A 54,823-nucleotide genomic window follows, 5' to 3' on the forward strand; every position below is an offset into this window, starting at 1 on the left:
CTTCGACCACCGCACCGTCGAAGCCGTCGCCCAAGCCCTCGAAAACACACTCCTCCAAGAACTCGACCAGCTCACCGACGCCGAAGCCGACCAACTGCTCGGCCAGAGCGGGAGCGCCCACGGAATGGACGGAACAGCATGACCACCCCGGTGATCAAGGAACGTCTGGCCCAGCTCGTCGCGGAGTCCTCGGACGGCGCGATCACCGCGGGCCAGGCGCTCGCGAGTGCGGCGCCGCTGTCCGACCTGGGCCTGTCCTCGCTGTCCCGGATGCGCCTGGTCGACGCGGTGGAGGACGAGTTCGACGTCGAGATCGACCTCGACGGCGACGGGTGGGACCTGGTCGACAACCTCGACGCCCTCGCCGCGCACCTGGAGTCCCGGTGACCGAGGCGCCGCCCGCCCCCGCCGCGGGCAGGACCGCGGCGCCGCAAGTGACATGGGAGCCCGTGCCGTTCACGGCGGAGGGCGGCGAAGGGCCGCTCGCCTGGGGGCAGTTCCACATGTGGCACCCGATGCTGCGGTACGGGGCGTCCTTCGCGACGCTCAGCCTGCGCCAGGTGCTCGCCCTCCCCGCGCCCGGCCCCGACGTGCCGCGGGCGCTCGCGGCGATCCGGCGGCTCGTCGAGACGCACCAGGTGCTGCGCACCCGCTTCTCCGACCGCGCGGGCGAGCCTTGGCAGACCGCCGCCGCCGAGGGCACGCACCTGGTCGAAGTCTGCGAGCTGGGCGCGGACGCGGGGGCCGGGGCGCTCGCCGCGTACGCGGAGCGGCGGACCCGCAAGCTCGCCGCCGAGCCCTTCCGGCACAGCCACGAGTGGCCGGTGCGCTTCAGCCTGGTGTGCCGGGGCGGGCGGGTGCGGGCCGTCGCCGTCGTGTGCTCGCACCTGACCTTCGACGGCTGGTCCGCCGACCTCGTCGGCACCGCCCTGCGCCGCCTGCTCGCCGGGGCGCGCGCCACCGCACCGGAGTGGCAGCCGCTCGACCAGGCCGCGTACGAGCGGTCCGAGCGAGGCCTGCGGGACGACGCCCGCGCGATGCGGCACTTCCGCGCGCGGCTCGCCGAGGTGCCCGACACCGCGCCGCGCCCGCCGCACGAGCCCGCCTCCCCGCCGATCCAGCAGTGGTGGCTGACCTCCACCGCGCTCGCCGCGGCCTCCGTCGCGGTGGCCGAGCGGACCCGTACGTCCAGCTCCGCGGTGATGCTCACGCTCGCGGCGACCGCGCTGGCGGCGCTGCGCGGGCAGTCCACGGTGCCGCTGCTGCTCATCACCGGCAACCGCGTCACCGAGCGCCAGCAGCGCTACACGGCGGCGACCGCGCAGGACGGGCTGTACGTCCACGACGGCGGCGCGGGCGGCACCCTGGACGACGCCGTCCGCGCGGTCTACCGCCGCTCCGCGACCTCCTACCTGCGGGCCGCCTTCCACCCGGCGTCGCTCGCCGCCCTCACCGCCGAGCTGGACGCCGCCCGCGCCCACCCGCTCGACCTCACCGGCTACTTCAACGACGCCCGTCTCAGCCGCGACTGGCAGCTGCCCGCGGGCCCGGGCCCGTACGCCCGCTCCGCGCGCGGTCCCGCCTTCGTGCGCGGCTACGACACCAACGACATGGCCTTCTGTCTCGTCCTGGCCCAGCAGGGCCCGGACTGCCAGGTCTCCCTGCTGGCCGACACCCGGCTGCTCCCGGCCCCGGCGATCCCGACGCTGTTGTCCGGGCTCGAATCCGTGCTCTGCGACGCGGCCGCCTCGGACATGCCGCTGTCCGCGATCCCCCCCGCCCTGGGCATCGGGTAGCCGCGGGGGCGCCCGCCCGCACGGCGGGAGAGCCGCACTCCCTCCCCGCCTACCGGCGGGTGAGCAGCCAGGGCTCGACCACGCCGAGCCCCCGCACCGGCCGCCGCCACATCGGCTGGAGCGCGAACCGGTACTTCGCCGAATCCGCGGCGTCAGCCCCCTCGGCGTCCACATCCGCCTCGGACAGCGGCGCGTCGCCCGCCTCGCCGAGCGCCTCCGCGAAGTCGCCGTCGACCAGGACGGAGTCGCGCGGCGCTATCGAGGTGAGCCGGGAGGCGAGGTTGACCGTCGTGCCGAACACGTCGCCCATCCGGGTGGTGACCGTGCCGAAGGCCATGCCGACGCGCAGCGCGGGCATCATCTCGTCGCCCGTCATCGTCTCGATGAGCCGGATGCCGATCTCGGCCGCGGTGCCGGGGTCGTCGGCGACGAAGAGCACCTCGTCACCGAGGGTCTTGATGAGCCGCCCGCCGTACGCGGCGACCTGGTCGGCGGCCGTGGTCTCGAAGGCCTCGACGAGTTCGCCGAGCTCCTCCTCCTCCAGCCGCCGGGTGAGCCGCGTGAAGCCGACGAGGTCGGCGAAACCGACGGCGAGCCGCCGGTCCACGGCCTCCTCGTCGTCGGACTGCACGACCCGGCTGGTGGCGGCCGCGACCTGGCGGCGCCACACGTAGATGAGGAATTCCTCCAGCTCCGGCAGCAGCAGCTCGACCAGCGGATACGCGACCTCCGCGCGGGTCATGCCGGGCTCTGGCGGCTCGGTGAGGCCTTCGAGGAAGGAGTCCGTCTGCCAGTCGGCGAGCCGCGCGGTGGTCTGACCGGTGGAGCGGGCCACCTGGACGGCCATCGACTCGCTGAGCAGGCCCGCCTCGACCAGGCCCGCGAGCCGCCGCAGCGCCAGCACGTCGGCCTCGGTGAGGGCCTTGGCCTGGCCGATGTCGGCGAAGCCCATGGCACGCCAGAAGCGGGCGGCCAGGTCCATCGAGACGCCCGCGGTGCGCGCCGCCTGGAAGGGCGTGTAGCGGCGGGGCGCGCCGAGGATGAGCTGTTCGAGCCGCAGCGCGAGCGGGTGCTCCCCCGCCTCCGCGGCGGCCTCGCCCGCCCTGCCGTACGCGGCGGGCATGCCGTGCTCCCCGGGGGCGCGTACGGGCTCGGGCTCGGCGGACTCGACGGCGAGCGTGCCGGAGCCGCCGGAATCGCCGGAGTCCGCGGACCCGCCGGGCTCCGCGGGCCGCTCGTCCTCGTCCGGCCCGGGCTCGCGCCCCTGGGCGGCGCGCTCCCCGGCGTCGCGGTCGCCACGGGAACCCGCGGCGCGGCCCGGCTCCGGGGCGGGGGGGCCTGGGTCGTCGGCGCTCACCGTACGACCCCTGTGGAATCCCTGCGCACAGCCCTTCCGATCATCGAGACGACGCAGCGAGTCCACGATACGGCAGGTGTGCCGCAGCTCACTCTCACCGGGAGCCGCATCTCGCCGGTACGGCGCCGGTCACCGGTGCACGGTCACCGGGACGGCGGTCACCACCCCGTACGCACCCGGCCGCCGCGCGGCAGCGGACCGGCACCCGCCTGCGCGCAGCCACCCGGCCGCGCGGCAGCGGACTGGCACCCGCCTGCGCGCAGCCACCCGGCCGCGCGGCGGCGGACCCGCTCAGGCCGTGGGCCGCAGATGCACCACGTCCCCCGCCCCCACCGCCTGCTCGCCGTCCGGTCCGGCGATGACGAGGCGGCCGTCGTCGTCGATGCCGACCGCCGTGCCGGACAGCTCGCGGTCGCCGGGGAGTTCCGCGCGGACCTGGCGGCCGAGGGTCGCGCAGCCTGCCGCGTAGGTCTGCCGCAGCCGGGAGGCGTCGGGGTCGCCGCCCGCCGAGCGCCAGGCCTCGTACCAGTCGGCGAGGGAGCGCAGGACGGCCCGCAGCAGCGGGTCGCGGTCGGTGGCGGCGGCGCCCGCGAGGGCGAGGGAGGCGGCCGTGGGGACGGGCAGCTCGTCCTCGCGCAGCGACACGTTGAGACCGATGCCGACGACGACACCGCTCTCGCCGGTGCGCTCGGCGAGGATGCCGCCCGCCTTGCGCTCCTCGTCGTCGACGGTGAGCAGCAGGTCGTTGGGCCACTTGAGTGACGTGTGGACGCCCGCCGTCCGCGACAGCGCGGTGGCGGTGGCGACCCCGGCGAGCAGCGGCAGCCAGCCCCAGCGGTGCACGGGCACGGGCGCGCCGAAGGCCCCGGCCTCACCGGGCCGGAGCACGACGGAGAAGAACAGCCCCGAGCGCGGCGGGGCGCTCCACCTGCGGTCGAGGCGGCCGCGCCCGGCGGTCTGCTCCTCGGCGACGAGCACCGCGCCCTCGGCGGCCCCGGCGGCGGCGCGCGCGGCGAGGTCGCTGTTGGTGGAGCCGGTGGCCTCGACCACGTCGAGCGAGGTCCACAGCGGTGAGCCGACGACGGCCCGGCGCAGGGCGGCTTCGTTGAGCGGCGGGCGTTCGAGGTCGGACCAGCGGCTTGTCGTCATGCGCCCCACCCTACGAGCCCGCGGTGCGGCAGGCCGTGACACGCCGGTGCGGGCCCGTGCCGCAGGGTGGTCGGTGCGGGCAATGGTGGTGCAGTGTGGTGAACGCCGCAGTGCCCGTACCGGAGAGTCGCCGTTACGCTACCGAGCACAGCGTTACTGACCAGTTAAGAAGACCCCCGCACCGCAGTGAGCCGCCGAGAGCAGCCCAGAGCAGGAGAGCCGCCGAGCCATGGCCGAGCCGGACTACGACATCCACACCACCGCGGGCAAGCTCGCCGACCTGCGCCACCGTATCGAGGCTGCGGCGCACGCGGGCTCGCAGCGCGCGGTCGAGAAGCAGCACGCGAAAGGCAAGCTGACCGCCCGCGAGCGGATCGAACTCCTGCTGGACGACGACTCGTTCACGGAGCTGGACGAGCTGGCGCGGCACCGCTCCACGAATTTCGGCCTGGAGGCCAACCGCCCGTACGGCGACGGCGTGGTGGCGGGCTACGGCACCGTCGAGGGCCGCCCGGTCGCGGTCTTCTCGCAGGACTTCACGGTCTTCGGCGGCGCGCTCGGCGAGGTGTTCGGCGAGAAGATCCTGAAGGTCATGGACTTCGCGCTGAAGACCGGCTGCCCGGTCATCGGCATCAACGACTCCGGCGGCGCCCGCATCCAGGAGGGCGTCGTCTCGCTGGGCCTGTACGGCGAGATCTTCCGCCGCAACACCCTTGCCTCCGGGGTGATCCCGCAGATCAGCCTGATCACCGGCCCGTGCGCGGGCGGTGCGGTGTACTCCCCCGCCATCACCGACTTCGTGGTGATGGTCGACCAGACGTCGCACATGTTCATCACCGGCCCGGACGTCATCAAGACGGTCACCGGCGAGGACGTCGGCATGGAGGAGCTGGGCGGCGCGCGCACCCACAACTCCACGTCCGGCAACGCCCATCACCTGGCCGCGGACGAGAAGGACGCCTTCGAGTACGTCAAGGCGCTGCTGTCCTACCTGCCGGGCAACAACCTGGAGGAGCCGCCCGCCTTCGCCGCCCAGGCCGAACTCGCCGTCACCGACGAGGACCTGGAGCTGGACACGCTGATCCCGGACTCCGCGAACCAGCCGTACGACATGCACAAGGTCATCGAACACATCGTGGACGACGGGGAGTTCCTGGAGACGCAGGCGCTCTACGCCCAGAACGTCGTGACCGGCTTCGGCCGGGTCGAGGGCCGCCCGGTCGGCGTGGTCGCCAACCAGCCGCTGCACTTCGCCGGCTGCCTGGACATCAAGGCGTCGGAGAAGGCCGCGCGCTTCGTGCGCACCTGCGACGCGTTCAACATCCCGGTGCTGACCTTCGTGGACGTCCCCGGCTTCCTGCCCGGCACGAGCCAGGAGTGGGACGGCATCATCCGCCGCGGCGCGAAGCTCATCTACGCCTACGCCGAGGCCACCGTCCCGCTGATCACCATCGTGACGCGCAAGGCGTACGGCGGCGCGTACGACGTCATGGGCTCCAAGCACCTGGGCGCGGACCTCAACCTGGCCTGGCCGACCGCCCAGATCGCGGTGATGGGCGCGCAGGGCGCGGTCAACATCCTGCACCGGCGCACCCTCGCGGAGGCCGGAAGCCCGGAGGAGGCCGACGAGTTGCGGGCCCGGCTGATCGCGGACTACGAGGACACGCTGCTCAACCCGTACATCGCCGCCGAGCGCGGCTACCTGGACGCGGTGATCGCGCCCTCGCAGACCCGGGTGCAGCTGGTCAAGGCGCTGCGGACGCTGCGCAACAAGCGGGAGAGCCTGCCGCCGAAGAAGCACGGCAACATCCCGCTGTAGGAAGGCCGGAGCCGGAGAAGGGAGTCCGTCGGTGGTGGAGATCAAGGTGGAGCGCGGCCGGCCGACGCCGGAGGAGCTGGCGGCCGTGGTGGCGCTGGTCCAGGCGCGGGCCGCGGCGGCAGGGGCGGGCGAGCCGGAACCGCCCGCGGCGCGCCCGTCGGGCTGGTCGGCGCCGGACCGCAACCTGCCGCGGGCCCTGCCGCGCCCGGCGGCGGGCGCGTGGCGGATGTCGGCCCGGCCCTCCTGAGTCGGGGGAACGCGGCACTCCTGGTACGGCAGAGGCCGAAAGGGCCGGGAGGGAGCGGGAGGGCCGGGAGGGACCGTGCCGACCGGGCCATTCCGCTTGAGTACGCGTACTCAGGCGCCGCCCCCGCACCGCGAGCACCCTGGTGGGCATGCTCTGGCCCGATGATCAGGGACGTGACGAACCGTCCGAGGACGCCCGCGAGGCGCTGCGCAAGCTGCGCCGCGCGATGGTGGTGGCCGCGCTCGTCGCGGCGCTGCTGATGGTCATCGCGACCCTGCGGGTGTGAGCGGGCCCCTCGCCTGCGAGGACGCCGCCGCCCGCCCGTACGGTTGCGGCGCCCGCCCGTACGGTTGCGGCGCCGCGCCTACGATGGTGCGATGACCTCGCCGAACTCCCTGAACTCGCCGAACACCCCTGCCTCGCCGTCCTCGCCCCGCCGCGTGCTCGTCCTCGCGTCCGCCTCCCCCGCGCGCCTCGGCCTGCTCAAGCAGGCGGGCTTCGACCCGCGGGTGGTGGTCAGCGGGGTGGACGAGACGGCGATCCGGGCCGACACTCCCGCCGAGCTGGCGCGCGTGCTGGCCGAGGCGAAGGCAACGGCGGTCGCGGGCGGCGGCATGCTCGACGGCGGCGACGAGCTGGTGGTCGGCTGCGACTCCGTCCTGGAGCTGGACGGCCAGGCGCTCGGCAAGCCCGCGGACGCCGCGGAGGCCACCGCACGCTGGCAGGCGATGCGCGGCCGCGCCGGGGTGCTGCAGACGGGGCACTGCGTGATCGACCGGGCCACCGGCCGCCAGGTCTCGGCGACGGCCTCGACGACCGTGCGCTTCGGCCGCCCGGACGACGCGGAGGTCGCCGCCTACGTGGCCAGCGGCGAACCGCTGCACGTCGCGGGCGCCTTCACCCTCGACGGGCGCTCCGCGCCCTTCGTCGACGGCATCGACGGCGACCCGGGCAACGTCATCGGCCTGTCCCTGCCGCTGCTGCGCACCCTGCTGGGCGAGCTGGGCGTACGCGTCACCGACCTGTGGGTGTAGGCCGTACGGGTGGAGGCGGGGCTCAGGGCCCGGCGGACGGCAGCGGCGCGCCCGGCGGAGCGGCGGGCGGCGGCGTCGGGTTCTGCGGCGCGGGGCCGCCCCCCGTACCGCTGCCCGCGCCGCCCTGCGCTCCCCGGGTGTCCTCGGGCGCGTAGAGCAGGAGGGTGCCGACGAGCAGCCCGAGGACGGCCATGAGGGCGACGAAGGCGAGCCAGCCCACCAGGCCGACGACGACCGCGCCGAGCACCCCGTGGACGACCGCGCAGACGATGAGCACGATCCGCCCGGCCAGGGACGCGGGCTCCTGGCGCGCCGCGACACGGGCCGTCAGGAACGCGCACAGCAGCAGGAAGAGGGCGAAGACCCCGCCCGCGATCCACGAGCCGACCGCCATCGCGTCCGGGTCGAGACCGCCGAGCGACATGTCCTGGTGGCGTACGGCGAGGCCGAGTACCCAGTTCACGAAGGCGACCCCGAGTGCTTCGAGCACCAGGACCACCGCGGTGGCAACGGCTATCCCTCTGCGCACGCTGTCCCCCCTTCGACGCCCGTCCATGGGGTCGCAGGCTACTCACGGGTAAGAGGCCGGGCAAGGGTCGTGACAGGCGCACCGGCCCACCGGTGCGCAACCGTGACCGCGCGCCGCACCGCGCCCCCCGCCGAGTCGGCGGATCAGCGGCGCGCCCTCACCCGCACGGACGGACCCGGCGGCAAACTTTACGCGGACTCTTCGTGGGATTCCCACAAAAGAACGTCAACTCCATGCACCGACTCCGAGCGAGATTCGACCCGCGCCCGGTAGTGCGGGACATGGGCGGGAGCAGGGTCGTACCGTGGACTGAGCTGGAGTTCACGGGGTGCGGTGGTTCTTCGGATCACCCTCCGTGTGGGCAAGCTCACGTGCAGGGGTGCCTCGGCATCGAGTGTGGCCAGTACCTAAACTCGGCTTGTTACATGGAGGGAGCCATCGTGCGCAAGGTGCTCATCGCCAACCGCGGTGAAATCGCAGTACGCGTCGCCCGTGCCTGCCGGGATGCCGGGATCGCCAGCGTAGCCGTCTACGCGGACCCCGACCGGGACGCGCTGCATGTCCGCGCGGCCGACGAGGCGTACGCACTGGGCGGCGACACACCCGCCACCAGCTATCTGGACATCGCGAAGGTGCTCAAGGCGGCGGCCGAGTCGGGGGCGGACGCCGTACACCCCGGCTACGGCTTCCTGTCGGAGAACGCCGAGTTCGCGCAGGCCGTGCTGGACGCCGGGCTGAACTGGATCGGCCCGCCGCCGCAGGCCATCCGCGACCTGGGCGACAAGGTCGCGGCGCGCCACATCGCCCAGCGGGCGGGTGCGCCACTGGTGGCGGGCACGCCCGACCCGGTGTCGGGCGCGGAGGAGGTCGTGTCCTTCGCGAAGGAGCACGGCCTGCCGATCGCCATCAAGGCCGCCTTCGGCGGCGGCGGGCGCGGCCTGAAGGTCGCCCGCACGCTGGAGGAGGTCCCGGAGCTGTACGACTCGGCGGTGCGCGAGGCGGTCGCCGCCTTCGGGCGCGGCGAGTGCTTCGTGGAGCGCTACCTGGACCGGCCGCGGCACGTCGAGACGCAGTGCCTGGCCGACAAGCACGGCAACGTGGTGGTCGTCTCCACCCGTGACTGCTCGCTGCAGCGCCGCCACCAGAAGCTCGTCGAGGAGGCCCCGGCGCCGTACCTGACGCCGGAGCAGAACGCGCAGCTGTACACCGCCTCGAAGGCGATCCTGCGCGAGGCGAAGTACGAAGGTGCGGGAACCTGCGAATTCCTCGTCGGCCAGGACGGCACGATCTCCTTCCTGGAGGTCAACACCCGGCTCCAGGTCGAGCACCCGGTGACCGAGGAGGTCTCGGGCATCGACCTGGTGCGCGAGATGTTCCGGATCGCGGACGGCGAGGAGCTCGGCTACGACGACCCGCCGCTGCGCGGGCACTCCTTCGAGTTCCGGATCAACGGCGAGGACCCGGGCCGCGGCTTCCTGCCCGCTCCGGGGACGGTGACGAAGTTCGTCGCCCCGTCCGGTCCGGGCGTGCGGCTGGACGCGGGCGTGGAGTCCGGCAGCGTCATCGGCCCGGCGTGGGACTCGCTGCTGGCCAAGCTCGTCGTGACCGGCGCGACGCGCGAGCAGGCGCTCCAGCGGGCGGCCCGCGCGCTGGACGAGTTCCAGGTCGAGGGCATGGCGACGGCCCTCACCTTCCACCGCGTGGTGGTCCGGGACCCGGCGTTCGCGCCGCCGAAGGGCCCCTTCACCGTCCACACCCGGTGGATCGAGACCGAGTTCGTCAACACGATCGCGCCCTTCGCGGGCTCGGCCGTGGACGAGGACGAGGCGCAGGGCCCGCGCGAGACGGTCGTCGTCGAGGTGGGCGGCAAGCGCCTGGAGGTGTCGCTCCCGGCGTCGCTCGGCATGACCCTGGCGCGGACGGGGCTGGCCGCGGGCGCCAAGCCCAAGCGGCGCGCCACCCAGCGCGCCGCGGCCGCGGTGTCCGGCGACTCGCTGCCCTCGCCCATGCAGGGCACCATCGTCAAGGTCGCGGTCGAGGAGAACCAGCAGGTCACCGAGGGCGACCTGATCGTGGTCCTGGAGGCCATGAAGATGGAGCAGCCGCTCAACGCGCACCGCTCCGGCACGATCGTCGGCCTCAAGGCCGAGGTGGGTGCCTCGGTGTCGTCGGGCGCGGTCATCTGCGAGATCAAGGACTGACCCGCCCGAGGGTCACGTGTCACGCGCGCGGCGCGGCATCCCGTCCGGGGTGCCGCGCCGCGCGCGTGCGTACGCGGGTGACGGGCCGTCAGCGGGCTCAGCGGCCGGTGAGCGGCTTGCGGGGCGGCAGCCGCAGGGCGAGCACCAGCGCGAGCGCGGCGGCGACGAAGACGACCGCGAGGACGAAGGCGGCGTCGACGCCGTGGATGAACGGGTCCTGCCGGTGGTGCCGGGAGACCGTGCCGTAGACGGTGACCAGCACCGACAGACCGAGGCTCCCGCCGACCTGCTGCATCGTCTGGAGCAGCCCGGAGGCCGAACCGGCGTCCGCGGGGGCGACACCCGACAGGATGACGGTGTTGAGCGGCATCATCGTCCAGCCGATGCCGAAGCCCATGAGCAGCATGGTCGGCAGCACCCCCTGCGCGAAGCCGTCGGACGCGCCGAGCCGGGTGATCAGCACCGCCCCGGCCAGCGTCACCGCCAGACCGGCGGCCGCGACGTACCGGGCGCCCCAGCGGGCGAGCAGCCGGGGCGCGAGGCGCGCGGCCACGAAGAGCGGCAGGGCCAGCGACAGGAAGGCGAAGCCGGTCTTGAGCGGGCTGTAGTGCAGGTAGCTCTGGAGGTACTGGGTGGAGAAGTAGAAGACGCTGGACATCGCCGCGGGCACCAGCACCATCACCCCGTACGCCAGCGAGCGGTTGCGGTCGGCGAACAGCCGGAGCACCACCAGCGGGTGCTGCACCCGGGTCTCGTTGACGAGGAAGGACGCGAGCAGCGCGACCGCGACGGCGAAGGCGGCCAGCGCGCGGGCGTCGCCCCAGGAGCTCTCGCCGACCCGGATGAAGGCGTAGACCAGGCTCGCCATGCCGAGGGTGCCGGTGAGGGCGCCCGCGACGTCGAAGCGGCCGCCGCGGTGGCGCGCGGTCTCGGTGATGAAGCGCGGGCCGAGCAGCACGACGGCCGCGCCGAACGGGATGTTGATGAAGAAGACCCAGCGCCAGGAGCCCCAGTCGGTGAGCACGCCGCCGAGGGTGAGTCCGACCGCGGACCCGGCGCCGGCGATCGCCGAGAAGACACTGAGGGCGCGGTTGCGCTCGGCGCCCTCGCGGAAGTTCGTGGCGATCAGCGCGAGCGTGCTGGGCGCGGCGAGCGCGGCCGCGGCGCCCTGGAGGCCGCGGGCGACGAGCAGCGTGGTGGCGTCGTTGGCGAGGCCGCCGAGCACCGAGGCGAGGGTGAAGGCGGCGACGCCCCACACGAGCGCCGTGCGCCGCCCGATGAGGTCGCCGATGCGGCTGCCGAGCAGCAGCAGGCCGCCGAAGGCCAGGGCGTAGACGTTGAGCACCCAGGACATCCCGGTGGCGGAGAAGCCCAGGTGGGTGCCTATGCCGGGCAGGGCGACATTCACCACCGTGAGGTCCAGCAGCAGCATCAGCTGGGTGCCGACGATGGCGGCGAGGGCGAGGAAGGCGTGCGCGCCGGAGGGGGCCGGCGTGCGGGGTGCGGCGGCGTGGTCGTCCTGATCTTCCTGGACGCGCGCGACGGGCGTGGACATGGCTGTGAGCCTCCAGCGGAGAGGTCGGCAGCGGAAACGGAGGTTGCCTCCGAAAACTATACGGAGGCGACCTCCGGATTTACCATCGTTTCGGGAGAAGACTTCTCCGGGACGGGAGGGCGGGGCGGCATGCGGGCAGACGCGCAACGCAACTACGACCGGCTGCTGGAGGAGGCCCGGCAGGCGTTCGTCGTGCACGGCACGGACGTGGCGCTGGAGGACATCGCACGGCACGCCGGCGTCGGGATCGGCACCCTCTACCGGCACTTCCCCGACCGGTCGGCGCTCATGAACGCGGTCTTCGTGCGCGAACTGGACGCCCTGGCCGGGCGCGCGCGGGAGCTGCTGGAGCAGGAGGAGCCGCTGCCCGCCCTGCTGGCGTGGCTGAAGGCGGTGGCGGTGCACGCCTCCGCCTACCGGGGGCTGTCCGCGCGGATCGTCGCCGACTCCGACGGGCACATGCTCCAGTGCAAGACCCGGCTGCACGACGCGGGGCACACCCTCCTGGCGCGCGCGCAGGCCGCTGGCGAGGTACGGCCCGACATCGCGATGAGCGACCTGCTCAAGCTCACCTCGGGCATCATCACGATCGCCGAGCAGAACCCGGAGGACAAGGGCACCTACGGCCGCCTGATGAACCTCGCGGTGCGCGGCATCGTGACCTCCGGGGACGCCGACGGCTGAACCGGCCGCACCGCCGGGGCGGGTGGGGCCGGTCCCGGGCCGGGGCGGACCGCGGGGCTCAGTGCGGCCGCAGGTCCGCGAGCCTCGGTACGGTCGGCGGGCGCAGCCCGTGCGGGCGGCGCGGCGCCGGCAGCGGCTCGCGCGGAGCCGTCTCCGGGGCCGCCCCGGGGGACGGGGCGACGGCGAGCTGCACCCCGCGGTCGGCGAGCGCCTGCAGCTCGGTGGCCGCGCGCTCCTCGCCGGGCGGCGGGTCGTCCGTGACCAGGTGGGTGATCATGTCGGTCGGCACCGTCTGGAACATGGTGTCGGCCCCGAGCTTGGTGTGGTCGGCCAGGACGACGACCTCGGCCGCCGCCTGCACGAGCGCCCGGTCCACGCTGGCGGCCAGCATGTTGGACGTCGAGAGCCCGCGCTCGGCCGTCAGCCCCGCGCCGGACAGGAACGCCCGGGAGACCCGCAGCCCCTGCAGGGACTGCTCCGCCCCGCTGCCGACCAGCCCGTAGTTGGAGCCGCGCAGCGTGCCGCCGGTCATGACGACCTCGACCCGGTTGGCGTGCGCGAGCGCCTGGGCGACCAGCAGCGAGTTGGTCACCACGGTGAGCCCCGGCACCCGGGCGAGCCGCCGGGCGAGCTCCTGCGTGGTGGTGCCCGCGCCGACGACGATGGCCTCGCCCTCGTCCACGAGCGAGGCCGCGAGATCGGCGATCGCCGTCTTCTCCGCGGTCGCTAGATGGGATTTCTGCGGGAAGCCGGACTCGCGGGTGAATCCCCCCGGCAGCACCGCACCGCCGTGCCGGCGGTCGAGTAGTCCTTCGGCCTCCAGTGCCCGCACATCACGGCGCACGGTCACTTCGGAGGTCTGGACGACACGGGCGAGTTCCCGGAGCGACACCGCTCCGTTGGCCCGCACCATTTCCAGGATCAGTTGGCGACGTTCTGCAGCGAACACGAAACCGACAGTAACCCCATCGATCGCTGCTTTCAGCGTTTTGCACCAGTACAGCGATATTCCGCGCGAAACAGACCGCGAAGTGCTACAGGCCGACCGTACGTTCGCTAATTCCCGCGGTTGTGCAGCTGCCGGGCGACCTCCGCGATCGAGCCGGACAGCGACGGGTAGACCGTGAAGGCGTTCGCGATCTGCTCGACCGTCAGGTTGTTGTCCACCGCGAGCGAGATCGGGTGGATCAGCTCGCTGGCCTTGGGCGCGACCACCACGCCGCCGACCACGATGCCCGTGCCCGGGCGGCAGAAGATCTTCACGAAGCCGTCCCGGATGCCCTGCATCTTCGCCCGCGGGTTGCGCAGCAGCGGCAGCTTCACCAGCCGGGCGTCGATCCGCCCGGAGTCCACGTCCGCCTGCGTGTAGCCGACGGTCGCGATCTCCGGGTCGGTGAAGACGTTCGACGACACGGTCTTCAGGTTCAGCGGCGCGACCGCGTCCCCGAGGAAGTGGTACATCGCGATCCGGCCCTGCATCGCCGCGACCGACGCGAGCGCGAAGACACCCGTGACGTCCCCGGCCGCGTACACGCCCGAGGCGCTGGTGCGCGACACCTTGTCCGTCCACACGTGGCCGTACTCGGTGAGCTTGACGCCCGCCTCCTCCAGGCCCATCCCGGCGGTGTTGGGGATCGCGCCGACCGCCATCAGGCAGTGCGTGCCGGTGATCACACGGCCGTCGGTGAGGGTCGCCTCCACCCCGTCGCCCACCCGCTTGACGGACTGCGCGCGCGAGCGCGACATCACGTTCATGCCGCGGCGCCGGAAGACGTCCTCCAGCACCGCCGCGGCGTCCGGGTCCTCGCCGGGCAGCACCCGGTCGCGCGAGGAGACCAGCGTCACCTTCGAGCCCAGCGCCTGGTAGGCGCCCGCGAACTCCGCGCCCGTCACACCCGAGCCCACCACGATCAGCTCGCGCGGCAGCTCGTCCAGGTCGTAGACCTGGGTCCAGTTCAGGATCCGCTCGCCGTCCGGCATCGCGTCCGCCAGCTCGCGCGGCCGCGCGCCGGTCGCGATCAGCACGGCCTCGGCCGTCAGCCGCTGCTCGGTGCCGTCGGCGGCCGTCACGACGACCGTCCGGGTGCCCTCGGCCGTCTGCGGGCCCTCCAGCCGCCCACGGCCGCGCATCACCTTCGCGCCCGCGCGCGTCACGGAGGCGGCGATGTCGTGCGACTGCGCGAGCGCGAGCCGCTTGACCCGGCGGTTGACCTTGCCCAGGTCCACGCCGACGACCCTCGCCGCCTGCGCCTCGGGAGGGGTGTCGTCGGCCACGATGATGCCCAGCTCCTCGTAGGAGGAGTCGAAGGTCGTCATGACCTCTGCGGTGGCGATCAGGGTCTTCGACGGCACGCAGTCGGTCAGGACCGACGCACCGCCCAGGCCGTCGCAGTCGACGACCGTCACCTCCGCGCCGAGCTGCGCTGCCACCAGCGCCGCCTCGTAGCCGCCGGGTCCGCCACCGATGATCACGATCCTTGTCACGTACCCCATTGTCCCGCACGCGCCAAGAAGCGACCGCGCGGGGCACGTACGTTCGCCCATCCGCTGCGGAAGGGGCCCGCAGGGCCCCGGCGCATCCCCCGCAGGGCCCCGCGCATTCCTCCGCGCACTCCTCCGCGCATCCGCTGCGCATCCCGCGGCACGGCCGGCGCGCATCCCGCCGCGCATTCCCCGGCACGGCCCCCGCTCATCCCGCCGGGCATCCCCCGGCCTGCGTGCTTACGCCGCCCCGATGCCGCTCCCGTACTCTCGACGTCATGTCGCTCTACGCCGCCTACGCAGGCAACCTCGACGCGCGGCTGATGACCCGCCGCGCACCGCACTCCCCGCTGCGCGGCACGGGCTGGCTGGCCGGCTGGCGCCTCACCTTCGGCGGCGAGCAGATGGGCTGGGAGGGCGCGCTCGCGACACTCGTGGAGGACCCGGCGCACCAGGTCTTCGTCGGCCTCTACGACATCGCGCCGGTCGACGAGGACTCCCTCGACCGCTGGGAGGGCGTCCCCCTCGGCATGTACCGCCGCACGACCGTCCGCGTCCACACGCTCGACGGCGACGTGGCGGCGTGGCTGTATGTCCTCGACGACTACGAGGGCGGTCTGCCGTCGGCACGGTACCTCGGCGAGATCGCTGACGCGGCGGAGTCGGCGGGTGCGCCCCACGACTACGTCATGGAGCTCCGTAAGCGGCCCTGCTGAGCGTTTGGGGTTCGGGGTTGCGCCCCGGGGTGCCTGTTGCGGTTTGCGTCGCGATCTTCCCTGCGTGGGGGCTGGTCGCGCAGTTCTCCCCCATGGCTTCGCCTGGGAGGTACCCCCACGCGCCCCCGGGTTGCCCGGCGGGGCATCGCGCACTCCGTACGGGGGTGGGGTCGGGTGCCACTCCGGGGGTACCTCCTCGGAATGCGCGTCTGACGTCATGACGTGTCCGGTGCCCGCACGGGCCACCACCGCTGGGGCGGCAGCCGCGCACGGCGGGTCAGCCCCCGGCGGTGGTGCGGCCCCCACAGGTGGACAGAAGTTTTCGCCACTACCTGCACGGGTGGTGGGGGTGGGAAACACCCGCGCCGGCAGGCGCGGGAAACCCCCGCCGGCGGGAAGCCGGCCGCCCACCGCGAGGGGCCGCCCGGCGGGGCGGGGGCGGGGGCTCAGGGCGCGAAGGCTAGGGGGCGTCTACGCGCGTAGGCTCAAACAGGCTACGCTCTGCGCGTGAACGCTTCCGTGAACCCCGAGCCCTACGCCGCGGCCGACGACGCCGCCGCCCGCCTGCGCGAGCTGACCCGCGCGCAGACGCACGACGTCGCCCTGGTCCTGGGCTCGGGCTGGGTGCCCGCGGCCGACGCACTGGGGACGCCCGACGTCGAGCTGGCATTCACCGATCTGCCGGGGTTCCCGGCCCCCGCCGTGGAGGGCCACGCGGGGCGGCTGCGTTCGGTGCGGGTCGGCGGTGTGCGCGCCCTCGTGTTCCTGGGACGTACGCATCTGTACGAGGGCCACGGTGTCGCGGGCGTCGTGCACGGGGTGCGGACGGCGGTGGCCGCGGGGGTGAAGACCGTGGTGCTGACGAACGGCTGCGGGGGCCTGCGGCCCGGATACCGTCCGGGGCAGCCCGTGCTGATCAGCGACCACATCAACATGACGGCGGCCTCCCCCATCGCGGGTGCGAACTTCGTCGACCTCACGGACCTGTACTCGCCGCGACTGCGGGCGCTGTGCAAGGAGATAGACCCGACGCTGGACGAGGGCGTGTACGTCCAGCTGCCCGGCCCGCACTACGAGACGCCCGCCGAGATCGGCATGATCCGGGCGATCGGCGGGGACCTGGTGGGCATGTCCACCGCCCTGGAGGCGATCGCGGCCCGCGAGGCGGGCGCGGAGGTGCTGGGCGTGTCCCTGGTCACGAACCTGGCCGCGGGCATGACGGGTGCGCCGCTGAACCACGAGGAGGTGCTCGCGGCAGGCCGCGAGTCGGCCACCCGGATGGGCACGCTCCTCGCGGACCTGCTCGCCCGCCTCTGAGGCCCCACCGAACGAAGGGAACCGGCTCCCATGACCGACCTGCTCGACCGCGCCCGCGCGTGGGCCGCGGAGGACCCCGACCCCGAGACCCGGGCGGAGCTGACCGCGCTGATCGCCGCGGGTGAGTCCGCGGAGCTGGCCGACCGTTTCGACGGCACGCTGGAGTTCGGGACCGCGGGGTTGCGCGGGGCACTGGGCGCGGGGCCGAACCGGATGAACCGCGCGGTCGTGATCCGCGCCGCCGCGGGGCTCGCGGCGTATCTCGGTCCCGGCGGCTCGGTCGTGGTCGGCTACGACGCCCGCCACAAGTCCGCGGACTTCGCACGCGACACGGCCGCGGTGATGACGGGCGCGGGCCTGCGCGCGTACCTGCTGCCGCGCCCGCTGCCGACGCCGGTGCTGGCCTTCGCGATCCGCGAACTCGGCGTCGCCGCCGGGGTGATGGTGACCGCGAGCCACAACCCGCCGCAGGACAACGGCTACAAGGTCTATCTGGGCGACGGTTCGCAGATCGTGCCGCCCGCCGACGCGGAGATCGCCGCGCGGATCGCCGCGGTGGGCCCGCTGGCGTCCGTACCCCTGGCCGCCGACGGCTGGGAGGTGCTCGGCGAGGACGTCCTCACCGCGTATCTGGACCGCGCCACCCGGGTGCTCGCGCCCGGCGGCCCGCGTGAACTCGCCACCGTCTACACGCCATTGCACGGCGTGGGCCTGGAGACGCTGACCGCCGCCTTCGCCCGCGCGGGCTTCCCCGCGCCCGTGCCGGTCGCCGAACAGGCCGCGCCCGACCCGGACTTCCCCACCGTCGCCTTCCCCAACCCGGAGGAACCGGGGGCGATGGACCTCGCCTTCAAGACCGCCCGCGACGCCTCGCCGGACCTCGTCATCGCCAACGACCCGGACGCCGACCGCTGCGCCGTCGCCGTCCCCGACCCGGACGCCGGCTGGCGCATGCTCCGCGGCGACGAACTGGGCGCGCTCCTCGCCGCCCACCTCGTACGGCGCGGCGCCGCCGAACCCGGGCAGGACGTCTTCGCCGCGAGCATCGTCTCGTCCTCCCTGCTGTCGAAGATCGCCGCCCGGGCGGGCCTCGGCTACGAGGACACCCTCACCGGCTTCAAGTGGATCGCCCGCGTCCCCGGGCTCCGCTACGGCTACGAGGAGGCCCTCGGCTACTGCGTCGACCCCGCCGGGGTCAGGGACAAGGACGGCATCACCGCCGCGCTGCTCATCGCCGAGATGGCGGCGCAGGCCCGCCGGGAGGGGCGCACCCTCGCGGACGAGCTGGACGAACTCGCCCTCGTTCACGGCCTGCACGCGACCGACCAGCTCTCGGTGCGCGTCGACGACCTCGCCCTCATCACCACCGCGATGGCCCGCCTGCGGGCCCACCCCCCGACCGAGCTCGCCGGCCTCACCGTCACCTCCTCCGAGGACCTCCGCTCCGGCGCGCAGGGGCTCCCGCCCACGGACGGCCTCCGCTACCACCTCGCCGGTGAGGGCATCTCCGCCGCCCGCGTCGTCGTCCGCCCCAGCGGCACGGAGCCCAAGGTCAAGTGCTACCTCGAGGTCATCCTCCCCCCCACCCCCGACCTCCCCACCGCCCGCGCCCGGGCCTCGGCCCTGCTGGAGGAGCTCAAGAGCGCGCTCGCGTCGGCGGCGGGCCTCTAACCGCAGCCGATGGGGTTCCCCGACCGGCACCGGCACCGGCACCGGCACGGAGCCGGCCCACACCGGCTCCTCCGGCACCCGGACCGCTGGTGCTGTGACGGGAGGGTTTGCCGGTGGCTTGCGGCGTCCGGTGCGGTGCGTCGCAAGGCGCCGGATCGGCCTCGTAGTGGGCCTACTCGGTCGATGCGGCAACGCAGCGAGGTGCCGTGCCGGGCCGGGCGTGATGTAGTGCGCGTAGACGTGGTAGGACAGCGTGCCCTGCGGTGTGTCGAGGGTGACGTGGGTGCCGGTCGGGAGCGGGGCGAGGCGGTCGTAGCCGCAGAAGTCGTGGCCGACGATGACGGACGTGCGCATCGCGTTGCCGTCGGCCTGCGCCGGGTCGGGGCCGGTGAAGAGCACCGCTGAGGTGCAGCGGTCGATCGTGGCCTGGTCGCCGCGGACGACCGGGCGGGACCACTTCCCGATGTGCAGCACCATCGTGCCCGGCGGGTACACCGGCCCGGTCGGCTGCGCCTTGGGCGCGACCGTGCGGACCGGCGGCTTCGGCGGGGCGGTGCGCGGCGGCGGGGGCGCGACCGTACGGGCCGGGGTCGTGACCGGCGCGGTGGCCGGGGCGGGCGGCGGCGGTGCGGTGGTGGTCACCGGTGCGGTGGACGGGGTCGCCGGGGGCGCCGAAAGGGCGTGCGGCAGCGGCGGGTTGGCGCCGGGGCGCGGCGCCGGGGCCGCCGTCGGGGCCTGGGCGGCGGCGGGCCGGGCGGACTCGGCCGCCGGGTGGCCGCACGCGGCGAGCAGCGCGGCGGCCACCAGCGCACCGGCGGGCAGGAGCGTGCGCGGGCGTCCCACCGGGCTCAGCCGAAGCGGCCGTTGACGTAGTCGGACGTGCGCTCGTCCTGCGGGTTGTTGAACATCGTCTCGGTGGGGCCGTGCTCCACGATGACGCCGGGTGTGCCCTGTTCGGCGAGGAAGAACGCGCAGGAGTGCGAAACGCGCGCGGCCTGCTGCATGTTGTGGGTGACGATGACGATCGTGACCTCGTCGGACAGTTCGCCGATGGTCTGCTCGATCCGCCGGGTGGACGTCGGGTCGAGCGCCGAGCACGGCTCGTCCATCAGCAGCACGCGGGGCCGTACGGCCAACGACCGGGCGATGCACAGGCGTTGCTGCTGCCCGCCGGACAGCGCCCCGCCGGGCTGCCGCAGCCGGTCGGCGACCTCGCGCCACAGCCCGGCCTTCGTCAGGCACTCCTCGACCAGGTCGTCCCGCTCGCCGCGGCTCGTCTTGATGCCGTTCATCTTCAGCCCGGCCAGCACGTTGTCGTAAATGCTCATCGCCGGGAAGGGGTTGGGCTTCTGGAAGACCATCCCGATCTCGCGCCTGGCCTGCGTGATGCGCCGCCCGCGGTCGTAGATGTCCTGCCCGTCCAGCAGCACCTGCCCGGCGAGCGACGCGCTGCCGATCAGTTCGTGCATGCGGTTGAGGATCCGCAGGAAGGTGGACTTGCCGCAGCCGGACGGCCCGATGAGCGCGGTGACCCGCTGCGCGGGCATGTGCAGGGACACCCGGTCGAGGACCTTGTGGTCGCCGAACCAGGCGGAGATGTCACGGGCGTCGAGGGTGGCGGAGCGGGACCCGGCCGTGGGGGCGTGCGACGGGGAGGCCGGTACGGGCGGGAGCTGGACGGTCTCGTCGGTGGTCGACATACGGTGGTTCTCCTCGGAGTTGCGCGGGAGCGGTACGCGGCGGCGCGCGGGTCAGAGCAGGTTGGGCAGCAGTTCGGTGGCCGCGCCGGACAGCGCGACGACGATCGCGGCGAGCACCGGCACACCCGCGATCCAGGTCTGCCAGCGCCCCCAGCGGCGGAAGGCCCAGGTGACGGCGACGACGGCGAGGAGCAGCGCCTGGAGCCACAGCATCACCGGCAGCCACGCCGACGGGTCCCCCTCCAGCGGGCGTTCGGCGGTGGGGAGCTGCCCGCCGGCCGCGGGGCCGGGCTGCACGTCGCCGACCAGGTCGGCGTCCACCCGCAGCACGCCGTGCGGGGTGTAGAGCCCGCCGGTGGAGGTGATGAGGGTGAGCCGGCCCTGCCCGGTGTGCAGCACGGCGGGTGCGGGGTCGCCTGCCCGGCGCACGCCGGTGACGCGGTAGTGCTGCTGGCCCTGCCCGGTGGTGACGGTGATCGGGTCGCCGGGCTTCAGCTCGTCCAGGTGGTTGAAGGGGCTGCCGTAGCCCCACTGCCGCCCCAGGATGGTGCTGGTGCCGGGCTGTCCGGGCATCGGGGTGTTGCGCAGGTGCCCCGGCCCCTTGGTGAGCACCCCGGAGGTGGTGCCCTGGAAGACGACCTCGCGCAGCTTGATCGACGGGATGTGCAGCACGGCGACCGGCGAACCGAGGCCGAGAAGCTTGCCGTTGGCGTCGCGCGGGCCCACCGGTGCGGTACCGGCGGCCAGTTGCCCACGCAGCCGGTCGAAGCCGGTCTGCTGGGAATGGGCGTGCTCGATGTGCCCGAGCACGGTGAGGTGCGCGGCGAAGCCGAGCAGCAGCGCGGCGAGCAGTGTGAGCGCGGCGCCGGGGATCACGAAGCGGGCGTCGGGCCGGGCGGGCGGCGGCGGCGCGGCCGGCTCCTCCGGCAGCGCGGCCGCGGGCTGCGACGGGGTCAGTACGGCCACGGAGGGCTCCTTACGCGGATCGGGGCGCCGGGCGGCGGGCGGCGCGGGGCGCGCCCGCCGCCCGGCGGAAGGAGTGGATCAGTCGCGCGGTCCGCTGCCGAAGGTCAGCAGCTTCCCGTCGCGCCGGACGCGGTAGACCAAGAAGCCGCCCGCGGCCACCATGAGCACCGAGAGCACGCTGTAGGTGAGCGCGCCGCCGGCCCCGGTCGCCGCCAGCGGGCCCAGGTTGGATCCGCCGGACGTGCCGCCGGAGTCCCCGGCGGTGCCGGAGGTGTCGCCCGTACCGCTGGTGGCGCCCGAGCTGTCACCGGTCCCGGCGGTGTCGCCGGAGCTGTCACCGGTCCCGCTGGTGTCGCCGGTGCCGGAGGTGTCCCCCGAGCCGCTGGTGTCACCGCTGCCGCCGGAGTCGCCCGAGCAGTCGGTGTCCGCCCCTGTCTTGAAGGGGAAGCTCTGCTTGATCGCGCTGGTGGCTCCGGTGAGGTCCAGCGTGTGGCAGCCGTCGGCGATGGAGGTGGGGATGGTCACAGCGAGGTTCGTGATCGCTCCCTGGGCGTCCGCGGTGGCGTCGGGCAGCGGCGAGGAGCCGTCGTCCAGCTTCAGGTGGACGGTCTCGCCGGGGTTGCCGTCACGGGCGTTCAGGAAACCGGTCAGGCTGACGGTGATCTTGTCGCCGCCCTTGAGCAGCGGGGTCTCCTCAAGGGTGTTGTTGTCCTTGTCGAGCACCGTGATGCCGGACTCCGCGAGGACGTTGTAGCTCACCACGGGCGAGGTGCTGCTCGCGTACGTGGTGGGGTCGGTGGGCTTGAAGACCGCCGTGTAGCTGTAGACGCTCGCGGCGACCCCCGGAACGGTGACGCTCGCCGTGCCGTTCGACAGGGCCTGCGTCCCGCCCTCGACCGGGGTGGGCCCGCTGAAGAACTGGACGCTGCCCACGGCGTCGCTCGGCGTCACCGTGGCCTTCAGGGTGAAGGGCTGGTCGGTCAGCGAGAAGCTCGCCGGGGTGATCGCGAGGGCGACCGACGTGGTCGCCGGCGGGGCGACCTGCTTGACCGCCCAGTCGTGCCCGGTGATGTCGATCAGCGCGGAGAAGGTCGAGGCGCTGGTGGAGGCCCCGGTGCTCGATTCGCAGATGACGTTGAGCGGGTAGGTCCCGTCGGTCATCGTCGCACCGCTGTTGCCGAAGGCGTCGGCGATGCTGTTGATGTACGTCGTCGGCCCGGGGTCGGCCGGGACGGTCACGTCGACGTCGGTGCCGCTGTAGGGAGCGCCGTCCGTGAGGCCGTAGACGATGTCGCTGGTGCCGCCCGGGAGCGCCACGCCGATCTCGATCTGGTCCTGGTAACCCGTGGGGCACCCGTCGGGAAGCGTCAGCTGGGTGAGCGGCGGGTTGTCGTCGACCGAGCCGCTGCCGGGCGTCAGGGTCACCGTCCCGGAGTCGTCGGCGCCCGCCGGCCCCGCCGTGGTGAGGACCAGGGCACTGCTGCCCAGGACCAGTGCCAGCACGCTCAGCAGTGCCGCGTGCATTCTTCTTCTCATATCTCCTTGTCCCCTCAACGGTGACGGTCGGTGGTGCTGTTCGTGCTGGTGGTGCGGCATGACGCGCACTGCCCTGCCACCTGGGAGGTGGCAGGGTCCGGGTGCGTCCGCGCAGGTCGGCGGGGTGTCCCGCGGACCGTCGCGACTACTTTGTGGTGAAGCCGAAGGTGATCTTGACCTTCGACGTCTCGCCGGAGAGCACGAGCTGGTGCGAGCCGGCGGAGATGCAGGCCGGGAGGGTGACGGTGTAGTTCGTCACCGCGCCGGACGCGTTCGAGGTGGTGGCCGGGAGGCCGACCGGCAGGGCCCCGAAGAGGGCCTTGGTGATCGACGCGTCGACGCTCTCCCCGGTGGAGGGCTGGAAGCCCGTTGCCGACACGGTGATCTGCTGACCGGCGGTCAGCTGCGGGTTGCTCCCCAGCGTGTTGCCGGCGGCGTCCTTGACGGTGATGCCCGGGGCGGCGACGAAGGCGTAGTCCAGCAGGCCGTAGGCCTGGGCGTAGGTCAGCTGGTCGGACGGCACGAAGACCGCGTCGTAGTGCCGGACGGCGGGCAGCGCGTTGGTGGGCACGGTCACGCTGGCGACGCCGTTCACCACGGCCACGGGGGTGCCGATCGGGTTGGCCCCGCCGTCCGCGGAGAAGCGCACGGTGCCGGTGACGGCCGGGGTGACGGTCGCCGTGAGCGTGAAGGTCTGGCCGACCTGGACGTGCCGGACCGGGGCGGCGGCCAGCTTGACCTTGGTGGCGATCGGCGCCTGGCGGCTGTCGACCTGCCAGGTGTCACCGGTCACGTCGATGAAGCCCGTGGAGGTGGGCCGGTCCGGGAAGTGCGCCGGGTCGGCGCTGCCGCACACCACGTGGATCGGGTACGTGCCGTTCACGAGGGGGGCGTTGACGTTGCTGAACGCGTCGGCGATCGAGTTGACGTACGTGCTGCCGGTCGAGTCGGCAGGCTCCTGGGCGGTGACCGGGGCGGTGGAGAAGGGCGCCCCGTCCGTCAGGTTGAAGGCGATACCGGACTCGCTCCCGTCGGCCGTGACCAGGAAGACGCTCAGGTTGTCCTGGTAACCCGCCGGGCAGGCCTTGCTGACCGAGACCTGGGTGAACGGCGAGCTGTCGGTGATGCTGTCGCTCCTGGGGGTGAGCGTCACGGTCGCGCCACGCGCGGCGGTCGCGGCACTCGCGCTGCCGGCTCCGGCCGCGATGACGCCAAGGCCTCCGACGGCCAGTCCCAGAGCGCCGGCCAGCGCGCCGTGCAGTCTTCGGTTCATCGTGTGATTCCCCCTGAGAATCAGTGAGTTGGTGTCCGGTGGCGGGTGGTGCGGCCGGGCACCCCGCGCGGGGTGCCCGGCCTGGCGGGCAACGGCCCGCCGGTGGTGGTTCGGGTGCGCGGGCTCAACCCCGGAGCCCGCGCGGGTGGGTCAGGAGTTGCCGGTCAGCGTGGTGGCGCCGCAGTGGTCCAGCAGGCCGAAGCCGTAGAGCTGGATGGTCGCGGTGTTGGTGCAGACCTTGGAGGTCGCGCCGACGAAGGCCAGCGCGATGTCGGTCTCGGTCAGCCGGGTGGTCTTGATGACGTTGTAGACGTCGCGGCGGATCGGGAAGGCGGTGTTCAGCACGGCCGGGCTGCCCGTGGTGGGGGCGGTCGCGTCCACCGACTCCAGGACGGCGCCGTTGCGGCGGTCACGGACCTTCGTGGCCGTGCTGTTGGACTGCGCGATCCACTGCGCGATCGAGAACGGCGCGATGTCCTCGGAGCCGTCCACGGCGACGGTGCGCTGCAGGCCGCTGCCGTCGTGCTCCTCGACCTGCGAGCCGTCCTTGGCGTGGTCGCTCACGCAGGTGGGCAGGTTGACCGGGTCGAAGCCCAGCTTCTGCGCCCAGAACTTGCGCGTGCCCGAGCCGGTCTGCGGGACCAGCGGGTGCACGGTGACGGGGTTGCCGTTCACGTCGTTGATCGTCGGGAACTGGCCGGCCGGCAGCGGGTTGCCGCTGGCGTCCAGGCAGTTGTAGACGCGCTTGAGGTCCGAGTTGGTGGGCGCGAAGGACACGTTGGCCTTGAGCGTGCTGCCGGACTTGACCGCCAGCGTCACCGCGTCCTCGGCGAACGGAACCCAGGTCAGGTTGGTGCCGGCCACCGACACGCCGCTGGAGGAGCGGGCGAAGTCGACGTTGCCCGCGCCGGAGGCGATGTCGGCGTTCAGCGCGGCGATGCCCTCGCCCGAGCCGTTCGGCCGGGTGATGCCGCCGCCCGCGGGCGGGCAGGTGCGGCCCGAACGGAGCACGATGCACTCGTGCGCCACACCGGTGGTCGGGTTGACCGCGTCGTAGGACGCGATCAGCAGGTGCGCCGGGCTGTTGTTCGGGTCGACGATCTTGCCGCTGAGGCCGTTCATGACGTCCTGCGTGGTGTCCGAACCCACGCCGTTCAGCTCGCGGAACTCGGTGGGGTCGGCCTGCGCCGTACCCGCGACCATCACTGCGGCGAGAGTCGTGGCACCGGCGACGACAGCCGCCCGCTTGGCGAATTTCACGATCACTGTACTTTCCTCCGTGATAATGCGGATGGAATTTCTGACGTGACCTGCCCGAAGGGTTTCCGGATTCCCTCCGGAGCGGCCCGGCCCGTCGACCGGCCGTGAAATATCCTGCCCATGAACAAAGCCGTGGTCAATCAAATTACCACCACTGGAAAAGTGAACGAACGGAATTCGGAACTACCCCAGAATTTCCTTCTTGGGGGCGCGCAAGTCCGTGGAAGGGCGTCGGGGCCGGAAGAGCGAACCGCCTCCGGTGCGAACGGCGCCCGCCCGCATGAGGAGGGGGCCGGCGAGGGAACCCGCGATGCCGGCGACCAGGACGGTCAGCAGCACCCAGCGGACGGCGCCGAGGAGTGCGCCCGGGGTGGTGCCGCCGGTCTCCGCGACGTTGTGGGACGGGGGGGACGCGCCCGGGCCGCCGGTGCCGCCGGCCGCGGCGGCCGGGGCCGATGTCGAGGGGGAGGCGCCGCCGGTCGCGGAGCCGGCCGACGTACCGGCCGTGGAGCCCGGGAGGCCCGCCGAGGAGGAGCCGGACGAGCCGCCGGCGCCTCCTGCCGAACCGCCGCCCCCGCCGCCCGCGCCGGTGTCACCGGCGGGCGGTACCCCCGCCACCAGCCGGTCGGCGGCGGCGAGTGCCTGGTCGTGCAGCGTCTTCGTCAGGGGGGCGTACCCCGGGGGCAGCAGGCCGTTGCCGATGCCCTGTGCCTGTCCCGCGCCGGCCGCGTAGCGCATCAGCGTCGCGTAGTCGGTACGGGAGGCGGAGTCGAGACCCGTGGACGCCGCCGCGTAGGTGACGGAGGTGAGCGGGTATGCGCCCGGGGTCTTCAGCCCGGGGTCCTGGTCCAGGACGCCCGGTACCGCGCCGTCCTTCATCCCGTCCACCGCCTTGTCCAGCGAGTCGGTGGTCGGTGCGACGAACTGGCCGTCGGCGTTGAGGAGTTCGGCGGTGCCGAGCCGATAGGCCGCGGCGGTCGCGGCGTCGGTCAGGCCCAGCATGAAGTAGCTCCCCGGCAGCTGCACGTTCGGGGCGTAGCTCATCGGTATGGAATTCGTGTCCACATTCATGGAGCCCTTGTTGTTCGCGGACCGCACACGGACGGCGTCGTCCCGCAGGTCGTTGCCGTACGGATTGACGGTCACCGCCCTGAGCGCCAGGTTGGGATTCTCCGGGACCGGCGCCCAGGTCGTCGGGTCCGGCTTCGGGAACTCGCTGAGCGACGTCGTGTCCGGCTGGTTGGCGAGGAAATTCGGGTTGATCGTCATTCCCCACTCGTCCGGCCTGCCCGCGAGGAAGGCTTTCGCGTCCGCATCGGAGTTCAGCCACCGCCACAGCATGGCGGCGTAGTCGCTCTGGCCCTGCGGCAATTGGAATCCGGCCCGGCAGCCGGTGAGCGCAGTGCCCTGGAAAGACGGATTGAGCTTTTTGAACTCCGGGTCGTCGTCGACTTTCTGGGGGTTCCGGTCCGTCAGCTTGCCGCGGACGACCTGGCTGTTCGGACCCGGTATGTCGCACTGGTAGGACTCGGTGAGCATCTTCGCGACGAGCCGTGCGTCGAGCCGGACGCGTGGCACCTGCTGCGAGGAGTTCCTGAGCTGGATGTTGAACGCGATGACGAGTCCCGAGACGGCGACGGGCGCGTGCACGACCGGTGGGCTCCCCGGCGGGGGGATCACCGGGTCCTCGACGAATCCCAGCTGTCCGTCCGTTCCACCGGTGAGCACCTGCTGCCGGATGAACGACCGCTGGTTCATGAGGAAGTCGTAGGAGACCTTCTCGCTCGTGCACAGCGTGGGCTGCCAGGACGCCATCGCCTGGCGGATCATGTCCGCGCCGACGGTGGGCTGTGTCTTCTGGTCGATCGTGCAGTAGGCGCCGACGGGCTTGAAGCCGAGGCGGAACTGAATGCGCTGGTCCCAGTTGGTCCGGGAGAGAGGTGAGGTGGCCAGCCCGCCACCGGGAACCGCGCCGTCGGGCTCGTGCTCACCGCGTGGCACGACGACCAGCCAGCACGGCGCGGGCTGGGCTCCGGCACCGGCGACACCGCCGCATCCCAGGTAGTCCGCGTCCGTCTGCGCCTTCAGACTGAAGATCGACTCGCCGGTGCCGTCGACTCCGGTCTGGAGGGCAGCCTGGGCGTTGGTCGTGAGCATGGAGAAGAACTGCCCCATGTCCGTCGTGGTCCTGCCGGTGGCTGACCGGAACGGCAGGGCCTGTCCCGAGGGGCTCGCCGGGAGTGTCTCCCTCGGATCGTCCAGGGTGCCGCCGTTCGTGGGCGCGTAGTGGACCGTCCTCCCCCACGCCGCGAAGCTCGAGGGGATCGCGGCATTCCCCCACTCGCACTGGTCACGGTCGGGCCCGTCGGGCGAGTCGCCCCAGCACTGCATGATCTGGAGGAAGTCGTAGCCGAACTGGCTCTGGCCGGCCGTGGTCGGCGCCCCGCCCGTCCAGGTCACCTTGACGCCCTGCGAGTCCAGGTTCTCGGTCTGGTCGACCGTCACCTTGAGGCCCGAGAAGTCGTCGTAGGGCCCCTTCGTACCGGACTTGGTGACCGAGGAGTCGCCCGTCCCGGCGGCCGCCCGGGCCTGGCCGCCCGCCGGGGCGGGGAGCAGGACCAGGCCGATCGCGGCGAGCAGCGCGGTGAGCAGGCCACCGCTGCGGACGAGCAGCGTGCGCCGCCGCCCGGTGGTGTCATGCGCGCTCATCGCGCCTCCCCTTTCCGCTGATCCGGCGGGCGATGGTGGGCGGGGCCAGGACGACGAGCAGGAGCAGCAGCGCCGAGAGGCCCATGAGCCAGGTCCGCAGCCCCCCGAAGGGTTCGGAGCCGACGGTGACCTCCGAGGCGGTGACGTCCTGGTCGCCGCCGGTCGTACCGGTCGAGTCGCCGGTCGCCAGGCCCGTGTCGGGGTCGACCGCGCCGCCCGAGGTGCCGCCCGCGCCGGAGGACCCGCCCGCGGTGCTCGTGCCGGCCGTGCCGCCGGAGGTGCCCGCGGTGGCCGAGCCGTTCCCCGCGGTCGTACCGCCGGAGGTGGTGGCGGTGCCGGTGCCGCCGGTGCTTCCGCCGGCGCCGGCGGGTTTCAGCGGGGTCTTCTGGTTGCTCGCGCCCGCGGTGCCGTCAGCGCACTGGTCGTTCCCCGCCTTGTCGCAGGGCTTGGGGAACGGCGCGCTCTTGACCAGGGTGTTGGTGCCGTCCGTGGAGAAGGTCGGGTTGTGGCAGCCCTTGATGTCGATGCTCTGGGGCACGGCCCCGGGAATCTTCTTGAGCTGGTCGAAACCGGCCTGCACGAGGTTGATCGGCAGCGCGGAGTACCCGAGCGGGTCGGCCTGGGCCTGTCCCTGGCACAGGAAGTAGTAGCCGAAGGCGGCGAGCGTCTTGCCCTTGGCCTCGGTGAGCGGCGATTCCAGCTTGGTCGGCAGGATGATGTAGCTGTAGCTGGACAGCGGGTACGTCCGCGGGTCGCGGAACGCGTACACGTCGTCCAGGATCTGCGTCAGGTACTCCGAAGAGCCCTTGCTGGTGTTGATGCGCGCCTTGGTCAGCGCGACCGCGACGTTGGAGGCGGTCGGCTCGGTGTAGTAGCCGGCCGCGTTCTCGACCTTCGCGACGGGGAAGCCGCTGGTCAGCGCGTAGGAGTATTCGTCGTATCCGATCGCGCCCTCGGAGTAGTCCTGCCGGATGTAGCCGGACACGCCGAGCGAGCCCTGCTGCGCGATGAAGCCCGTGCCGGGGATCACCGGGAAGTCGGAGGTCTCGCCGCAGGGCAGCGGCTTGCCGGCCCGCCTGCAGTACGCGTTCCACAGGGAGCCCTGCTGCTTGGACATCCACAGCGTGAACTGGGCGGTGGAGCCCGAGCCCTCGGCCCGGACCACCGGGATGATCTTGCGGCTGGGCAGCGTCAGTCGGGGGTTGTCCCGGTGGATCTGCGGGTCGTTCCAGTTCTTGATCACACCGGTGAAGATCTTGGCCACGGTGTTGCCGCTCAGCCGCAGGTTGGTGACCCGCTTGCCGCCGATCTTGAGGTTGTACATGAAGGCCGTGCCGCCCGCGACGATCGGCATGTAGGCGTAGCCGCGCTTCGGCGGGGCCTCCCGCACGCCGAACTCGCTGGTCCCGTAAGGGATCTCGGAGACTCCGAAGTCGGTGACCCCGTCCTTGAACTGCTGGCGGCCCTGGGTGGAGGCGTTGTCGTTGTAGCTGACCGTCATGCCGTACTTGTGGACGCTCGCGATCCACTGCTGGATGGCGTTCGCGCTCCATGTCGAGCCGGAGCCGCTGATGCTGGCGTAGGTGTCCGCGTGCGCCGGGGGCTGCCCGAGGGCCAGCAGCGTGCACAGCATCAGGGCGAGGGCCGAGGCCGCCGCCCGTAGTCTCTTCACGATCCGTCAACTCCCTGTGCGGGGTCGCGCTCTGGGCTGGTGGAAAGGGCGGGTGCCGGACCCGCGGGGGCAGGTGCGGGGCCGCGGAGCGCTGCCCGCTCGGCGAAGCGCTTCCGGTCGCGGCGGGAGGCGAGCACCCGGCGGTGGGTGGCGCGCCTGGTCAGCTCGCCGGGACCGCGGCCGCCGATCACCCGGGCGGTCACGAAGAGGACGAGCACCAGGACCAGCAGAGCCGCCGCGGTCCCGAACCCGCGGGAGACCATGGCCGGTTGGGGGGATTTGACGAACTCGAAGGTGGCCAGCGGCAGCGACACCATCGGCCCGCTGAAGGGGTTGAGGTTGGTCACCGCCGTGACGCCGGCGGTCAGCAGGACCGGGGAGGTCTCGCCCACTCCGCGGGCGGTGCCGAGGATGACGGCGGTGGTGAGGCCGGAGCGGGCGGTGGGCAGCACCACGTGCCACACCGTGCGCCAGCGCGGCGAGCCGAGCGCGTACGACGCCTCCCGCAGGGTGCCCGGCACGAGCCGGATCACCACGTCCGCGGCGCGGATGATGATCGGCAGCATCATCACCGAGATGGCCAGCGACGCGGCGAGGCCGGACAGCGGCACGCCCAGCGCCAGGATCACGGTGGCGTAGACGAACAGGCCGGCGACGATCGACGGCAGCGCCGTCATCGCCTCGACAACGGTGCGGACGAACCGCGCGTAGCGCCCCGGCACCTCGTTGAGGAAGACCGCGCAGAGCAGGCCCGCGGGGACGGTCAGGGTCAGCGCGATGGCGATCTGGATCAGGGTGCCGATCATCGCGTGCCGCATGCCGCCGGCCGTGAGCGGATCGAGCGGCCCGGCCTTCGTCATGTCCTGCGTGAAGAAGTTGGCGTGCGGGAACGCCTTGCGGCCGCTCCACAGCGTGTAGACCACGACGAAGGACAGGGCCGTCAGCAGCAGCACGGCCAGGCTGTGCACGATCACCGAGGCGATCCGGTCGCGGACGGCGGGCCCGTCCTCGTCGAAGGACACCAGCAGCGCGTACAGCGCCAGGAAGAGCAGGTAGGCCAGGACCACGAAGCCGAGGGCGCCGGAGAAGGGCGCGAGCCGGGTGAAGAACAGCCAGGTCAGCGAGAGCGAGGCGGCCGCGGCGCCGGTCACGGCGTAGACGTCGGTGACGCGGACGGTGCTGGTGGTGCGGCGGCGCTCGGCCGCCGGGGGCCGCTCGGTGCGGGTGGGCAGGGTGGTGGGGCCGGCCGGGCGTCTCGCCGGGTCGGGCGGGGACGCGGCGGGAGCTGTCGCGCCCGCGGCGTTCATGGCGTCCGTGGTCATACCGAAGGAACTCCTTGCTCCGCCGATTGCTCGGCTACTCGGCGGTGGCGCCGGAACGGCTGCGGGCGACGATCGTGGAGGCCACGAAGTTGACGACGAGCGTCATGAGGAAGAGCGCGAGACCGGCGGCCATCAGCGCGGACATGCCGAAGGTGCTGGCTTCCCCGTACCGCAGGGCGATCAGCGTCGAGACGGAGCTGGTGCCGGCCTGCAGGATGTGCGGCTGGACCACGAAGACCGGCGAGATGACCATGTAGACGCCGATGGTCTCGCCCAGCGCCCGGCCCAGGCCCAGCATCGTGCCGCCGATCATGCCGCCCTTGCCGTACGGCAGCACGACCGAGCGGATCATGCCCCAGCGGGTGGCGCCCAGCGCGTAGGCGCCCTCGCGCTCGCCGACGGGGGCCTGCGAGAAGACCTCACGGATGATGGAGCAGACGATCGGGGTGACCATCATCGCCACCACGATGCCGGCGACGAAGGTCGACGCGGTGTAGACGGTCGCGGTGGCCAGCGGGTCGTGCGGGTCGGCGTTGGTCACCTTGAACAGCGGGATCCAGCCGAAGTACGTCGCGAGCCAGCGGGCCAGCCCGACCACCTTGCCCTGGAGGAAGAACAGGCCCCACAGGCCGTAGATGACCGAAGGAACCGCGGCCATCAGGTCGACGGTGCTGATGAGCGTGCGGCGCAGCCGGTGCGGGGCGTACTCGGAGATGTAGAGCGCGGTGCCGATCGCCAGCGGCACCGCGATGACCACCGCGACCGCCGCGATCAGCAGGGTGCCGACGATGACGGCGGCGACGCCGAAGTTCCGGGCGTCCGGCTCCCAGGCGGCGGTGGTCAGGAAGTGCCACTTCGCGACCTTCAGCGCCTGCCACGCCCGGAACGTGAGGAAGCCGCCGACCAGCAGCATCACGGCCAGGACCAGGCCGCCGCCGCCGCGGGCCACGCCGCGGAACAGCTGGTCCGGCAGCCCCGAGCCGGCGTACAGCCGGCGCGGCCGGTCGCCGGCCGCCTCGGCGTCGAGGTCGCCGGCGCCACCCGCGGTTCGTGCCCGTGTTCGCATTGTCACGGGTTGACGCTCTTGGCAGGCGATGGCCGGGCCGACACGTCAAAGTGAACGACGGCACCCGTAGGGGCAACTTCCGTTCACCTGGCGGTCCGCCGGGGAACAACGCCGTCAGGCCACGTGCCGGGGCGCGCCGGACCGCTCCCCTGCTGCCGCGCGCACCCGGAGGGGGCAGCGCCCCTGCCCACTCGGGGCACGGTTGCAGTACGTGACCATTCGTGAACAAGGGGCAACTTCACAGTGAAGGATGCCGCGGGTCCGCTGTGATGCAGTCCTTAACTATCACTTGACCCATACATTGCCCGTGCTGCACGACGACTCCCGCGCGGGGCGCGAGGGCGGCCTCGCGGCGGAGCGCCGGTGCTGCGCCGCGACTGTCAGGGTGGGGTGGGGCAATGGCAGGGGACATCGGGGGTGCCGGTACCCGGGGGGCGGGTACGCGGTGCCAGGTCGACATCAACGAGGACGGCTGGTTTTCATGGCGGTTGACCGCCAACAACGGCCGGGTCATCGCGCTGGGCGCGCAGATATACCCGGCCGAGGAGAAGTGCAAGAGCGCCTTCGAGGTGCTCTGCGCGCACGCGGAGGGGCTGCCGGGGGGAGTACGGCACGCCGCCGAGTCGAACGGCTGGGTGTGGCGGATGCGCGGCCCGGACGGACAGGTGGAGGCGGTCTCCGCGCGGGCCTACGAGCGGCACTCGACGTGCCAGTCGGCGTACGAGCGCTTCCGCATGCTGCTGCTGGGACTCGGCGCGGCCGAGGCCGTCCCGTGGGGCGACTCGGCGTGACGCGGCCCCGGGGACGGGGCCAGGGGGACGGGGCCAGGCGTGACGCGGCTCAGCTGATGGCGCCCAGGACGATGAGAACCACCGCGCCGGCGAGGGCCGGGGCGAGGACCTCCCAGCACCAGCGGACCACCGGGGCCGATTCGGGGGCGGCGGGATCGGCGGCGCCCTCGCGGGCCTCGGCCAGCTCGCGCAGTTCGGCGAGCGCCTGGTCGGACCACGCCCGGATCGTCGGGTCCGCGCCGGGGACGGGCGTCGGGCGGCGGCTGTAGGGCGGGCGGGAGCCGCCGCGGCCGGGGGTGAAGGCGTCGTCGCCCGCGGCCTTCGCCTTCGCGTCCTGCCGCGCCGCCCGCTTGCGCGCGCGCAGCGAGACGGGGATCGCCCAGAGCTGGTACTTCTTCTCGCCGGCCAGCAGCTCGGTGGTGTACGACGACCGCACGCCGGCGACGCCCGTCCACGGCACGGTGATCGTACGGAACGGGTTGCGCACCCGGATCCGCTCGGAGTTGGCGAAGACGGCCGGGCGCAGGGTGAGGGCGATGATGATCGGCAGGGCGAGCAGCAGCCCGGCGATGGCGAACCACGGGGTGTGGCCCTTGCCGTTGGCGATCGCGTCGCCGCCGAGCCAGCAGGCGACGACGAGCAGCCCGACCCCGCCGATCATCCCGGCCATGGAGCGGTAGACGCGGTCGGCGTACGCGGGCTGTGCCGGGCCGCCGTCCGGCGGGCTCGGGCGGTCGGACCTCGGACTCGTCATAAGGACCGATTGTGCCCGACGCCCGACGCCCGCCGGGCCACGACCCGGTTGCGTTCCCGTCTCGACCGGTGGCGTACGGACCCCTATACGGCCAGCCTGCGGACGGTGGCCAGCCCGCCGGCGAGCAGGATCACCGCCACCGCGGCCAGGACGGCGGGGAAGAGCGCGGTGACGGTGAAGAAGTGGGCCAGCCGGGTCCAGCCGTGCATCCAGGTGACGGCTGCGGCGGCGAGGGTGAGCAGCACGCCCTGCGCACCGGCGAAGGAGACCGTCCCGACGAGGCCGGCCCGCCGGAAGACCAGGCCGTACCACATGCCGTAGGCGAAGAGCACGACGAAGGCCGCGGTGGCGTTCAGCCAGGCCTGCCACCAGGGGCCGTCGAGGATGCCGGGGACGCGGAAGTAGGCCATGTTCATGCCCCATCCGTCGGTCGCGCGCTCGGCCGCCTGGCCGATCGCGACGGCGGCGCCGAAGCACACCGCCAGCGCGACGGCCAGCAGCGCGGCGCCGAGGAAGTACGTGCGGCGGCTGACGCCGAGCGCGAGGCCGAAGGGCAGGGCCCGCGCGACCGCCTGGACGCCGATCCCGAAGACGACGAGGAAGACCGCGGCCAGCCCGCCCACCCACCGGTGGCTCGCGTGGCCCGCGGGGGTGAGCTGCAGGATCACCGCGTCCAGCACGAAGGCGAAGGCGGCCCAGGCCCAGGGCACGACGAGGTACGTGACGCGGTCCAGCAGCAGGTAGCGGACGACGGTCAGGACGGGGGTGAGGCCGGGGACCGGGGGCACGCCCGCCGGGAGGCTCGCGGACATGGTGGTGGACCAGGTCGTGGGCATGGTCAGACCGTCCCTGCCGGGGAGAGGGTGGCGCGGCTGCCGCTGCCGGCGGCGTGCATCGCGAGCTGCTGGAGGGTGAGCGGGCGCAGGTCGAGCCGCAGGTGCTCGGCGAGCTGCCGGTCGCGGTCGTCGAGGCGGCCGGCCATGACGGCGGTCGTCCGCCCGGCCAGCGCGCGGCGGCTGAGTGTGGTGCGGTCGGCGACGAAGCGCTCGACGCCCGGGGTGGGGCCGGTCACGGTCACGGCGTTGCCCCGCAGGTCGTCGGTGAGGGCGTCCAGGACGAGTCGGCCGTGGTCGAGGATGAGGATGCGTTCGAGCAGGTCGGCGACCTCGTCGATCAGGTGGGTGGAGAGGATGACGCAGCGCGGGTGGGCGGTGTAGTCGGCGAGCAGGTGCCGGTAGAACATGTCCCGCACCACCGCGTCGAGCCCGGCGACGGGCTCGTCGAAGAGCGTCACGTCGGCGTGCGCGGCAAGGCCCAGGATGATGCCGAGGGCCGCGCGCATACCGCGGGAGAGCTTCTTGATGCTGCGGTCCGGCGGGAGCTCGTACGCCTCCAGCAGCTCGGCGGCGAGTTCGGCGTCCCACTTCGGGTGGAAGAGGGCGCCGGCCGCGAGCGCCTGGCGGACCTTCAGGTCGGGGTAGGTCTGGTCCTCGCGGATGAGGGTCGTGCGGCGCAGGACGGCGTCGTTCTCGACCGGGTCCGCGCCGAGGACGCGGATGGTCCCGGCGGAGGCGAAGTCCTGGCCGGCGAGCGAGCGCAGCAGCGTGGTCTTGCCCGCGCCGTTGCGGCCGAGCAGTCCGACGATGCAGGGGCCGTGGATGTCGGCGGTGACGCCGGCCAGCGCCTCGTGCCCGCCGGCGCCGCCGAAGCGGCGGGTGACGCCGGCCAGCGACACGACCGGCTCGCCGGGGCCGGGGCCGGGGCCGGGGCCGGGGCCGGTCACGGCAGGCTCCCCGCGGACAGGCTGACCGCGCCGCGCTCGTCCCGGACGAGCGCGAGCAGCTCCTCGTCGTCGAGCCCGAGCCGCGCGGCCTCGACGACCAGGGGCCGCACGTACCGCTCGGCGAACTCCCGGCGGCGCGCCGCGAGCAGCCGCTCGCGCGCTCCCTTCGCCACGAACATCCCCACCCCGCGCCGTTTCTCCGCGAGGCCGTCGTCGACGAGCGAGGTGAGCGCGCGGGCGGCGGTGGCCGGGTTGACCCGGTGGAAGGAGGCGAGGTCGTTGGTGGACGGGATCCGCTCGTCCTCGCCGAGCCCGCCGTCGGCGATCTGGTCCGCGAGGGAGGCGGCGATCTGGGCGAAGAGCGGCCCGCCGCTGTCCGGGGCTGGTGCCATGAGCTGCGCTCCCTGGGGTGCGTTGGTTTGTTGGTCCACCAACATACCACTGCACCGGTGAAGTGGTCCCCTAGCGAGCCGACCCCACGCGTGCGAGTACCGCGTCCGCCGTCTCCTCCGCGGTGAGCCCGCCGGAGTCCAGGACGTTCTCCTCGTACGGGCCGAGGTCCGCGAAGCCGTCGTAGATGCCGCCGAGGATCTCCCGGTCGGTGAGCGGATGCCCCGAGCGCGCCGTCCCCCGCCCGAGCGCCGTCTCCCGGTCGGGCCGCAGCACCACGTAGACCAGGCCGACCCCCGCTTCCTCGGCCGCCTCCCGGTAGGCCCCCAGGTACCAGGGCCCGACCACCCCGTCCACCACCACGTGGTATCCCCCCGCGGCGTACCCGGCGGCAGCCCGCGCGATGACCCCGGTGACGACCTCGTTCTGCTCCTTCGCCTCCGGCAGGTACGGGGCCACGAACCCCTGCTTGACCGCCGCGTAGAAGTCGTCCGTGTGCAGATGCACGGCCGGCGCCAGCCTGCTCCCGGCGAGGATCCCCGCCACGGTGCTCTTCCCGACCCCCGAGGGCCCACTCACCACGATGATCTCCATGCCCGCACCCTAGGCACCCGTGGCCGGACCGACGGACCCTTTTCTCCGGCGCCCGCGGGGCCTCGGCGGAAGGGCGCGCGGGCACGTCGGCGGGCGGCCGCCACCCGCTCAGGACTTCCAGGCGGCCATGACGCCGAAGGGCCGCAAGCGGCCGCCCACCACCTCGCCCCCCCTGATCGCCCAGATCCGGTCCCAGCTCTGAAGCCCCGCCGGGCAGGGGGCGCGCGGGGCACCTCCCCGGCGGCACCCCGGGGGAAAACCCCCACGGCGGGAGGCCCCGCCACGCACAGCAGCGCCCCCGGAGGGGGGTAGCACCACCGCTACGCGCGTAGATATGCTGGGCTGGTGACCATGCCCAAAGTTCTCCCCGCCCACGCCCCCGGCGCGGCCGCCCGCCTCGCCGGCATGGCGGACGTCACCGCCTCGGACGCCGCCCTGCGCAGGTTCCTGCACGGGCTGCCAGGCGTCGACGCCGTCGGCCTGGAGGCCCGCGCCGCGGGCCTCGGTACGCGCTCGGTCAAGACGACCGCGAAGGCGTACGCCATCGACCTGGCCATATCGATGATCGACCTCACGACGCTGGAAGGCGCCGACACCCCCGGCAAGGTGCGGGCGCTGTGCGCGAAGGGGCTCCGGCCCGACCCCACGGACGCCACGACCCCGCACGTCGCGGCGATCTGCGTCTACCCGGACATGGCGGGCGTCGCCCGCGAGGCGCTCGGCGCCGGCTCGGGCATCGCGGTCGCGTCCGTCGCGACGGCCTTCCCGGCGGGCCGCACGAGCCTGCCGGTCAAGCTCGCGGACACCGCGGACGCGGTCGCCGCCGGGGCCGACGAGATCGACATGGTCATCGATCGCGGCGCCTTCCTGGCCGGACGCTACCTCCAGGTCTTCGAGGAGATCCGCGCGGTCAAGCAGGCGTGTGCCCGGCCCGACAAGACGTCGGCCCACCTCAAGGTGATCTTCGAGAACGGCGAGCTGGCGACGTACGACAACATCCGCCGCTGCTCGTGGCTGGCGATGCTGGCGGGCGCGGACTTCATCAAGACCTCCACCGGCAAGGTCGCCGTCAACGCGACACCGCCGAACACGCTGCTCATGCTGGAGGCCGTGCGCGACTTCCGTGACGCGGTCGGCGTGCAGGTCGGGGTGAAGCCCGCGGGCGGCATCCGGACGTCCAAGGACGCGATCAAGTACCTGGTCATGGTCAACGAGACGCTCGGTGACGACTGGCTCTCCCCCGAGTGGTTCCGCTTCGGCGCCTCCAGCCTGCTCAACGACCTGCTGATGCAGCGGCAGAAGCTCAGGACCGGCCGCTACTCCGGCCCCGACTACGTCACGGTGGACTGATCGCGATGACCGACAAGCTCTTCCCCTACGCCCCCGCGCCCGAGTCGCGCGCGATCGTCGACCTGGCGCCGTCCTACGGCCTGTTCATCGACGGCGAGTTCGCCGACGCCGCCGACGGCCGGGTCTTCAAGTCCGTCTCGCCGTCGAGCGAGGAGGTGCTCGCCGAGGTCGCCCGCGCGGGCGAGGCGGACGTCGAGCGTGCCGTCGCCGCCGCCCGCAAGGCCTTCCCCGTATGGAGCGCGCTGCCGGGCGCCGAGCGCGGCAAGTACCTCTTCCGTATCGCGCGCATCCTCCAGGAGCGCTCGCGCGAGCTGGCCGTCCTCGAATCGCTCGACAACGGCAAGCCGATCCGCGAGACGCGGGACGTCGATCTCCCGCTCGTGGCAGCGCACTTCTTCTACTACGCCGGGTGGGCGGACAAGCTCGCGTACGCCGGTTTCGGTCCCGCCCCGCGGCCGCTGGGCGTCGCGGGCCAGGTCATCCCGTGGAATTTCCCGCTGCTGATGCTGGCCTGGAAGATCGCCCCGGCGCTCGCCACCGGCAACACGGTGGTGCTCAAGCCCGCGGAGACGACCCCGCTCTCGGCGCTGTTCTTCGCCGACATCTGCCGCCAGGCGGGCCTGCCGCGCGGCGTCGTCAACATCCTTCCCGGGTACGGCGACGCGGGTGCCGCGCTCGTCGCGCACGAGGGCGTCGACAAGGTCGCCTTCACCGGTTCCACGGAGGTCGGCCGGGCCATCGCGCGCAGCGTCGCGGGGACCCGCAAGAAGGTCACGCTCGAACTCGGCGGCAAGGCGGCGAACATCGTCTTCGACGACGCGCCCGTCGACCAGGCCGTCGAGGGCATCGTCAACGGCATCTTCTTCAACCAGGGCCATGTGTGCTGCGCGGGCTCGCGCCTGCTGGTGCAGGAGTCCGTGCAGGACGAGGTGCTGGACGCACTGAAGCGGCGGATGGCCCGGCTGCGGGTCGGCGACCCGCTGGACAAGAACACCGACATCGGCGCGATCAACTCCGCCGAGCAGCTCGCCCGTATCACCGCCCTCGCCGAGGCGGGCGAGGCGGAGGGCGCCAAGCGCTGGGCCCCTTCCTGTGAACTCCCCTCCTCGGGCTACTGGTTCGCCCCGACCCTCTTCACCGGCGTGACGCAGGCGCACCGCATCGCCCGCGAGGAGATCTTCGGCCCGGTGCTGTCCGTACTGACCTTCCGCACCCCGGCGGAGGCGGTCGAGAAGGCCAACAACACGCCGTACGGCCTGTCGGCGGGCATCTGGACGGAGAAGGGCTCGCGCATCCTGTCCATGGCGAGCAAGCTGCGGGCGGGGGTGGTGTGGGCGAACACGTTCAACAAGTTCGACCCGACGTCGCCGTTCGGCGGTTACAAGGAGTCCGGCTACGGGCGCGAAGGTGGCCGCCACGGCCTGGAGGGGTATCTCGATGTCTGAGAAGTCCGAGAAGTCCGCACAGCAGGTGCGGCTCACCGTTTTCAAGACCTACAAGCTGTACGTGGGGGGCAAGTTCCCGCGTTCCGAGAGCGGCCGGGTGTACGAGGTGACGGACTCCAGGAGCGGCGGGTGGCTGGCCAACGCGCCGCTCGCGTCCCGCAAGGACGCGCGGGACGCGGTCGTCGCGGCGCGCAAGGCCGTGCCCGGCTGGTCGGGCGCGACGGCGTACAACCGCGGCCAGGTCCTCTACCGCGTGGCGGAGATGCTGGAGGGGCGGCGCGAGCAGTTCGTGCGCGAGGTCGCGGAGGCGGAGGGGCTGTCGAAGTCCCGGGCCGCGGCTGCGGTGGACGCGGCCGTCGACCGCTGGGTCTGGTACGCGGGCTGGACCGACAAGATCGCCCAGGTCGTCGGCGGCGCCAACCCGGTCGCGGGCCCCTTCTTCAACCTCTCCACGCCCGAACCGACCGGCGTGGTCGCGGTGCTGGCCCCGCAGGACTCCTCGCTGCTCGGCCTGGTGTCCGTCCTGGCACCGGTCATCGCGACCGGCAACACCGCGGTGGTCGTCGCCTCCGAGCGCGCACCTCTCCCGGCCCTGAGCTTCGGCGAGGTCCTGGCCTCCTCCGACGTCCCCTCCGGCGTGGTGAACATCCTGTCCGGCCGCACCGCCGAACTCTCCACCCCCCTCGCCGCCCACCAGGACGTCAACGCCCTCGACCTGACCGGCGCCGGCCCCGACCTGGCGACGGAGCTGGAGGCCTCGGCGGCCGACACCCTCAAGCGCGTCCGCCGCCCTTCCGCGGAGGACTGGACGGCGGACCCGGGCACGTCCCGTCTGACGGCGTGGCTGGAGACGAAGACGGTCTGGCACCCGATCGGCGTCTGAACCCGGGCCCCCGTCAGCCCGCCGGCCCCTCGGCCTCTCAGCCCGTCAGCAGCCCCGTCGCCGGGCCGGTGACCGGCAAGGTGCCGAGGGAGCCGCCGTGGGTGACGGGGTCGGTGAGCGTGGTCGTGGACACCGGCTCGAAGTCGGCGACCTGCGAGCCGACCCCGTTGTCCAGGGGGTCGACGCCGGTGTTGGACAGCGGGTCCAGGGTGAGGTTGCGGACGGGGGCGACCGCGGGGCCGAGGGCGCTCGTCACCGCCGAGGCCGGGAGGGCGTCGGGGGCCGCGGCGGGGGCGGCCGGGGCCTGGGTGGCGGCGACCGCCGCCGTGGCCGGGGCGAGGACCGCGGCGGCGGCGGTCATGGTGAGCGCGAGGGCGGTACGCAGTGAGGGCATCGGGACACCTGGGCCTTGCTCGGGGACGTACGACGGTCAGGTGCCCAGCGTAGCCGATCGGGTGCGAAGGGTAGCCGTCCAGCTTGTGGACAGGACTGCCTCGGGCCGTCCACCTGCGGTGTCGCCGGGTGGACGCGGACCGTAGTTATGGGACCGGGCGGGAGCGTAGCGGCGGGGATGCCGGAGAATGGTTTGCCGTGAGTTCATTTCCCGCCCGTGTGATCCTGCTGGCCGGGCCTTCCGGTTCGGGTAAGACCACACTCGCCGCGCGTTCCGGGGTGCCCGTGCTCGGGCTCGACCACTTCTACAAGGACGAGGACGACCCGACGCTGCCGCGGCTCCCCGGCGGCGCGGGCGACTGGGACGCGCCCGCGTCCTGGAACGCCGACGCGGCGGTGGCCGCGATCGTCGCGCTGTGCACGCGGGGCGCCGCGGACACACCCGTCTACGACATCGCCACGAGCTCGGCGACCGGCGTCACCCGGCTCGACCTCGACGGCTCGCCGGTCTTCGTCGCCGAGGGCATCTTCGCCGCCGAGATCGTCGGCCGCGTCCGCGAACTCGGCCTGCCCGCCGACGCGATCTGCCTGCGCGGCCGCCCCTCGACGACGGCCTGGCACCGCTTCGTCCGCGACATCCGCGAGGGGCGCAAATCCGTGCCCTTCCTGCTGCGCAGGGGCTGGCACCTCTACCGCACGGAGCGCGCGATCGTCGCCCGCCAGCTCCAACTGGGCTGCAGCCCCTGCGACTTCACCGAGGCCCTGGCCCGCATCCTCGCGCCCGGGGAAGTGACGGCCGCGCAGGCGGCGTGAGGCCGCTTCTCCACCCCGGGTTCCACCCGTGGGTCCAGGCGTCCCCGGCCCGGTGAGAACAGGCTTGGGGGCATGACAACAACCGAGTGGATCACCGACATCGCCCTCGTCCTCGTCGTCTTCCGGCAGCTGCGGGAAGGCCGGCTGGACCTCAGGAGCTTCCTGATCCCGCTGGGGATCGTGGCCTATGTGGCCCACACGTACCTGGACACCGTTCCCACCGGGGGCAACGACCTGGTGCTGGTGGGGGCGCTCACGGCCGCGGGCGCCGCACTCGGCGTCGCCGGCGGCGTCTGCACCCGGGTCAGGCGCGCGGGCGAGCACGTCCTGGTCAAGGCGGGCGCGGTCGCCGCGATCCTGTGGGTGCTCGGCATGGGTGCCCGGATGGGCTTCCAGCTGTGGACCGAGCACGGTGGCGGCGACGACGTCGCCCGGTTCAGCGTCGCCCACCACATCACCGGCGACCAGGCATGGGTGGCGGCCTTCGTCCTGATGGCGCTCACCGAGGTCGTCACCCGACTGGCCACGATCTTCGTCCGCAGCCGGATGCTGACCGCCGGGAAGCCCGCCCCTGCCTCCCACAGTGTCGCGGTCCGACCGTGAGTTATGGTCTGGCCGTGCCCACCGCCGAGTCCGCCTCCTTCCCCGGACAGGTCCCGCCCCCACCGGCCGCGCCCCGGCCGGTCCCGGGCCGGGACCCCCGGGTGCAGTGGGCCCTGACCGCGGCGGTCATCGTCAGCGGGGCCCTGACGATCCGGCCGATGGGCGTCAGCGGGCGGGGGCTGGTGGTCGCGGTCCTGTTCGCAGTGAACTGCGCGGCGCTGCTGGTCCGGGGTGTTCCCCCGGGCAGGATCCCGATGCGTGCCGCCGTCGTCTGGCTGTCACTGGGCATCCTCGCGGCGGCCGCGCTGATCGGCGTCAGCCGCAGCGGAACGGGCTACCTCTTCGCCTTCTTCCTCTCCGGTCACATCGGATACCGGCTGCCGGCCAGACCGGCCCTCGTCCTGGCGCTGGCCTGCGGCCTGCTCTGCGGCGGCGTCCTGTATTTCGAGATCGGGCCCGGCCACCACCTGCTGCCCTGGGCCGTCGGACTCACCACCGGCGCACCGGTCATGATCGGGATGCTCAACCGCGTCCAGCACCAGGCCGTGGACGCCGCGCTGTCGGCGGCCGAGAGCGCGGAGCGCGCCGCCCGGGCCGAGGCGCAGACCGCCGTACTCACCGAACGCGGCCGGATCGCCCGGGACGTGCACGACGTCCTGGCGCACACCCTGGCCGGGATCAACATGCAGCTGGAACTGGCCGACGCGCTGCTCGACACCGGCGACCTGGAGAAGGTCAGGGCGGCCAACGGCCGGGCCCACAGCCTCGTCAAGGAGAGCCTGAAGCAGGCGCAGTGGACCGTGCACGCGCTCCGCGAGGACGCGCTGCCGCTGGTGGAGAGTCTCACCGCGATGCTGGAGTCGTCAGGCCACCGCGACGCCCTGACCGTCTCCGGCACCCCCGTGGACGTGCCGGCCCGGGTGACCCAGAATCTGCTGCGGATCGCCCAGGAATCCCTGACCAACGCCGCACGGCACGCCCCGGGCGGTGAGGTGCGGGTGGAGCTGGCCTTCACGGATTCCTCGACGGCGCTGACGATCCGCAACGGACGCGCCACCCGTACGGTGAACGCGGGAGCCGGCAGCGGCATGGGGCTGATCGGAATGCGCGAACGCGTCGCCCTGCTGGGCGGCACCCTCACCGCGGGGCCGGTCACCGAGGGACCGGACCAGGGCGGCTGGCAAGTGGAGGCAGTGATCCCGCGATGAGTGAACCCACCGAGAGCCCCCGGCCGTTGCGCGTGGTCGTCGCCGACGACCAGGCCGCCGTCCGCGAACCGCTCGCCGCGGTGCTGGACCTGGCCGAGGACATCGACGTCGTCGCCGCGGCCGCGGACGGCAGCGGCGTACTGGACGCGGTCGCCGCCGGTCCGGTGGACGTCGTGCTGATGGACCTGCGCATGCCCGTGCTCGACGGGATCGAGACCACCCGCAGGCTGAGCGGCGAACACCCCGAGGTGGCCGTCGTCGTGCTCACCACCTTCGCCGACGACGACTCGATCCTGGCCGCCCTCGGCGCGGGCGCCCGCGGCTATCTGACGAAGAACGCCGGGCGCCAGGACATCGTCCGCGCGATCCGCGCCGCCGCGGCGGGCCAGTCCGTGCTGGACCGCGAGGTCCAGGACCGGCTGCTGGCCACCGTCCGCGCCAGACCGGCGGCGTCCGGGCAGCAACTGCCCGCGGATCTCACGCCCCGCGAACGCGAGGTGCTCACCCTGATCGGCCAGGGTCTGCCCAACCGCGCGATCGCCGAGAAGCTCTTCGTGAGCGAGGCGACCGTCAAGACGCACATCAACAACCTCTTCGCCAAGGCCGACATCCGGGACCGGGCCGACGCCGTGCGCCGCGCCATCGCGGCCGGCCTGGCCTGACCTCGCCGTTCCCGGCCGAAGCTAGGCCGCCTTGCGCAGGGTCAGCGCGCCGTTCGACGTCGACAGGTCCAGGCGGTACGCGGCCGAGGGGTCGTCGGCGAGGTCGACGGTCTTCGCGCCGTTCGAGGTCTTCGCCGAGATCCGGTACGCGGCGGGCGCCGCCGTGACGGTGACGCTCGCGTTGGAGGTGTGGGCGCGGACGTCCTGCGGGATCGGCGTCGTCACGGTGATCCTGCCGTTGGAGGACTGCGCGTCGACGCCGCCGCGGGTGCCCTCGACGCTGACCGCGCCGTTGGACGTGCGGACCTTGAGCGCGCCGGTGGCGCCCGTGACGGTGATCTTGCCGTTGCTGGTGTGCACGTCGGCGGTGCCGACGCCTTTGAGGGTGATCGCCCCGTTGGACGTGCCGCCGGCCACCGCCAGCCCGGCGGGCACGGTGACGACGTAGTCGGCGCCGCAGTGCCGGCCGCAGCCGGACAGCCACAGCACGCCCTTGTCCACGTGCGAGGTCGCGCCCGGCTTGTCTCCCCGGTAGTGCACCTCGCGGTGCACGGACACCGCGCTGACCCCCGCCGAACCCTCCACCCGCACCGACCCGTTGCTGTCGTCGATGCGGATCGCGGTGACCTTCTCCCTGACCCCGGTGTCGTCCTGCGCCGTCTTCGACCGCCCGACGTCGCAAGCGGCCAGCCCTCCGACGGCGAGCGCGGCCACCACCGCGCCGGTGAGGATGCGTAGTTGCGGGCGTGCCATGGAATTCCCCCGTACGGAACGAACGTTGCGCCACTGACCGGACGCCTTCGATCGTAGGCACCGCCCGCCCCCGCCTTCGCTGGGGAGAACCCCCCGAAACGCCCCCCTGCGCACCCCCGGCGCCTGGGCGGTCAGTTCCCGGGCGGCTCGATCGCGCGGTAGCGGTGCGCTGCGCCCAGCCCGGCGTTGGTGATCAGCATGGCCGGCTGCGGGTCGGCGGGGCTGATCCCGCCCACGCCCGAACACCGGTAGGTGAGGCTCACGGCGAAGCGACCCCTGTTCTGGTCAAGGGCCTCGAGAACCTTGATCACCGGCGCAGTGCCCGCGCGAGCGCGTCGACGGTCACACCGACGATCGCCCGGAGTTGCTCCGGACTCGACCCGGCCCTACCCATCACCGCGAGAGACTGGTTCACGGCCGCTACGTGCACGGCGAAGTCCTCGGCGTTCTCGTCGGACATTCCGCCGGCCTTCAGCGCGGTGCGCAGGCGCGGGCGCTGCAGGCCGAACAACTCTTTGACATGCTCTGCGACGCTCGGGCTCAGCGCCGGACTCGCCATGACCGACTGGGCCATCAGGCATCCGTCGGGCACGGCAGGGTCGGCGATGCGCCCCAGGGTGACATCGAAGAACGCACGGACGGCGGCGACGGGGTCCTCGGCCGCGCACGAGAGGGCGGCGTCGAACTTGTCGCCGTAGCGCGTGGCGTAGCGATCCAGGCAGCGCAGGAAGAGCGCGTCCTTGTCGCCGAGCGAGGAGTAGATCGAGCTGCGGTTCAGGCCGGTCGCCCGGGACAGGTCGTCGAGCGAGGTGTCGGCGTAGCCGGAGCGCCAGAACTGGATCATCGCGGCGTCGAGCACCGTGTCCATGTCGAACTGCTTCTTGCCTGCCATGCAGCCCATCCTCCCATCTTGGACCGATCAGTTCAAGACGTGCTAGCGTCGAGTGACGGTCCGCCCGCCTGATGGAGGATTCCCATGACCAACCCCGTCCCCGCCCTGCCCCTGCATGACCTGGCCGGATTCACGCACCGCTGGGTCGACGCCGACGGTGTCCGCCTGCACGCCGTCGAAGGCGGTCGGCAGGACGGGCCGGCCGTCGTCCTGCTCACCGGGTTCCCGCAGACGTGGTGGGCCTGGCGAAAGGTCATGCCTGCTCTCGCCGATCGGTTCCGGGTCATAGCGATCGACCGGCCGGGCCAAGGCAATTCCGAGCATCCGGAGCTCAGCTACGACACGCACACGGTCGCCGCGCACATCCAAGCCGCTGTGAACGCTCTCGGCGTGGGGGACTACTGGCTCGCCGGGCACGACATCGGCGCCTGGGTCGCCTTCTCCCTCGCCCTGAACCACGAGAGCCGACTGCACGGGGTCGCGCTGCTCGACGCCGGAATTCCCGGTATCACCATGCCGGAAGCCATCCCTCTCGACCCGGCTCTGGCGTTCAAGACCTGGCACTTCGCGTTCCACGTGGTGCCCGGTCTTCCCGAGACGCTGATAGCCGGCCGCGAGCGGGAGTACGTCAGCTGGTTCCTGAAGACCAAGTCCCTCGCGCCCGACGCTTTCGAGGAAGCAGAGCTCGACCACTACGGCGCAGCCCTCGCCGTCGATGGCGGCCTGCGCGCCGGCCTCGCCTGCTACCGCGATGCCGCCGAGTCCGCGCGCAAGAACCACGCGGCGCTCGAGCGACGGCGACTGACCGCGCCCGTCCTCGGAATCTCCAGCAGCCACGGCTCGATCCCGGACATGGCGGCCTCCATCAGCCCGTGGGCCGAGAACGTGACCGGCGTCATCGTGCCCGACGCCGGTCACTACATCCCCGAGGAGCAGCCCGAGGCCGTCGCCGCGGCCCTCACCGACTTCTTCCGCGGCCGTTAGTCCTCCAGCAGGAGGGCGATCCCCCATTGCCGTCGGGGCCGTCAGTCACGGGCGGCCACTCACCGGCCGCCCGTGACCTGCACCGGGCCGCCCACCTGCGGCACGATCCCCAGGATCTTGCGGTAGTCGCCGGGCAGCCCGCCCTCGTCGGCCGCGTCGCCGCGGCGTGGGATACACGGTGGACGTGGCCGTGCACGCCCTGATCCTTGACACCCCGCTGTAATTCGCGCTGTGCGACAACAAGGTGCTCGACAGCCACTTCGGTGAACGATGTCGGAAAGCCGTGTGCGGGAGAACTGCATGCATGGTTTGAAGCGGCGGGGACTGGAAACGGAGCGGAAGCCACCGCGCCAGTCCCCGACCCTACTAAGACTGGCGGAGAATGCGGGCCTGCCGCCTGAACTGATCACCGGCTGACCAGCCCGCGTAGGCGTACGCCCGACTCGCTCTGGATACCGGAGAATGAGGCCGTGACCTTGCTCCGATGCTGGTAGGCGTCGTGCAGTCGGGATTCAACCGTCCGGCTGGATCCTGCGATCGGTCGATGAGTCCATCGGACCTCGAACATCCTGTCGTGCGCTATCCCGGAGTGTCACTCGCCGTCCAGGCCGATTCCCCGCATTGACTCCGTATGTACGTGCTCGTACGTTCTCGGAGGAGAGAATCAGGCCTCTGCGATAAGTTCGTGCCAAGAAGGGAACTCATGTTAAGGCTCAAGCGAGCAGCCGTCCTGGTGGCCGCGATGGCGACCGCCGCCCTGGTGCTGCTGGGCGCCGCCGGCCCGGCGAGCGCCGCGGGCAGCTCGGCCGCCGCCCGGAACGTCAGTCAGAGCACTGCCACGCACCAGTCGGCCAAGCCGCCTGCCGGAAACCAGATCGTCGTAGTGAACAGCTTCGAGGCGTGGGCCACCCAGAAAGCCTCCGTCGCCGTGACCACCAGCCAGAGCGTGACGGGCTCCGGCTTCTACGTCCGGATCTACGACTACACGATCGGCGCGTACATCGGCACCTGCAACACCGGCACGATCTGCACCGCGTACGAGACCTCACCCGTAGCCGCCGGCCACGGCGTGGACGCGTTCATCGCCGACAACTCGGCCAGCTTCCCGCCGGGCCACATCCAGTCCGAGTGGGACAACTCCGCCCTGGTCTGGAAGAGCACCTACCTTGACTTGGAAGCGTCCGCCACCACCGCGGCGCCCGGCGCGACGGTCACCCTGACCTCGACCGCCGGAACGGACATCAGCTCCTCGCCGTTCTCCAACGAGATCTTCGACACCACCACCGGCGCCCTGCTCGCCTCGTGCAAGACCGGCACGACGTGCTCGGCGACGGTCACCGAAGCACAGGCGACCACGCACGCGTTCACCGCCTACTTCGGTGACAACGGCACCACCGCCCCACCCGCCGCGCTACAGGCCACGTCGCAGACCACGTACGTCACGTGGACCAACTCCGGATGGACGGTGAGCCTGTCCGCCGCGGGCGGCGTGTGGGTCGGCTCAACGTTCACCGCGACGGCGACCGCGAGCGCTGACGTCGGCACGGCGCACTACTACATCGAGATCTTCAACGAGAACGGGACCCTGCTCGCCTCCTGCGCCAGCGGAACCACCTGCTCGGCGAGCGTCGCCAACGCAGGCTACTTCACCGACCTCGTAGCGTTCGTCACCCCGAATTCCACAACGCTGCCGCCGAGCGGCCTGGTGGCGGCGTCCAACGCCACCGAGACGCTCGGGTACGTTCCCTTCGCCATCTAGCTGTACTTAGTAGGGTCGGGGACTGGCGCGGTGGCTTCCGCTCCGTTTCCAGTCCCCGCCGCTGCAAACCGTGCAGGCAGTTCTCCCGCACCCGGCTTTCCGACATCGTTCACCGACCGGCATGCGCCGTCGCCCTGCGTACGTTTCCGGTGAGGCGATAAACCCGAGCCGGGTGATCCACTCATAGGTGTAGCGAGTGAGGTTTTCTCAACGAAATGATCTTCGCGAATCGTCGTGAACCGCGCGGAGAAGGCCCTGCACGGCGATCCGGCCTTCTGCTGGACGCAGTACAGCGGGCACGGCCCGGGAACGGAGCTGCTCGGGCGGCCCCGCAACGCCCTGGGGATCGGGTTCGCAAGTAGGGCTCCCTGCTGCGGAACGCGGGCTTCGCGGACGTCGACGTCCACGTGCTCGACGCGCCGACCCCCGGTCACATCGGCACGCCGATCGGGCGGGCCGCCGCCGCGTAGGCGGCGGATATCTGGTGCGTACAAAGATCTTCACAACGGCGTTGCCCGGCGTTTACGGTCCTACGTGGTGATCGCATTCGGTCGCCGCAAGCTTGACCCCTTACGGGAGGGACCTTCATGTCATCAACCCCACTTCGGCGCCGCACGCTCCGCCGCGTCGCCGTGCCGCTGGCGGCCGCGACCGTCGCCCTCGGCGTCGCCGCCGTGACGGCCACCCCGGCCGCCGCGAGCAACAGCTACAACGGCAACGCCTACATCTCCGGCGCGGACACCCCGGCCGACGACCTCAACGACGAGGGCGCCGTCAACATGAGCACCAACACGGTGTCCAGCGTGACCTGCTTCTGGCAGAACATCCTCTACATGGACGGCTACCTCGCCAAGAGCGGGATCGACGGCTCGTTCGGCCCGAACACGAAGGCCGCCACGGCTCAGTGGCAGAACGACAGGCAGCTGACCGGGGACGGCTCCGCGGGCAAGGCCACCTTCACGGAGGCCGGGATCGCATTCGGCTCCAACTGGCACTGGACCGAGAACACCTCCGGCGGAAGGTACTGGGTCGGGTACAGGCCCTCCGATGGCCCGGTTGAATCCGCCCTGGAGGTCACCCGCCCGTTCGACGGGGGCGCCTGGTCCTTCATCAACAAGAGGACCGGCAAGTGGGTGACGGCCGCGTACAACACCAACGGCTGCTGACGCCGTAGGTCCCCGCCGGGGCTGCCGCCCCTCCCTCCCGGCACGACGCCGGCAGCCCCGGCGGGGCCGTTCGGCCCGGTGGACCCGACGTCCGTGGAAAGCCCCACGAGCCGGCCCCCGCCCGCGGCCGGGTCGCGGTCAGTGCGCCGCGCCCAGCTCGGCCTCCTCGGTCCTGGACTCCTCCTCGGCCTCCCTGACGTGCTCCTGCACGCGGGACTCCGGGAGCCGGACCCGCAGGGCGAGCAGGTAGACGACGGCGGCGAGCACCAGGTTGACCACGAAGCCCCAGCCGAGGCCGATCCAGCCCCGGCCGCCGTCGTAGTCGCCCGCCCAGCTGGCCAGGGCGAGGCCGCCCAGCCACGGCAGCGACCAGGTCGCGCCCGCCCGCAGGTCGAGTCGCGGGGCCCGGCCCCTGCCGGTGATCTCGAAGACGGCCAGCAGCACGAACCCGAGGCCGATCGTGGCGAAGAGCTTCCAGTTGGTGTTCCACCCGGCCCAGTAGACGATCAGGTTCGACGAGTACAGGGCCACGAAGGGGATGACGTCGCCGCCGGGCACCCGGAAGACCCGCGGGTGGTCGGGCAGCTGGCGGCGCATCGCGGCCAGCACCAGTGGACCGGAGCCGAAGGACAGCACGGTCGCGGACGTGATGAAGCCGACGAGCTGCTGCCAGCTGGGGAAGGGCAGGAAGACGATCAGTCCGAGCACGAACGTCACGACGAGGCTGATCAGCGGCGCCCCGCGCGGGGTCGTACGCGCCAGCGCCTCGGGCGCGTTGCGGTTGCGGCCCATGGCGTACGAGATGCGCGCCGTGACCGTGGTGTAGATCAGACCGGTGTCGGCCGGCGAGATCACCGCGTCCACGTACAGCAGGTACGCCAGCCATCCCAGGCCGATGGCGCTGGAGATCGCGGCGAGCGGCCCGAAGTCGTCGGTGAACTGCAGGCCCAGCCAGCCGTGCGACGCGGCGAGGTCGTGCCCGGGGACGGCGCCGAGGAAGGCGGCCTCCAGGGCTATGTAGATCACCGCGGTGACGACCACCGAGCCGATGACCGCGAAGGGGACGTTGCGCTTGGGGTCGTCCGTCTCGCCGGCCAGCTCGATCGCCTGCCGGAAGCCGAGGAAGGAGAAGGTGATCCCCGCGGTGGAGATGGCGGTGAAGACGCCCTTGGCACCGCCCGGCGCGAAGCCGCCGTACTCCTTCGCGTCGAAGTTGTGCCCGTGGAAGGAGGTGACCAGGAACGCCACCACCACCAGCAGGATGATGCCGAGCTTCCACCACACCAGGACGTTGTTGACCCGCGCGAACCAGCGGATGCCGAAGTAGTTCAGCGCAACGAAGAAGGCCATGGCCACGACGGCGACCGCGTACCCGAGACCGGTCAGGGTGTGGGTGTCGGAACTCGGGTGCGAGACCGTGAAGTCCGCCCACTTCGTCGCGTACTGCAGGGCGCCCTCGACCTCGATGGGCGCGACGGTGGCGGCGGCGATCCAGGTGATCCAGCCCATCGTGTAGCTGGCGAAGGACCCGAAGGACAGGTGCGGGAAGCGCACGACGCCGCCCGAGACGGGGAACATCGTCCCCAGCTCGGCGAAGCACAGCCCGATGAGCAGGATCATCACGGCCGCGAGCGCCCACGAGAACACCGAGGCCGGCCCCGCCTCACGGGCCGCGTTCAGCGCGCCGAACAGCCACCCCGAGCCGATGATCGACCCGACGCAGGCGAACAGCAGGCTGACCCGTCCCAGGTCCCGCCGCAGCTTCGGCCTGTCCGGGGGCGTCCCCGTCGCGCCGTGCACTTGTGCGGATGTCTTGCTCATACCGACCGCCCTTGCCGTCCCGAACGGCGGGTCCGGGGCCGGTGACCTGCCCCTGCTCCCGCCGCATGCTCTACGAAGGCGGCCTGCCCGCAGTTCGGCCAGGCATGCCTGGCAGGCACTCTCACGCGGCATTTCCGTACGTAATGCTCGAAAGCACCATGTCCGGCGAGAACGGGCATCGCGGCCGCAACGGCGGCAGGTTCCAGGGTCAGGCTGTGGGCCCGGCGTCCTCGCCGTTCGCCGTGGCGCCCGGCGCGTGGAGGATGCCGGCGTCCGCCGCGTCGCCCATGGCCGTCTCGACGAACTCGGCGTGCTCGACGCAGCAGTAGCGCAGGAGGCGCCAGCGGGGGAGGTAGTCGGGGTGGTCGGCGAAGCGCAGGGCCAGCTCCACCAGGCGGTCCCAGTCCCGCTGGAGACAGTTGCGCACGTGCTGCACGAGCCCGGGCTCGTGGATGTCCCCCTCCAGGATCTCCAGTTCCCACGTGCTCGCGAGGTCGCACAGATCACGCCCCGCGGCGGCGACGACCTCGACGAGACAGTCGGCGGCCCACCGCGCCTCCGTGCCCTCGGGCTGACGCGCGGCGACCTCGCCGAACCGCGCCACGAGGAAGTCGTGCAGGGGGGCCATGTCCGCCACGCGGAGATCGTCGGAGAACTCCAGGATCGCCGCCGGAGCGAGTTTCTCCTCGTCGCCGGGGTGGTCGTAGTAGCGCATACGGATTCCCTCTCGGCGGTTCGCCGTCAGACGGTGGGCAGTTCGCCGTTGCGCACGGCGGTGACGAAGGACGTCCACGCGGCGGGCGTGAACTCCAGGGCGGGGCCGGACGCGTCCTTCGAGTCCCGGACGGGGACGGTGTTGGGGACGTTCACCGCGACCTCGACGCAGGAACCGCCGTTCTCACTGTACGAGGACGTGAACCAACGGGGAGCGGGACTCATCACGGAGGGTCCTTTCGTCGTCACGAAGCGCCGTTCCGTGGGTGATTGTTCCGCGTCGCCGGGCACGCCGAAAGACCCCGCGAGGTCGACGTGACCGCGGGGCCTTCGGGGTGACTCACACGCCGGGGATGTCGCCGCTCCGCACGGCCGCCACGAAGGACGTCCACGCGGTGGGCGTGAACGCGAGGGCGGGGCCGGACGTGTTTTTGGAGTCCCGGACGGGGACGGTGCCGGGCACGTTCACCGCGACCTCGACGCAGTTGCCCCCGTTGTCGCTGTACGAGGACTTGAACCAGCGCAGTGAGTCGTTCGTGGTCGTCACGAGAGGCCCTTTCGAATCTCATTGATCATGGCCACGCTGTCCGCCTGCGACAGCGCTTCGGCCTGTAGCTGATGGTAGGTCATCAGCAACGGCAGCACCGTCGCCGGTTCGCGGTCCAGATGGCCTTGAAACTGGGACTCGGAGTAGGAGATGACCGATCTGTCCGAGAGCGTGAGGAGGTTGACCGGCAGGCGGAAGCAGCGTCGCTCGCCGATGCTGAACGGAGCGACCTGGAGCATGGTGGTGGGCCTAGCAGCGAACTCGACCAGCCGGTCGAGCTGGGACGCCATGACCTCCGGGCCGCCGACGCATTGCCGGACGCAACTCTCGTCCATCACAACGAACATCATCGGCGGGTGGAGGTGCACCAGCGCCGCCTGCCGCTGAGCCAGGAACGCTACGCGTTCGTCGGCGTGCTCGGCGGTGATTGCCTCACGCCGCACGTTGCTCTCCGCCACCGCCCGCGCATACTCCGGTGTTTGCAGCAGGCCAGGCATGATCCCGATGTCGTAGAGCCGGATCTCCGTTGCCCGCCCCTCGTACCCCACGTACTCCGGGAAGCCGTCCAGCAGCGCACCGTTGCGCATTTCCCGCCACAGGCGTTCGAATTTGTCGCCCGTCCCCAATGCGCGATCCGAACTTGTCGAAAAGCGCAAGGTTGGCAGTTTGCGAGCAGTTTCCACGGCCGAGACGTGGGAGCCGGTGTATCCCATCTCCGCGGCCAGCTCATCTTGCGTCCAGCCTCGCTGCTCCCGTGACGTGCGCAGTTGTACGCCGAACTGGGTTCGAGGTGATCTTCCCGGGTCCAACTCCTTGCGATTCACAGGGGCCTCACCAACTTTCCGTGCGAAAACGACAAGTTGAACGCGTCCCTGACGCTGGGTCAGTCTGAACGCGTCGGTAGCGATTCTGCTACGGAGAGGCACCGACACGCCCGGAAATGCCTGATCTGCATGTGCCTCTGACAAAAGGCCTTGTGCGGCGGGCACGCGGGCGCGCGTCCCGCCAGACCGCACAGGGAGAGATGGGTTCCAGCCATGCACGAGACGACATCCCCGGCCTCGCCGGGAACGGCCCCGCCCGGGGCCGGGGACACGGTGGCCCACCGGTGGGCGCAGACGCCCACCTGCGTCGGGCAGGCGCGGCGGACGCTGCGGGAGACGCTGGGCCGCTGGGACCTCGCGGACCTCGCGGACGACTCCGCCCTCGTGCTCTCGGAGCTGCTGACCAACGCGATCGAGCACGCGGACAACCCCGACCGCACGGTCGGCACGTGCTTCCGGCGGCTGCCCGGCAAGGGCGGTGTGCGCATCGAGGTCCTGGACGCCGACAGCGGGCGGCTCCCCCGGGTGCCCGACCCGGCCGGCGGCGAGGACGTACGCGGACGCGGACTGCGCCTCGTCGAGCTGTGCACCGCTCAGCGGTGGGGGATCGTGCTCGGGGCCACGGGCAAGTCCGTGTGGGGCGAGGTGGCGCGGTGAGCGGCACGGACACGGCGGGGCTGTGCGAGGCCGTCACCCTGCTTCCGCCCGGCCTGCGCAGTGCGCTGCTGGAGGCGCACCCGGACGTCGACCGGCAGCGGGTCGCCGACGAGCTGGTGTGCGCGCTCGAAGCGCACCCGCGCGGCGAGCACTTCGCCGTCCTCTACGACGACTTCGCCGCCCCGGCGCTCGGCGCCCTCTGGACGCGCTGGGCCGAGGGCGAGCCGCCCGCCACCTACTGGCTGCGCCCCGACTGCACGCGCAGCTCCCCCCACCGCGAGGCCTGCGGCCACTTCGCCGCCCACACCGGGCTCCACACGTGGGAAGCGGCTACGGCGCCCCGACGCCCGTAGGCGTCAGCGAGGCCGGGGCACCCGGCGGGGGTGGTGGGGGTGCCGTCCGGCGACGGCGGCGGAGGTGGCGGCGGGCGGCGGGGACGACGAGCAGATGGGCCAGGGCCACGCCCGCCGTGTTGAGGATCAGCGCGTCGACGTCGAAGAGCTGGCCCGGGACCATGGTCTGGGTGAACTCCACCGACAGCGAGACCATGAGCCCCGCGAAGACCGTGCGGACGAAGGACGCGACGCCCGAGCTCTCCAGGCGGCCGCCGGCCATCGGGAGCAGGAACCCGAGCGGGGCGAGCAGGCCGAGCCCGGCCAGCAGGTGGCGGGCGGCGTCGACGGGCGGGAGCCGCAGGTCGTCGCGGATGGTGTCGAACGGGCGCAGGTTCGGCGAGGGCACCCACGTCACGTAGTGCGGTCGCAGCAGCAGCCACCCGGTGAACGAGAGGTAGGCCGCCGTCAGCAGGAGGCCGGCGGCGCGCACCCGGTACATGGAGCCTTCGTGCTGCACACCGCCCAAGACGCGCGCCGCGGGCGGACGGTTCCCGTCCGGTGGGTGTGACGGCCCGCACGCCGCCGGTACGGAGGCGCTGCGCCCCTGGTCGCCCGCCGGACGCGCCCGGCGTACGCGCGTAC

The 54,823-nt window shown here is 72.5% G+C and carries 55 protein-coding genes; 25 read left to right on the forward strand and 30 right to left on the reverse strand.

Translation table 11 applies throughout. The annotated features are described in order from the left end of the window. The first annotated feature begins 138 nt into the window (after positions 1-138). Entirely contained in the window at positions 139-387 is a 249-nt protein-coding gene (locus IH54_RS0112810; protein WP_031516078.1) for a phosphopantetheine-binding protein, read from the forward strand. Continuing rightward, on the forward strand, positions 384-1,796 hold the full coding sequence (locus tag IH54_RS0112815; RefSeq protein WP_031516080.1) for a condensation domain-containing protein: 1,413 nt from the start codon (positions 384-386) through the stop codon (positions 1,794-1,796). The genes IH54_RS0112810 and IH54_RS0112815 overlap by 4 nt, the downstream gene beginning before the upstream one ends. Before the next feature lie 49 nt (positions 1,797-1,845). Here the strand turns inward: IH54_RS0112815 and IH54_RS0112820 are convergent, their stop codons facing one another. Beyond that, entirely contained in the window at positions 1,846-2,919 is a 1,074-nt protein-coding gene (locus tag IH54_RS0112820) for an adenylate/guanylate cyclase domain-containing protein (RefSeq protein ID WP_031516082.1), read from the reverse strand. Positions 2,920-3,444: 525 nt separating this feature from the next. Continuing rightward, positions 3,445-4,302 (reverse strand): biotin--[acetyl-CoA-carboxylase] ligase, encoded by an 858-nt coding sequence (locus IH54_RS0112825; protein ID WP_031516084.1) that lies wholly within the window; start codon positions 4,300-4,302, stop codon positions 3,445-3,447. Between the two features lie 229 nt (positions 4,303-4,531). Here IH54_RS0112825 and IH54_RS0112830 point away from each other — a divergent pair, with 229 nt between their 5' ends. The 4 genes from IH54_RS0112830 (at position 4,532) to IH54_RS0112845 (ending at position 7,402) form a co-directional block, all read left to right on the forward strand. Beyond that, entirely contained in the window at positions 4,532-6,121 is a 1,590-nt protein-coding gene (locus IH54_RS0112830) for an acyl-CoA carboxylase subunit beta (RefSeq protein WP_031516085.1), read from the forward strand. A gap of 31 nt (positions 6,122-6,152) precedes the next feature. Beyond that, positions 6,153-6,368 carry an acyl-CoA carboxylase epsilon subunit gene (locus IH54_RS0112835; protein WP_420711740.1) on the forward strand — a complete coding sequence of 72 codons (216 nt, stop codon included), beginning with the start codon at positions 6,153-6,155 and terminating at the stop codon, positions 6,366-6,368. Positions 6,369-6,516: 148 nt separating this feature from the next. After that, complete coding sequence (mmpB, locus tag IH54_RS46145) at positions 6,517-6,654, forward strand: morphogenic membrane protein MmpB (RefSeq protein ID WP_199923380.1); 138 nt, start codon at positions 6,517-6,519, stop codon at positions 6,652-6,654. A 91-nt stretch (positions 6,655-6,745) separates the two neighbouring features. Further along, positions 6,746-7,402: a Maf family protein gene (locus tag IH54_RS0112845; protein ID WP_052397373.1), complete on the forward strand. Its 657-nt coding sequence runs from the start codon at positions 6,746-6,748 to the stop codon at positions 7,400-7,402. A 22-nt stretch (positions 7,403-7,424) separates the two neighbouring features. Here IH54_RS0112845 and IH54_RS0112850 read toward each other — a convergent pair whose 3' ends face one another. Then, positions 7,425-7,931: a hypothetical protein gene (locus IH54_RS0112850; protein ID WP_234343487.1), complete on the reverse strand. Its 507-nt coding sequence runs from the start codon at positions 7,929-7,931 to the stop codon at positions 7,425-7,427. Positions 7,932-8,371: 440 nt separating this feature from the next. On the opposite strand from IH54_RS0112850, the gene IH54_RS0112855 reads away from it, so the two are divergent. Further along, a complete protein-coding gene (locus tag IH54_RS0112855; protein WP_031516093.1) occupies positions 8,372-10,132 on the forward strand; it encodes an acetyl/propionyl/methylcrotonyl-CoA carboxylase subunit alpha in 1,761 nt (586 codons plus the stop codon). 97 nt (positions 10,133-10,229) lie between these two features. Here IH54_RS0112855 and IH54_RS0112860 read toward each other — a convergent pair whose 3' ends face one another. Then, complete coding sequence (locus IH54_RS0112860; RefSeq protein WP_043180724.1) at positions 10,230-11,687, reverse strand: MFS transporter; 1,458 nt, start codon at positions 11,685-11,687, stop codon at positions 10,230-10,232. A gap of 129 nt (positions 11,688-11,816) precedes the next feature. Here IH54_RS0112860 and IH54_RS0112865 point away from each other — a divergent pair, with 129 nt between their 5' ends. Beyond that, positions 11,817-12,371, forward strand: coding sequence for a TetR/AcrR family transcriptional regulator (locus IH54_RS0112865; protein ID WP_031516097.1), 555 nt, complete (start codon positions 11,817-11,819; stop codon positions 12,369-12,371). Between the two features lie 58 nt (positions 12,372-12,429). Here IH54_RS0112865 and IH54_RS0112870 read toward each other — a convergent pair whose 3' ends face one another. Together IH54_RS0112870 and IH54_RS0112875 are read right to left on the reverse strand one after the other, a co-directional pair. Further along, complete coding sequence (locus IH54_RS0112870; protein ID WP_234343488.1) at positions 12,430-13,320, reverse strand: DeoR/GlpR family DNA-binding transcription regulator; 891 nt, start codon at positions 13,318-13,320, stop codon at positions 12,430-12,432. A 107-nt stretch (positions 13,321-13,427) separates the two neighbouring features. Then, positions 13,428-14,864, reverse strand: coding sequence for an NAD(P)H-quinone dehydrogenase (locus IH54_RS0112875; protein WP_031516101.1), 1,437 nt, complete (start codon positions 14,862-14,864; stop codon positions 13,428-13,430). 266 nt (positions 14,865-15,130) lie between these two features. Here IH54_RS0112875 and IH54_RS0112880 point away from each other — a divergent pair, with 266 nt between their 5' ends. The 4 genes from IH54_RS0112880 (at position 15,131) to IH54_RS45470 (ending at position 19,424) form a co-directional block, all read left to right on the forward strand. Beyond that, on the forward strand, positions 15,131-15,568 hold the full coding sequence (locus IH54_RS0112880) for a gamma-glutamylcyclotransferase (RefSeq protein ID WP_031516104.1): 438 nt from the start codon (positions 15,131-15,133) through the stop codon (positions 15,566-15,568). Positions 15,569-16,075: 507 nt separating this feature from the next. Next, positions 16,076-16,885 (forward strand): purine-nucleoside phosphorylase, encoded by an 810-nt coding sequence (locus IH54_RS0112885; RefSeq protein WP_031516106.1) that lies wholly within the window; start codon positions 16,076-16,078, stop codon positions 16,883-16,885. Between the two features lie 30 nt (positions 16,886-16,915). Continuing rightward, entirely contained in the window at positions 16,916-18,556 is a 1,641-nt protein-coding gene (locus IH54_RS0112890) for a phospho-sugar mutase (protein WP_031516108.1), read from the forward strand. Positions 18,557-18,902: 346 nt separating this feature from the next. Next, positions 18,903-19,424: a hypothetical protein gene (locus IH54_RS45470; RefSeq protein ID WP_159011812.1), complete on the forward strand. Its 522-nt coding sequence runs from the start codon at positions 18,903-18,905 to the stop codon at positions 19,422-19,424. Here the strand turns inward: IH54_RS45470 and IH54_RS0112900 are convergent. The 9 genes from IH54_RS0112900 to pstC all read right to left on the reverse strand — a co-directional run bounded on the left by IH54_RS0112900 (position 19,405) and on the right by pstC (position 32,060). Continuing rightward, positions 19,405-20,256 (reverse strand): phosphate ABC transporter ATP-binding protein, encoded by an 852-nt coding sequence (locus IH54_RS0112900; protein ID WP_031516112.1) that lies wholly within the window; start codon positions 20,254-20,256, stop codon positions 19,405-19,407. The genes IH54_RS45470 and IH54_RS0112900 overlap by 20 nt on opposite strands. A 51-nt stretch (positions 20,257-20,307) precedes the next feature. Further along, entirely contained in the window at positions 20,308-21,222 is a 915-nt protein-coding gene (locus IH54_RS0112905; protein WP_052397374.1) for a sortase, read from the reverse strand. A 78-nt stretch (positions 21,223-21,300) separates the two neighbouring features. Then, entirely contained in the window at positions 21,301-22,758 is a 1,458-nt protein-coding gene (locus tag IH54_RS0112910; RefSeq protein WP_159011814.1) for an Ig-like domain-containing protein, read from the reverse strand. A 145-nt stretch (positions 22,759-22,903) separates the two neighbouring features. Beyond that, complete coding sequence (locus IH54_RS0112915; protein ID WP_031516117.1) at positions 22,904-24,031, reverse strand: Ig-like domain repeat protein; 1,128 nt, start codon at positions 24,029-24,031, stop codon at positions 22,904-22,906. 150 nt (positions 24,032-24,181) lie between these two features. Beyond that, positions 24,182-25,297 (reverse strand): hypothetical protein, encoded by a 1,116-nt coding sequence (locus IH54_RS0112920; protein WP_031516120.1) that lies wholly within the window; start codon positions 25,295-25,297, stop codon positions 24,182-24,184. A 177-nt stretch (positions 25,298-25,474) separates the two neighbouring features. Next, a complete protein-coding gene (locus tag IH54_RS0112925; protein ID WP_031516122.1) occupies positions 25,475-28,000 on the reverse strand; it encodes a hypothetical protein in 2,526 nt (841 codons plus the stop codon). Continuing rightward, a complete protein-coding gene (locus IH54_RS0112930) occupies positions 27,987-29,672 on the reverse strand; it encodes a phosphate ABC transporter substrate-binding protein PstS (protein WP_031516123.1) in 1,686 nt (561 codons plus the stop codon). Before IH54_RS0112930 ends, IH54_RS0112925 begins: the two co-directional genes overlap by 14 nt. Further along, the gene (gene pstA, locus IH54_RS39650) at positions 29,669-30,994 is read right to left on the reverse strand and encodes a phosphate ABC transporter permease PstA (RefSeq protein ID WP_052397375.1); all 1,326 of its coding nucleotides are present in this window, start codon (positions 30,992-30,994) and stop codon (positions 29,669-29,671) included. Before pstA ends, IH54_RS0112930 begins: the two co-directional genes overlap by 4 nt. A gap of 34 nt (positions 30,995-31,028) precedes the next feature. Further along, a complete protein-coding gene (pstC, locus tag IH54_RS0112940; protein ID WP_052397376.1) occupies positions 31,029-32,060 on the reverse strand; it encodes a phosphate ABC transporter permease subunit PstC in 1,032 nt (343 codons plus the stop codon). Positions 32,061-32,458: 398 nt separating this feature from the next. Between pstC and IH54_RS0112945 the strand changes: the two genes are divergently transcribed. Then, positions 32,459-32,851, forward strand: a complete 393-nt coding sequence (locus IH54_RS0112945; RefSeq protein WP_107060162.1) for a DUF1508 domain-containing protein — start codon at positions 32,459-32,461, stop codon at positions 32,849-32,851. A gap of 49 nt (positions 32,852-32,900) precedes the next feature. Here the strand turns inward: IH54_RS0112945 and IH54_RS0112950 are convergent, their stop codons facing one another. The 5 genes from IH54_RS0112950 to IH54_RS0112970 all read right to left on the reverse strand — a co-directional run bounded on the left by IH54_RS0112950 (position 32,901) and on the right by IH54_RS0112970 (position 36,372). Then, entirely contained in the window at positions 32,901-33,605 is a 705-nt protein-coding gene (locus IH54_RS0112950) for a PH domain-containing protein (RefSeq protein ID WP_031516131.1), read from the reverse strand. 83 nt (positions 33,606-33,688) lie between these two features. Then, positions 33,689-34,441, reverse strand: coding sequence for a hypothetical protein (locus IH54_RS0112955; protein ID WP_052397377.1), 753 nt, complete (start codon positions 34,439-34,441; stop codon positions 33,689-33,691). 2 nt (positions 34,442-34,443) lie between these two features. Continuing rightward, positions 34,444-35,388 carry an ATP-binding cassette domain-containing protein gene (locus IH54_RS0112960; RefSeq protein ID WP_052397378.1) on the reverse strand — a complete coding sequence of 315 codons (945 nt, stop codon included), beginning with the start codon at positions 35,386-35,388 and terminating at the stop codon, positions 34,444-34,446. Next, positions 35,385-35,780 carry a GntR family transcriptional regulator gene (locus IH54_RS0112965; protein WP_031516137.1) on the reverse strand — a complete coding sequence of 132 codons (396 nt, stop codon included), beginning with the start codon at positions 35,778-35,780 and terminating at the stop codon, positions 35,385-35,387. The genes IH54_RS0112960 and IH54_RS0112965 overlap by 4 nt, the downstream gene beginning before the upstream one ends. Before the next feature lie 70 nt (positions 35,781-35,850). After that, a complete protein-coding gene (locus IH54_RS0112970; RefSeq protein WP_031516139.1) occupies positions 35,851-36,372 on the reverse strand; it encodes an AAA family ATPase in 522 nt (173 codons plus the stop codon). Between the two features lie 351 nt (positions 36,373-36,723). Here IH54_RS0112970 and deoC point away from each other — a divergent pair, with 351 nt between their 5' ends. Genes deoC through IH54_RS0112985 form a run of 3 tightly spaced genes read left to right on the forward strand, consistent with a single transcriptional unit; the run spans position 36,724 to position 40,050 of the window. Continuing rightward, entirely contained in the window at positions 36,724-37,722 is a 999-nt protein-coding gene (gene deoC, locus IH54_RS0112975; protein ID WP_031516141.1) for a deoxyribose-phosphate aldolase, read from the forward strand. Positions 37,723-37,727: 5 nt separating this feature from the next. Beyond that, entirely contained in the window at positions 37,728-39,167 is a 1,440-nt protein-coding gene (locus tag IH54_RS0112980) for an aldehyde dehydrogenase family protein (RefSeq protein ID WP_031516143.1), read from the forward strand. Continuing rightward, complete coding sequence (locus IH54_RS0112985) at positions 39,160-40,050, forward strand: aldehyde dehydrogenase family protein (RefSeq protein WP_031516145.1); 891 nt, start codon at positions 39,160-39,162, stop codon at positions 40,048-40,050. Before IH54_RS0112980 ends, IH54_RS0112985 begins: the two co-directional genes overlap by 8 nt. A 37-nt stretch (positions 40,051-40,087) precedes the next feature. On the opposite strand, the gene IH54_RS0112990 is transcribed toward IH54_RS0112985, so the two are convergent. Then, on the reverse strand, positions 40,088-40,444 hold the full coding sequence (locus IH54_RS0112990; RefSeq protein ID WP_031516147.1) for a hypothetical protein: 357 nt from the start codon (positions 40,442-40,444) through the stop codon (positions 40,088-40,090). Between the two features lie 197 nt (positions 40,445-40,641). Here IH54_RS0112990 and IH54_RS0112995 point away from each other — a divergent pair, with 197 nt between their 5' ends. From IH54_RS0112995 to IH54_RS0113010, 4 genes are all read left to right on the forward strand, one after another. Then, a complete protein-coding gene (locus IH54_RS0112995; RefSeq protein ID WP_052397379.1) occupies positions 40,642-41,256 on the forward strand; it encodes a uridine kinase family protein in 615 nt (204 codons plus the stop codon). A 72-nt stretch (positions 41,257-41,328) separates the two neighbouring features. Beyond that, positions 41,329-41,859: a hypothetical protein gene (locus tag IH54_RS0113000; protein ID WP_031516152.1), complete on the forward strand. Its 531-nt coding sequence runs from the start codon at positions 41,329-41,331 to the stop codon at positions 41,857-41,859. A gap of 101 nt (positions 41,860-41,960) precedes the next feature. Then, the gene (locus IH54_RS0113005) at positions 41,961-43,067 is read left to right on the forward strand and encodes a sensor histidine kinase (protein WP_031516154.1); all 1,107 of its coding nucleotides are present in this window, start codon (positions 41,961-41,963) and stop codon (positions 43,065-43,067) included. After that, positions 43,064-43,729: a response regulator gene (locus IH54_RS0113010; protein ID WP_031516156.1), complete on the forward strand. Its 666-nt coding sequence runs from the start codon at positions 43,064-43,066 to the stop codon at positions 43,727-43,729. Before IH54_RS0113005 ends, IH54_RS0113010 begins: the two co-directional genes overlap by 4 nt. Positions 43,730-43,750: 21 nt before the next feature. On the opposite strand, the gene IH54_RS0113015 is transcribed toward IH54_RS0113010, so the two are convergent. The 3 genes from IH54_RS0113015 to IH54_RS0113025 all read right to left on the reverse strand — a co-directional run bounded on the left by IH54_RS0113015 (position 43,751) and on the right by IH54_RS0113025 (position 45,374). Continuing rightward, positions 43,751-44,482: a DUF4097 family beta strand repeat-containing protein gene (locus IH54_RS0113015; RefSeq protein WP_031516158.1), complete on the reverse strand. Its 732-nt coding sequence runs from the start codon at positions 44,480-44,482 to the stop codon at positions 43,751-43,753. 131 nt (positions 44,483-44,613) lie between these two features. Beyond that, the gene (locus tag IH54_RS0113020) at positions 44,614-44,793 is read right to left on the reverse strand and encodes a hypothetical protein (protein WP_031516161.1); all 180 of its coding nucleotides are present in this window, start codon (positions 44,791-44,793) and stop codon (positions 44,614-44,616) included. Further along, the gene (locus IH54_RS0113025) at positions 44,790-45,374 is read right to left on the reverse strand and encodes a TetR/AcrR family transcriptional regulator (protein WP_031516163.1); all 585 of its coding nucleotides are present in this window, start codon (positions 45,372-45,374) and stop codon (positions 44,790-44,792) included. The genes IH54_RS0113020 and IH54_RS0113025 overlap by 4 nt, the downstream gene beginning before the upstream one ends. Positions 45,375-45,458: 84 nt before the next feature. On the opposite strand from IH54_RS0113025, the gene IH54_RS0113030 reads away from it, so the two are divergent. The 3 genes from IH54_RS0113030 (at position 45,459) to IH54_RS41555 (ending at position 49,283) form a co-directional block, all read left to right on the forward strand. After that, positions 45,459-46,358 (forward strand): alpha/beta fold hydrolase, encoded by a 900-nt coding sequence (locus IH54_RS0113030; protein ID WP_031516164.1) that lies wholly within the window; start codon positions 45,459-45,461, stop codon positions 46,356-46,358. A 703-nt stretch (positions 46,359-47,061) separates the two neighbouring features. Then, positions 47,062-48,117: a DUF7467 domain-containing protein gene (locus IH54_RS0113035; RefSeq protein WP_159011816.1), complete on the forward strand. Its 1,056-nt coding sequence runs from the start codon at positions 47,062-47,064 to the stop codon at positions 48,115-48,117. A 587-nt stretch (positions 48,118-48,704) separates the two neighbouring features. Further along, positions 48,705-49,283 (forward strand): peptidoglycan-binding domain-containing protein, encoded by a 579-nt coding sequence (locus tag IH54_RS41555; RefSeq protein ID WP_078862160.1) that lies wholly within the window; start codon positions 48,705-48,707, stop codon positions 49,281-49,283. 138 nt (positions 49,284-49,421) lie between these two features. On the opposite strand, the gene IH54_RS0113045 is transcribed toward IH54_RS41555, so the two are convergent. From IH54_RS0113045 to IH54_RS0113065, 5 genes are all read right to left on the reverse strand, one after another. Then, on the reverse strand, positions 49,422-51,104 hold the full coding sequence (locus IH54_RS0113045) for an APC family permease (RefSeq protein WP_031516171.1): 1,683 nt from the start codon (positions 51,102-51,104) through the stop codon (positions 49,422-49,424). Positions 51,105-51,312: 208 nt separating this feature from the next. Continuing rightward, positions 51,313-51,819, reverse strand: a complete 507-nt coding sequence (locus IH54_RS0113050; RefSeq protein ID WP_031516173.1) for a hypothetical protein — start codon at positions 51,817-51,819, stop codon at positions 51,313-51,315. 26 nt (positions 51,820-51,845) lie between these two features. Then, entirely contained in the window at positions 51,846-52,043 is a 198-nt protein-coding gene (locus IH54_RS0113055) for a DUF397 domain-containing protein (RefSeq protein ID WP_031516176.1), read from the reverse strand. A 115-nt stretch (positions 52,044-52,158) separates the two neighbouring features. Next, positions 52,159-52,365 carry a DUF397 domain-containing protein gene (locus IH54_RS0113060; protein ID WP_031516177.1) on the reverse strand — a complete coding sequence of 69 codons (207 nt, stop codon included), beginning with the start codon at positions 52,363-52,365 and terminating at the stop codon, positions 52,159-52,161. Further along, positions 52,362-53,189: a helix-turn-helix domain-containing protein gene (locus tag IH54_RS0113065; protein ID WP_031516179.1), complete on the reverse strand. Its 828-nt coding sequence runs from the start codon at positions 53,187-53,189 to the stop codon at positions 52,362-52,364. Before IH54_RS0113065 ends, IH54_RS0113060 begins: the two co-directional genes overlap by 4 nt. Positions 53,190-53,402: 213 nt before the next feature. On the opposite strand from IH54_RS0113065, the gene IH54_RS39655 reads away from it, so the two are divergent. Together IH54_RS39655 and IH54_RS0113075 are read left to right on the forward strand one after the other, a co-directional pair. Then, positions 53,403-53,846, forward strand: a complete 444-nt coding sequence (locus tag IH54_RS39655; RefSeq protein ID WP_052397381.1) for an ATP-binding protein — start codon at positions 53,403-53,405, stop codon at positions 53,844-53,846. After that, entirely contained in the window at positions 53,843-54,199 is a 357-nt protein-coding gene (locus IH54_RS0113075) for a hypothetical protein (RefSeq protein ID WP_031516183.1), read from the forward strand. The genes IH54_RS39655 and IH54_RS0113075 overlap by 4 nt, the downstream gene beginning before the upstream one ends. Here the strand turns inward: IH54_RS0113075 and IH54_RS0113080 are convergent. Then, positions 54,177-54,680, reverse strand: coding sequence for a VanZ family protein (locus IH54_RS0113080; protein WP_043180730.1), 504 nt, complete (start codon positions 54,678-54,680; stop codon positions 54,177-54,179). The two genes, IH54_RS0113075 and IH54_RS0113080, sit on opposite strands and share 23 nt — an antisense overlap. Positions 54,681-54,823: the final 143 nt, after the last annotated feature.

Origin of the sequence: Streptomyces sp. NRRL F-5123 (assembly GCF_000721495.1) — a bacterium.
Taxonomy (GTDB): Bacteria; Actinomycetota; Actinomycetes; order Streptomycetales; family Streptomycetaceae; genus Actinacidiphila.

What these genes read in the sequence shown, in the direction of transcription:
- pstA (WP_052397375.1), bottom strand. Translation starts at nt 30,994, where the DNA reads ATGACCACGGACGCCATGAACGCCGCGGGCGCGACAGCTCCCGCCGCG.
- IH54_RS0113050 (WP_031516173.1), bottom strand. Translation starts at nt 51,819, where the DNA reads ATGCGCTACTACGACCACCCCGGCGACGAGGAGAAACTCGCTCCGGCG.
- IH54_RS0112990 (WP_031516147.1), bottom strand. Translation starts at nt 40,444, where the DNA reads ATGCCCTCACTGCGTACCGCCCTCGCGCTCACCATGACCGCCGCCGCC.
- mmpB (WP_199923380.1), top strand. Translation starts at nt 6,517, where the DNA reads ATGCTCTGGCCCGATGATCAGGGACGTGACGAACCGTCCGAGGACGCC.
- IH54_RS0113030 (WP_031516164.1), top strand. Translation starts at nt 45,459, where the DNA reads ATGACCAACCCCGTCCCCGCCCTGCCCCTGCATGACCTGGCCGGATTC.
- IH54_RS0113045 (WP_031516171.1), bottom strand. Translation starts at nt 51,104, where the DNA reads ATGAGCAAGACATCCGCACAAGTGCACGGCGCGACGGGGACGCCCCCG.
- IH54_RS0112900 (WP_031516112.1), bottom strand. Translation starts at nt 20,256, where the DNA reads ATGTCGACCACCGACGAGACCGTCCAGCTCCCGCCCGTACCGGCCTCC.
- IH54_RS0112950 (WP_031516131.1), bottom strand. Translation starts at nt 33,605, where the DNA reads ATGACGAGTCCGAGGTCCGACCGCCCGAGCCCGCCGGACGGCGGCCCG.
- IH54_RS0112980 (WP_031516143.1), top strand. Translation starts at nt 37,728, where the DNA reads ATGACCGACAAGCTCTTCCCCTACGCCCCCGCGCCCGAGTCGCGCGCG.
- IH54_RS0113035 (WP_159011816.1), top strand. Translation starts at nt 47,062, where the DNA reads ATGTTAAGGCTCAAGCGAGCAGCCGTCCTGGTGGCCGCGATGGCGACC.
- pstC (WP_052397376.1), bottom strand. Translation starts at nt 32,060, where the DNA reads ATGCGAACACGGGCACGAACCGCGGGTGGCGCCGGCGACCTCGACGCC.
- IH54_RS39655 (WP_052397381.1), top strand. Translation starts at nt 53,403, where the DNA reads ATGCACGAGACGACATCCCCGGCCTCGCCGGGAACGGCCCCGCCCGGG.
- IH54_RS0112965 (WP_031516137.1), bottom strand. Translation starts at nt 35,780, where the DNA reads ATGGCACCAGCCCCGGACAGCGGCGGGCCGCTCTTCGCCCAGATCGCC.
- IH54_RS0112865 (WP_031516097.1), top strand. Translation starts at nt 11,817, where the DNA reads ATGCGGGCAGACGCGCAACGCAACTACGACCGGCTGCTGGAGGAGGCC.
- IH54_RS0112860 (WP_043180724.1), bottom strand. Translation starts at nt 11,687, where the DNA reads ATGTCCACGCCCGTCGCGCGCGTCCAGGAAGATCAGGACGACCACGCC.
- IH54_RS0112890 (WP_031516108.1), top strand. Translation starts at nt 16,916, where the DNA reads ATGACCGACCTGCTCGACCGCGCCCGCGCGTGGGCCGCGGAGGACCCC.
- IH54_RS0112845 (WP_052397373.1), top strand. Translation starts at nt 6,746, where the DNA reads ATGACCTCGCCGAACTCCCTGAACTCGCCGAACACCCCTGCCTCGCCG.
- IH54_RS0112970 (WP_031516139.1), bottom strand. Translation starts at nt 36,372, where the DNA reads ATGGAGATCATCGTGGTGAGTGGGCCCTCGGGGGTCGGGAAGAGCACC.
- IH54_RS0112830 (WP_031516085.1), top strand. Translation starts at nt 4,532, where the DNA reads ATGGCCGAGCCGGACTACGACATCCACACCACCGCGGGCAAGCTCGCC.
- IH54_RS0113000 (WP_031516152.1), top strand. Translation starts at nt 41,329, where the DNA reads ATGACAACAACCGAGTGGATCACCGACATCGCCCTCGTCCTCGTCGTC.
- IH54_RS0112880 (WP_031516104.1), top strand. Translation starts at nt 15,131, where the DNA reads ATGTCGCTCTACGCCGCCTACGCAGGCAACCTCGACGCGCGGCTGATG.
- IH54_RS0112910 (WP_159011814.1), bottom strand. Translation starts at nt 22,758, where the DNA reads ATGAGAAGAAGAATGCACGCGGCACTGCTGAGCGTGCTGGCACTGGTC.
- IH54_RS0112945 (WP_107060162.1), top strand. Translation starts at nt 32,459, where the DNA reads ATGGCAGGGGACATCGGGGGTGCCGGTACCCGGGGGGCGGGTACGCGG.
- IH54_RS0112875 (WP_031516101.1), bottom strand. Translation starts at nt 14,864, where the DNA reads ATGGGGTACGTGACAAGGATCGTGATCATCGGTGGCGGACCCGGCGGC.
- IH54_RS0112985 (WP_031516145.1), top strand. Translation starts at nt 39,160, where the DNA reads ATGTCTGAGAAGTCCGAGAAGTCCGCACAGCAGGTGCGGCTCACCGTT.
- deoC (WP_031516141.1), top strand. Translation starts at nt 36,724, where the DNA reads ATGCCCAAAGTTCTCCCCGCCCACGCCCCCGGCGCGGCCGCCCGCCTC.
- IH54_RS0113055 (WP_031516176.1), bottom strand. Translation starts at nt 52,043, where the DNA reads ATGAGTCCCGCTCCCCGTTGGTTCACGTCCTCGTACAGTGAGAACGGC.
- IH54_RS0112925 (WP_031516122.1), bottom strand. Translation starts at nt 28,000, where the DNA reads ATGAGCGCGCATGACACCACCGGGCGGCGGCGCACGCTGCTCGTCCGC.
- IH54_RS0112915 (WP_031516117.1), bottom strand. Translation starts at nt 24,031, where the DNA reads ATGAACCGAAGACTGCACGGCGCGCTGGCCGGCGCTCTGGGACTGGCC.
- IH54_RS0112825 (WP_031516084.1), bottom strand. Translation starts at nt 4,302, where the DNA reads ATGACGACAAGCCGCTGGTCCGACCTCGAACGCCCGCCGCTCAACGAA.
- IH54_RS41555 (WP_078862160.1), top strand. Translation starts at nt 48,705, where the DNA reads ATGTCATCAACCCCACTTCGGCGCCGCACGCTCCGCCGCGTCGCCGTG.
- IH54_RS0112820 (WP_031516082.1), bottom strand. Translation starts at nt 2,919, where the DNA reads ATGCCCGCCGCGTACGGCAGGGCGGGCGAGGCCGCCGCGGAGGCGGGG.
- IH54_RS0113080 (WP_043180730.1), bottom strand. Translation starts at nt 54,680, where the DNA reads ATGTACCGGGTGCGCGCCGCCGGCCTCCTGCTGACGGCGGCCTACCTC.
- IH54_RS0113015 (WP_031516158.1), bottom strand. Translation starts at nt 44,482, where the DNA reads ATGGCACGCCCGCAACTACGCATCCTCACCGGCGCGGTGGTGGCCGCG.
- IH54_RS0112810 (WP_031516078.1), top strand. Translation starts at nt 139, where the DNA reads ATGACCACCCCGGTGATCAAGGAACGTCTGGCCCAGCTCGTCGCGGAG.
- IH54_RS0113010 (WP_031516156.1), top strand. Translation starts at nt 43,064, where the DNA reads ATGAGTGAACCCACCGAGAGCCCCCGGCCGTTGCGCGTGGTCGTCGCC.
- IH54_RS0113025 (WP_031516163.1), bottom strand. Translation starts at nt 45,374, where the DNA reads ATGGCAGGCAAGAAGCAGTTCGACATGGACACGGTGCTCGACGCCGCG.
- IH54_RS0112955 (WP_052397377.1), bottom strand. Translation starts at nt 34,441, where the DNA reads ATGCCCACGACCTGGTCCACCACCATGTCCGCGAGCCTCCCGGCGGGC.